The 57,671-nt window shown below is 34.4% G+C and carries 41 protein-coding genes and 1 riboswitch (2 of these 42 running past the window's edge); of the genes, 5 read left to right on the forward strand and 36 right to left on the reverse strand.

Features of this window, described 5'->3' with window-relative positions:
- The 22 genes from JC605_RS12515 to JC605_RS12620 form a co-directional block, all read right to left on the reverse strand.
- Window positions 1-136, reverse strand: the 5' end (the start) of a protein-coding gene (locus tag JC605_RS12515) for a type II asparaginase (RefSeq protein ID WP_198856508.1). It extends 914 nt beyond the left edge of the window; the window shows 136 of its 1,050 coding nt (coding positions 1-136); it begins with the start codon at window positions 134-136; its stop codon lies off the left edge, out of view.
- A gap of 24 nt (window positions 137-160) precedes the next feature.
- Window positions 161-1,810 (reverse strand): aspartate 4-decarboxylase, encoded by a 1,650-nt coding sequence (gene aspD, locus JC605_RS12520; RefSeq protein ID WP_198856509.1) that lies wholly within the window; start codon window positions 1,808-1,810, stop codon window positions 161-163.
- A 39-nt stretch (window positions 1,811-1,849) separates the two neighbouring features.
- Entirely contained in the window at window positions 1,850-3,544 is a 1,695-nt protein-coding gene (gene aspT / locus JC605_RS12525; RefSeq protein ID WP_198856510.1) for an aspartate-alanine antiporter, read from the reverse strand.
- A gap of 59 nt (window positions 3,545-3,603) precedes the next feature.
- The gene (locus JC605_RS12530; protein WP_198856511.1) at window positions 3,604-4,767 is read right to left on the reverse strand and encodes an ABC transporter permease; all 1,164 of its coding nucleotides are present in this window, start codon (window positions 4,765-4,767) and stop codon (window positions 3,604-3,606) included.
- Window positions 4,736-5,920, reverse strand: a complete 1,185-nt coding sequence (locus JC605_RS12535) for an ABC transporter permease (RefSeq protein ID WP_198856512.1) — start codon at window positions 5,918-5,920, stop codon at window positions 4,736-4,738. Before JC605_RS12535 ends, JC605_RS12530 begins: the two co-directional genes overlap by 32 nt.
- Window positions 5,920-6,909 (reverse strand): HlyD family secretion protein, encoded by a 990-nt coding sequence (locus JC605_RS12540; protein ID WP_198856513.1) that lies wholly within the window; start codon window positions 6,907-6,909, stop codon window positions 5,920-5,922. The genes JC605_RS12535 and JC605_RS12540 overlap by 1 nt, the downstream gene beginning before the upstream one ends.
- Window positions 6,910-8,367, reverse strand: coding sequence for a TolC family protein (locus JC605_RS12545; RefSeq protein ID WP_198856514.1), 1,458 nt, complete (start codon window positions 8,365-8,367; stop codon window positions 6,910-6,912).
- Window positions 8,368-8,986: 619 nt separating this feature from the next.
- Complete coding sequence (locus tag JC605_RS12550) at window positions 8,987-9,508, reverse strand: DUF3347 domain-containing protein (protein WP_198856515.1); 522 nt, start codon at window positions 9,506-9,508, stop codon at window positions 8,987-8,989.
- Window positions 9,505-11,940, reverse strand: a complete 2,436-nt coding sequence (locus JC605_RS12555; RefSeq protein ID WP_198856516.1) for a zinc-dependent metalloprotease — start codon at window positions 11,938-11,940, stop codon at window positions 9,505-9,507. Before JC605_RS12555 ends, JC605_RS12550 begins: the two co-directional genes overlap by 4 nt.
- A 5-nt stretch (window positions 11,941-11,945) precedes the next feature.
- Entirely contained in the window at window positions 11,946-13,370 is a 1,425-nt protein-coding gene (locus JC605_RS12560) for a RagB/SusD family nutrient uptake outer membrane protein (protein WP_198856517.1), read from the reverse strand.
- Between the two features lie 4 nt (window positions 13,371-13,374).
- Window positions 13,375-17,010: a SusC/RagA family TonB-linked outer membrane protein gene (locus JC605_RS12565; protein ID WP_198856518.1), complete on the reverse strand. Its 3,636-nt coding sequence runs from the start codon at window positions 17,008-17,010 to the stop codon at window positions 13,375-13,377.
- A gap of 133 nt (window positions 17,011-17,143) precedes the next feature.
- The gene (locus JC605_RS12570; RefSeq protein ID WP_198856519.1) at window positions 17,144-18,292 is read right to left on the reverse strand and encodes a FecR family protein; all 1,149 of its coding nucleotides are present in this window, start codon (window positions 18,290-18,292) and stop codon (window positions 17,144-17,146) included.
- A gap of 186 nt (window positions 18,293-18,478) precedes the next feature.
- Window positions 18,479-19,048 (reverse strand): RNA polymerase sigma factor, encoded by a 570-nt coding sequence (locus JC605_RS12575; RefSeq protein WP_198856520.1) that lies wholly within the window; start codon window positions 19,046-19,048, stop codon window positions 18,479-18,481.
- Window positions 19,049-19,501: 453 nt separating this feature from the next.
- Entirely contained in the window at window positions 19,502-20,686 is a 1,185-nt protein-coding gene (locus JC605_RS12580; RefSeq protein ID WP_198856521.1) for an MFS transporter, read from the reverse strand.
- A gap of 45 nt (window positions 20,687-20,731) precedes the next feature.
- Window positions 20,732-21,952 (reverse strand): DUF763 domain-containing protein, encoded by a 1,221-nt coding sequence (locus JC605_RS12585; RefSeq protein WP_198856522.1) that lies wholly within the window; start codon window positions 21,950-21,952, stop codon window positions 20,732-20,734.
- A gap of 92 nt (window positions 21,953-22,044) precedes the next feature.
- Window positions 22,045-23,139: an AI-2E family transporter gene (locus JC605_RS12590; protein ID WP_198856523.1), complete on the reverse strand. Its 1,095-nt coding sequence runs from the start codon at window positions 23,137-23,139 to the stop codon at window positions 22,045-22,047.
- 111 nt (window positions 23,140-23,250) lie between these two features.
- Window positions 23,251-23,976, reverse strand: a complete 726-nt coding sequence (locus tag JC605_RS12595; protein ID WP_198856524.1) for an ion channel — start codon at window positions 23,974-23,976, stop codon at window positions 23,251-23,253.
- A 74-nt stretch (window positions 23,977-24,050) separates the two neighbouring features.
- Window positions 24,051-25,619 (reverse strand): MFS transporter, encoded by a 1,569-nt coding sequence (locus JC605_RS12600; protein ID WP_198856525.1) that lies wholly within the window; start codon window positions 25,617-25,619, stop codon window positions 24,051-24,053.
- A gap of 3 nt (window positions 25,620-25,622) precedes the next feature.
- On the reverse strand, window positions 25,623-26,687 hold the full coding sequence (locus tag JC605_RS12605; protein WP_198856526.1) for an HlyD family secretion protein: 1,065 nt from the start codon (window positions 26,685-26,687) through the stop codon (window positions 25,623-25,625).
- 11 nt (window positions 26,688-26,698) lie between these two features.
- Window positions 26,699-28,045 (reverse strand): TolC family protein, encoded by a 1,347-nt coding sequence (locus JC605_RS12610; RefSeq protein WP_198856527.1) that lies wholly within the window; start codon window positions 28,043-28,045, stop codon window positions 26,699-26,701.
- Between the two features lie 329 nt (window positions 28,046-28,374).
- Window positions 28,375-28,851 carry a cupin domain-containing protein gene (locus JC605_RS12615; RefSeq protein WP_198856528.1) on the reverse strand — a complete coding sequence of 159 codons (477 nt, stop codon included), beginning with the start codon at window positions 28,849-28,851 and terminating at the stop codon, window positions 28,375-28,377.
- Window positions 28,852-29,844 (reverse strand): NADP-dependent oxidoreductase, encoded by a 993-nt coding sequence (locus tag JC605_RS12620; protein WP_198856529.1) that lies wholly within the window; start codon window positions 29,842-29,844, stop codon window positions 28,852-28,854.
- A gap of 92 nt (window positions 29,845-29,936) precedes the next feature.
- On the opposite strand from JC605_RS12620, the gene JC605_RS12625 reads away from it, so the two are divergent.
- Window positions 29,937-30,317: a helix-turn-helix domain-containing protein gene (locus JC605_RS12625; protein WP_198856530.1), complete on the forward strand. Its 381-nt coding sequence runs from the start codon at window positions 29,937-29,939 to the stop codon at window positions 30,315-30,317.
- A gap of 170 nt (window positions 30,318-30,487) precedes the next feature.
- Here JC605_RS12625 and JC605_RS12630 read toward each other — a convergent pair whose 3' ends face one another.
- From JC605_RS12630 to JC605_RS12655, 6 genes are all read right to left on the reverse strand, one after another.
- Complete coding sequence (locus JC605_RS12630) at window positions 30,488-31,966, reverse strand: aminotransferase class V-fold PLP-dependent enzyme (protein ID WP_198856531.1); 1,479 nt, start codon at window positions 31,964-31,966, stop codon at window positions 30,488-30,490.
- 54 nt (window positions 31,967-32,020) lie between these two features.
- Window positions 32,021-33,010, reverse strand: a complete 990-nt coding sequence (locus JC605_RS12635; RefSeq protein ID WP_198856532.1) for a TlpA disulfide reductase family protein — start codon at window positions 33,008-33,010, stop codon at window positions 32,021-32,023.
- Window positions 33,011-33,257: 247 nt separating this feature from the next.
- A riboswitch (SAM riboswitch) is annotated at window positions 33,258-33,358 on the reverse strand.
- A 215-nt stretch (window positions 33,359-33,573) separates the two neighbouring features.
- A complete protein-coding gene (locus JC605_RS12640) occupies window positions 33,574-34,029 on the reverse strand; it encodes a response regulator (protein WP_198856533.1) in 456 nt (151 codons plus the stop codon).
- A gap of 2 nt (window positions 34,030-34,031) precedes the next feature.
- Window positions 34,032-36,704, reverse strand: coding sequence for a PAS domain S-box protein (locus tag JC605_RS12645; RefSeq protein WP_198856534.1), 2,673 nt, complete (start codon window positions 36,702-36,704; stop codon window positions 34,032-34,034).
- 232 nt (window positions 36,705-36,936) lie between these two features.
- Window positions 36,937-37,140, reverse strand: coding sequence for a hypothetical protein (locus JC605_RS12650; RefSeq protein ID WP_198856535.1), 204 nt, complete (start codon window positions 37,138-37,140; stop codon window positions 36,937-36,939).
- A gap of 177 nt (window positions 37,141-37,317) precedes the next feature.
- Window positions 37,318-37,578, reverse strand: a complete 261-nt coding sequence (locus JC605_RS12655; protein ID WP_198856536.1) for a hypothetical protein — start codon at window positions 37,576-37,578, stop codon at window positions 37,318-37,320.
- A 218-nt stretch (window positions 37,579-37,796) separates the two neighbouring features.
- Here JC605_RS12655 and JC605_RS12660 point away from each other — a divergent pair, with 218 nt between their 5' ends.
- The 3 genes from JC605_RS12660 to JC605_RS12670 all read left to right on the forward strand — a co-directional run bounded on the left by JC605_RS12660 (window position 37,797) and on the right by JC605_RS12670 (window position 40,354).
- Window positions 37,797-38,627: an AraC family transcriptional regulator gene (locus tag JC605_RS12660; RefSeq protein WP_198856537.1), complete on the forward strand. Its 831-nt coding sequence runs from the start codon at window positions 37,797-37,799 to the stop codon at window positions 38,625-38,627.
- 102 nt (window positions 38,628-38,729) lie between these two features.
- Complete coding sequence (gene ygiD / locus JC605_RS12665; RefSeq protein WP_198856538.1) at window positions 38,730-39,620, forward strand: 4,5-DOPA dioxygenase extradiol; 891 nt, start codon at window positions 38,730-38,732, stop codon at window positions 39,618-39,620.
- Window positions 39,617-40,354, forward strand: coding sequence for an alpha/beta hydrolase (locus JC605_RS12670; protein ID WP_198856539.1), 738 nt, complete (start codon window positions 39,617-39,619; stop codon window positions 40,352-40,354). The genes ygiD and JC605_RS12670 overlap by 4 nt, the downstream gene beginning before the upstream one ends.
- A 68-nt stretch (window positions 40,355-40,422) precedes the next feature.
- On the opposite strand, the gene JC605_RS12675 is transcribed toward JC605_RS12670, so the two are convergent.
- From JC605_RS12675 to JC605_RS12710, 8 genes are all read right to left on the reverse strand, one after another.
- Window positions 40,423-42,285 (reverse strand): TonB-dependent siderophore receptor, encoded by a 1,863-nt coding sequence (locus JC605_RS12675; RefSeq protein ID WP_198856540.1) that lies wholly within the window; start codon window positions 42,283-42,285, stop codon window positions 40,423-40,425.
- Window positions 42,286-42,426: 141 nt separating this feature from the next.
- A complete protein-coding gene (locus tag JC605_RS12680; RefSeq protein WP_198856541.1) occupies window positions 42,427-43,566 on the reverse strand; it encodes an exo-beta-N-acetylmuramidase NamZ domain-containing protein in 1,140 nt (379 codons plus the stop codon).
- A gap of 181 nt (window positions 43,567-43,747) precedes the next feature.
- The gene (locus JC605_RS12685; protein ID WP_198856542.1) at window positions 43,748-45,052 is read right to left on the reverse strand and encodes a serine hydrolase; all 1,305 of its coding nucleotides are present in this window, start codon (window positions 45,050-45,052) and stop codon (window positions 43,748-43,750) included.
- A gap of 4 nt (window positions 45,053-45,056) precedes the next feature.
- On the reverse strand, window positions 45,057-47,558 hold the full coding sequence (locus JC605_RS12690; RefSeq protein WP_198856543.1) for a beta-N-acetylhexosaminidase: 2,502 nt from the start codon (window positions 47,556-47,558) through the stop codon (window positions 45,057-45,059).
- A 13-nt stretch (window positions 47,559-47,571) separates the two neighbouring features.
- Complete coding sequence (locus JC605_RS12695) at window positions 47,572-49,053, reverse strand: glycoside hydrolase family 10 protein (RefSeq protein ID WP_198856544.1); 1,482 nt, start codon at window positions 49,051-49,053, stop codon at window positions 47,572-47,574.
- A gap of 420 nt (window positions 49,054-49,473) precedes the next feature.
- On the reverse strand, window positions 49,474-50,301 hold the full coding sequence (locus JC605_RS12700; RefSeq protein WP_198856545.1) for an alpha/beta hydrolase family protein: 828 nt from the start codon (window positions 50,299-50,301) through the stop codon (window positions 49,474-49,476).
- Window positions 50,302-50,356: 55 nt separating this feature from the next.
- Complete coding sequence (locus JC605_RS12705) at window positions 50,357-53,272, reverse strand: FAD-binding and (Fe-S)-binding domain-containing protein (protein WP_198856546.1); 2,916 nt, start codon at window positions 53,270-53,272, stop codon at window positions 50,357-50,359.
- 329 nt (window positions 53,273-53,601) lie between these two features.
- A complete protein-coding gene (locus tag JC605_RS12710; RefSeq protein WP_198856547.1) occupies window positions 53,602-54,351 on the reverse strand; it encodes a DeoR/GlpR family DNA-binding transcription regulator in 750 nt (249 codons plus the stop codon).
- A 248-nt stretch (window positions 54,352-54,599) separates the two neighbouring features.
- Between JC605_RS12710 and JC605_RS12715 the strand changes: the two genes are divergently transcribed.
- Window positions 54,600-57,671: the 5' portion of a TonB-dependent receptor gene (locus tag JC605_RS12715; protein WP_198856548.1), read on the forward strand. 216 nt of this gene lie beyond the right edge of the window; only the first 3,072 of its 3,288 coding nucleotides appear in the window; it begins with the start codon at window positions 54,600-54,602; its stop codon lies beyond the right edge, outside the window.

Raw genomic sequence — 57,671 nt, forward strand, 5'->3', positions numbered from 1 at the left:
ATGCAGAACGATCTGCCGATGCTCCTTTTCCAGCGATTGTTCCTCCTGTTGCCAAAACTTTAATTCGTGGCAATTTTTGCGCATAAACACCTGTAAATAATAAAACTGATAGAAGTAACGTAAGTAATGTTTTCATAATTAAGTAGTTTTTCAATTAGATTTATTGTTTTTTTGAATTTTCCCAACTAGTCACATATTCCATTATGACTTTGCGAACATTTTTCCCTAGTATTAAATAGCTATCTGTGGGAAGATTTGCCAATGATACTCTTATGCTCCACTCTGGACCAGCAAAACCGCCTCCGTTTAAGAGCACTATTGCTGTTTTTTCAGCCAAACGGAACAAAACATCTACAGGCTCAAAATTTTTCTTCATCCAATCGGCAAACTCATTTCCGTAAAAATGTTCTGCGGCTACCATAATATCAATTTCAGAATAATATCCAGCTCTCATCGGATCTTCTATAATTGGAACTTCTAATCCCTCCCATAAAAGTTTTAAACGTTTCTGAATAATAGACTGCGTCAAAGTTTTGTAAACGTCTTGAGTATCCAACAGACAAAAAGCAGAGAAAAGCATCATTTGAAATTGTTGCGGAAGTGACAAACCTGCTGTGTGGTTTAAAGCTACTTGTCGGCTATCGGCTACAAGCCTGTCAATAAACTTAATTTTTTCTGGTTCTAAAGTTAAAGTCGCATAACGATCATGGAGCTCTTTTTTACGATCATCGCTAAGAGCAGCAATTTTTTTATCAAAAATGTTATTTTCATGAATTGCAATAGTTCCCAATCTCCATCCTGTACATCCAAAATATTTAGAAAAAGAATAAACATTGATCGTATTCTCAGGAATAACAGACATCAGAGACCTAAAATTATTGATAAACGTTCCGTAGACATCATCTGTAATAATCATTAATTCCGGATTGTGGTTTTTAACAATATCAGCGATATAATTAAGCGTTTTTGTACTCATTGCAGATGACGGAGGATTACTAGGATTAACCACAAATGCTACTTTAATCTCCGGATCTTTCAATTTGTCTAACTCAGAGTCTGGGTATTGCCAAGTATGAAAACCGTTTTCACCCACACCACTTGCCTGCACATGCACAACATCAAAATTGTAACGCTCTAATTCGGGAATTTCTATATAAGGTGTAAATGTTGGAGTTAACAATGCTATTTTGTCTCCTCGCTGTGTAAGGTAGTTTTGCATGAAAGAATCAAAAATATAGCACATTGCTGCTGTACCCCCTTCTACTGCGAAAATATCGAATTTCCCGATATTACTGCCAATACCGCACATTTCTTGTATTAAATAATCGTGCACTATTATTTCAATGTGGCTTAACATACGATCTGGAACAGGATAATTAAAACCAATTACGGCTTCAATCCATTCTCTAATCCAAGCATCGGCATCAAAATCATGATTATCAACGCCATAATGATACGTTTTTTCTAGAAGTGATGCTCCTGGCGAATCTTTATGATTACTTAAAAATTCTTCAAAGCGTTTTGCTACTCCTGTTTTATTCTGTACAATTCCAGCCAAAATACCTTGTTCCTCCATAACGTTTCGACATTCGCCAAGTGCAAATTGTCCAAACAAAAAGAAAGCTTCTCTTGGAACAGTTGCAATCCAATTCGGATTTCCTCTTCCTGCATTAAGTGTTATCGCGGTCGATTTTAATGCACTTTCATCTGCCAAGCGAATAAGTTCATTTTTAATTTCAAAGGGGCTAAGAGTTTGGAGTGTTTTCTCTACTTCTCGTGATGTCTTAATTTTAGAAATATCAATTGCCATAATAAAAATTTTTAAAGATTTTTAGAACTAAACGATTTATCAACTCATCATTAGGATAACAACAACGCCCCAGATAATAAGCATGGTATTTCCAACCGCATAAGTAACGGTATAACCTAAAGCAGGCGTTTTACTTTTAACAGCATCTTGCAGTGCTCCTAGAGCTGCGGTAGTGGTTCGCGCTCCTGCTGCACATCCTAATGTAATAACAGGATGAAATTTAAAAACATATCTACCTAACAAAAGGGCTAATATTAAAGGAAGTGTAGTGGCAGCGGCGCCAGCAATAAAAAGTCCCCATCCAGCTTCCTGAAATCCGACAATAAAACTTGGCCCTGCGGTAATACCTACTACGGCTATAAATATGTTTAAACCTACATTATTCATAACCCATAAAGCAGGTTCTGGAATACGTCCAAATGTTGGATGCTGCCCGCGAAGCCATCCAAAAATAAGTCCCGAAATTAAAGCACCTCCGCTTGTGCTTAAACTAATTGGAACACCACTGATTTTTAAAGTAAGCGCGCCAAACAAGCCTCCCAAGACAATTCCTAATCCAACAAATGCCATATCTGTTGCATTTGTTGCCCGATCTGCATAACCTATATGCAATGCTGCTCGATCAACATCTTTCTTAGTTCCAACAAGCTCAATCAGATCGCCTTTATTAAAAGTTGTGTTAGGTAGAACAGGCATATCAATTCCTGCTCTTTTTAAAGATCTTATGACAACGCCATGTGCAATTTTACTGCCTCTTAACTCCCCAATAGTTTTGTTTAGAACCTCTTTTTTTACAATCATAACCGTTAAGACTTCTACAGGAAAATTAAGGAGTTCAACATCTAAAACTTCTTTTTCGTTTACAGCCACATAATTCATCATAAACTCTCTTCTGCCACCAAGTACAATAACATCATTTTCTTCTACGATGGTATCTTTTTCGGCTTCGAAAATGTCTTTTCCTTTACGAATTCTTTCTATAAACAAATGTCTCCCTTTGCTTTCCAATTCTGCTTCAATAGCAGCAACGGTTTTATTACATCCAAATGATTGTGCAGAGATCTGATAAGCATTATAAATCACTCTATCATACGCCGAAGCCATGCTAGGATCGTCACCAATGGAATCTCCTCCAAGTTGTATTTCGAGTTCTTTTGCTTTTTCGACTAGATTTCCACCCAAAAGTTTGGGTCCAATAGAAGCCAGAATCCATGCAGATCCAGCCGTTCCAAAAATATAGGTTACGGCATATGCTACAGGAATCTTGTTAATTAAAGCTACTTTTTCTGTTGCTGGAATATCTAGTTGATTGATGGTATCTGACGCCACACCAATTACAGCTGAAATAGTCTGAGAGCCTGCAAGCATACCCGCTGTGAGTCCCATATCGTATCCCATTATTTTACCTATAAAATAGGGGCAAACCAAACACAATACACATACAATAGCAGCGAAGAACATCTGGGGTAAACCGTCTTTTTTTAAGCCTCCAAAAAATTGAGGTCCGACGCTGTAACCGACAGCAAATAAAAACATAAGAAAAAAAACAGATTTTACAGCCGGGGCAATAACAATGTCCAATTGTCCGACTAAAACTCCAACAAGCAAAACACTTGTTACGGTTCCTAAAGAGAAACTTCCGATTTTAAATTTACCAATGAAATATCCTAAAGATAATGTAAGAAAAACAGCTAATTCAGGATATTGTTTAAGTGTAGTTATTAACCAATCCATATAATTATTTTTACGTAACGTGAAGATAATCAAAAAATTAGCTCAAACTAAGAAAATTTTTACTTATTTAGATTAATTAACAATCGTTTAATTCTTACAAAACAAATAAAACTGTAAAAAATCCATAAAAAGATTAGATGAAACAAAGCAGATGCGTTTTCCCACAATCCTGCTCCTGATTGTACCATCCTTGTATATATGGCTATAAATGGAGTTGTAGGCAATAAATTGGCCAGCCATTGTAATAGTAAAGGAAGTGATTCGTGTGGCCAGCTGTATCCCGTAATTAAAAATATCGGGTAAGTTGAAAATGCCATCATTTGCAAACAAACTAATTGAGATTTGAACAATGAACCGATAAATTGTGCCATCGGAACTAAAGTTGCGATAAATAAAATCAGTAAAATACCCAGCTCTAAACCATTTGCGCGTTGAGGCAAATCGAGTATTTTATAATTTACATTTAAAAAGAAAAATGCATAAGACGAAAACAGCAGTAAATAGAACAAACCTTTTCCCCATATTCCGTTAGAAACACCTGCATTCATCCATTCGCGCAAGCGTAAATTTTGCCGTTCTCCAGCCACACTTTCAGACAAACCTATTAGCAGTGTCTGCTGTAAAATTAGAGCTAATAGTCCAGGCAACAGAAACGCTCCATAACTGGATCTTTCGTTAAATAATGGACGATAATCTAAATTGACTGGCATTACATTATCCATCGCGGCGGCTGTGCTCATTCCTTCGCTTTTCTGAAAATATTGAAGTCTTACACCTGCGCCTATTGTCAGACAAATTTGCTGCACGCTCATTAGCAAATCACTCGAAGGCAAAAAACGTGAAGCATTTACTGCTAGAACTACGTTACTTTGTTTTAAACTTAATAAATTCGTTTCTGTTCCTTCAGGAATATAAAAATAGCCTTGACAATTTCCCTGATACATTTGTTCTTCGGCATCTTTTAAATTAGAAAAATGAATTAATTGCACTATCGGAGAGTTATCAATATTTTGCTGAAGCAAGCGTGATAATCTGGAATGATCGTCGTCTACAACTCCAAGTTTTACTTCAAATTCTTCTTTATTGATATAGATACTTCCATAAAAAAAAGCATACAATAAAGGCGCAATAAGAAGCGTAAGAAGCAGACTATGATCTTTTCCTATTAATGAAACTTCTCTAAAAAAGAGACTAATCAATGAGTTTTGCTTCTTTTTTTTCATCGAAAACTAAATTAAATTGACGTCGAAACAATAAAATTGCTGTTGGAAACATTACGGCACAAAAAATTAGGAGTTTGATTAAATCTCCTTGGGCATATTTTAAAGGCAGATTCATATAATACAGTTTAAAAAATCCGTCTAAAAATGCGGTATATGGCATTATAAGCGCATAATATTGATCGTACCACGGCATTGCCCAACGCGGAAATGTAAAACCGCTGAATACAAAAGCTGGAGAAGTATAAAACAAAGCAACATCTCCAGACAGCATTACATCTTTGAATAATGCAGAGATAAACATTCCGATTCCTATGCAAGCCAAAGACAGAAAAGTGTAAATAACAAAAAACTTTCCTGTTGCACTAGGAACTCCAATATCGAAATAAGGAAATACAACAAAAGCAATCAAAATAAAATTAATCCAGCTCACTACAAGATGGGCAATTGTTTTTCCTGCAATTACATTAATAACAGAGCCATTTGAACAATGATACAACTCCTCCATGGTTTCGGTTTTCCATTCATAATTTAATGCCAGCATACAGCTTATAATCAAAATCATCTGCATACTTACTGTAATTAATCCAGGGACTAAATACTCCTGATAATTATAAGTAGCATTATAAAGCTGATAAGCATTTAGTTTTATCGGATTAGCAAGTGCCATGGCTTGATCTGCTTTCATTCCTGTTTTTACAAGTTTTTGTAAAACTACTCCTGTACTACCTGTAATTATAACTTCTGCCACAGCTTTGTAAATCATTTTTGCAGGAACCAGAGAAGCGGCATTCGTATATAAAGTCACAGTGCTTGGATGCCTGCTATAAATATTTTTTTGAAGATTTGCTGGAAAATGAACAGCCCCTAAAATTTTACCTTCGTTAATTAATCTTTTAACCTCTTCTTCACTGTAAACGCGACGCGTAATATTTAGGGATTCTTTTTGTTCTAATAAAAAAGTAAGCTGTCTGCTTATGGCGCTTTGATCATCATCCCAAATGGCAAAAGCTAAGTGTTTGGCTTCTTGTTTTTGATATATAAAAGCATAAAATGTAAATAATATAGCTGGAACAACTAACATAACAAGATAAAACACCTTCAAATTTAGAATGCGCTTCCATTCTCTAATCATTATATTTATTACGCTGTTCATCAAGGTAGAATTAGTGAAGCTGTCATACCTGAACGTAATCCTTTTATTTCCGCTAATTTTTCAGGTCTAAACTCGATTGTAAATGTTCTGAGTTCAAACTCGCCTTTATCTTTAGAAGGCACCCAATTGGCAAATTCTAATGTTGGAGCAATAGAACTAACTACGACATCAAAAACTTCAGGATCGCAGCCAGGAACTTTTACAGAAGCTTTAGTCCCCACTTTAAGGAGATTTGCTTTGTCTTGCCTGATATTAAATTTTATTACCGTCGAATTTTTCTTTTCAATAGTCATCATAGGATAACCAATAGAAACAATTTCTCCCTGATGGGTAACCATACTCGAGATCACACCATCTGCCGGAGCCAACACTCTAGTATTATCGCCAAGCGCTTTTGTTAGTTCGTATGCCTCTTCGGCTTGTTTTACAATTGCATTTGCCGTTTTTAATAATTCTGGTCTTGCACCGTCTTTTAGCATTTTCAGGTTTAATTTTGCGGTTTCCATTTCTTTTTTTGCCGCCTGAAATTTAAAATAAAAGACATCTTTTTCTTGACCCGATATTACATCAGCATTATACAAACGTTCCATTCTATCGTAAGTAGTGCTAAACAATTTGTATTGCTCCTCACTTATTTGATATAGCTTTGAAGTCGCTTCAATAAGTTCTGGTCTTGCACCTTGAGTAAGCAATTCCTGCTGTCCTTTTGCGGCATCAATTGCTGCCAATGCTTGTGCTTTTATCGCATTGATTTCGTTTGAACGAAGTATAGCAACCAATTGACCTGTGTGCACCGTATCACCTTGTTTTACCAATAAGGAATCGAGTCTGCCCGGAAACTCGGCCGCGACATCGACACTTGATGCATCGACCATTCCAATAAAGTTATTTTCTGAATCATTATTTCCTTTAAGAAAAAAGATCAGTGCTATAACAACTACTAAAATCGGAATTAGCAGCGCCCAATAATTTTTAAAAATATCTTTCATCTATTTAATAAATTGAGTGATTCTTGTTGGTTCTCCTATACTGTTTAAATATTCTGCAAGTGCCACATAATACCCAAAAACAGCCGTATAGTATACTTTTTCTATCTCCGTTTCAACTAGCAGAGCATCATTAACATCTTTTGGCGATGACATTTGATTGTTCATTCTCTGTGTTATCAAGCTACTTGTTGTACGAGCTTCTTTTCGCGCTGCTTCTAGTGCTTCAACATCTTTTTCGAGAGAATCCATTTTATTTTTTGCAGCTTTAGACTTTACCTGAAGCAGTAAACTCACATTTTCTTCTCCTAATCTAGCTTCGTCGATTAGTTGTTTAGCAGCCTGTGTACGTTTGCTTGTCTGGGCATTAAATAAAGTCCATTGCAATTCTAAAGCAACAAACCAATCTGGAATGGCAACAGGAAGATCTTTTTGATAAAGGTTGAAATTTCCAACAGCAAAAACGTTTGGCAATGCTAGAGATTTACTTATTTTTTTAGCAGTTTCAGCATATGCTATTTTGCTTTCTGCCATTTGCTGAACTGGATTGGTAAGCCAAAAATCTTTCTTTGGTTCGCTTAAATTAATTCTATTGTAATTTAACGTATCCGAAATTGTCAAAACCTGATCCAGATCGGCTCCCATTAATTTGTTCAATTCAATTTGTGCATTTTTTTTATCATTCTCGATGGAGTTAAATTGACTTTTTGCTTGAATTAAAACTACATTCGTCCAATTTTTTTGATATGGAGGCAGAATTTCATTTTTTACAGACTCTTCGGCATAGGTTTTATTTTTATCTAAAGCCGTGATAATCATTTGCTGTTTCTGCATTAAAGAATTAAGATACAGTATTCTTAAATATTGAAGTGTTATTAAGAAAGTTACTTCTTTATCTACAGCTTCGACATTAAGTCCAGCCGAAGTAACGACAGACTGAGCTAGATCTACAGAAGAATTTAATTTATTTCCTAAATAAAGAGGTTGCCTCACTCCCACACCTGCTAAAAAATAAGACTGTTCGCTTAAAGACGGATTATAATTAGGATAAATGCCTCCGATTATAGTTTTCGAAGTATTATAAATTCGATCCTGCGCGGCTTGCGATAAATTACCTCCTGTGATTTCATTATATATCTGATTGGCCGTATTGACACTCTGTTTTGATGACCCTTCTACAATTCCGTCTTTTACTGACTGTAGATTAATTGTTAAAGGACTGCTTAAATAAGTATAGCTGGATAAAAGATCTACTTTTGGAAAATAGCTGTTCTTTTCAGCCTGAAGATTATATTCTACTGTTTTTAAGCCCGATTTGGCTTGCTTGAGCGAAATATTATTTTGTTTTGCGGCATTAAAACAATATTCAAGCGATGCTGTTTGGGCATTTACCTCCAAACCAATAAGAGCAACTGAAAAGAGAATTAAATAAAACTTGGCTTTTAAAAGTTGTATCTTCATAACATTGCTCTTAATTTAATTTTTAAATATTCATTTACATATATAACTAAACATTATTATTTTAAACTTGGAGTAACTGCATAAATCCACACTTTTAATCTGGGGAACTTAAAAGTATCACAGCTCTATTATTGAAGGAGTATTTATTTGCATTTAAAATTAAAAATATTCAAAAGTGCAATCTTTAATTTTAGTAATCAGCTCCCTTTCAACATTATAAAGTTAGCTTTTTTTTCTTAGGAAACCATTTTATTTAAAAAATGATATATATTATTTATCTGAAAAACTTACATATAAAAAACTATTCATTCTTTATACCTGACAAAAAAGAACATTTGCAAGATGTTTTTATTTTTGATATTCAAGAGCTCAAACAAATCTCAAATTCAATGAGAATTTCAATTGAAGCTTTAAAAGGAATAAATTAAAGCTCTGGAAAAATTATTAAACAATAAATAATCATCTAAAAAAATTATAAAAAAAGCCTTTTCTAAAATTTCTAGAAAAGGCTTTTTTATTTATAATCTAAAATTTGGTCACAAAAGCTGTGTATTTCAGAAACGACAAATACGGCTCCTTAAGAGACCGCATTTATCAAACTAATTCAAAATTAAAAAAACTACAAACTTGCTTTCACTTCGCCGCAAGTCAGCATATTTTTAGGATAGTACGGATTTTTGATTTCCTTACTATCACTTGTCCAAACTGCTCCAGTCATTGGGCAAACTTGTAAATATAATGTCTCATCTGCAGGTTTAAATTTTGAAACCTGATCCCAATATTTTACTGAAAGCGTTTCAAAAATCTTGCGCTGTTTATTGATGTTTTTTGTTGCTGTTAATGCTGTTGCCAATTCAATAATTTCTCTTCTTGAAGTGGTGGCTACATTCATATTTTCTAAGCTTAATTTCTTAAACTTGAAATTTTTTAAAGAGCTTTTTAAAGCTTCTGCATTTTTAACAACTGCTAAACTATCAGATGTCAAAAAGCTATTTTTTAAAGCTAAATAGCTTTTTGTAATTTCTTTTTTCTCTGCTTCACGTTTTGCAACCAACTCAGGAGTTACTTCTTCTTTTGAAGTTAGTTGTGCTTGTGCTAAAAAGCTAAAGAAAACAAATATTATAACTAATAAATTTTTCATGATGTAGGTTTATCTAATTTGGTAATGATTTTATCTATTTCTATTAAGATGCTTTCGTAGTGGTCTTTGTTGATTCCTGTTGAAGCACTCATCAATTTCGTGATATCTGTTTTTAACTTTAAAAGATGCTGTTTTCCATACAATCTCACATCACTGCGTTGTGCCGTATTCGAAGCTTTGCCAGGCTCTAGTTCTTTTGGCAATAAAAGCATTCCTAACTTTTCAATATAGCCTCGCTGAAAACTTCTTCTGTAATAATCTTGTTTTTCGTCTCCGCTAAATTTCACCCAAACGATTTGCTGTACATCGTTTAAAAACTCAGGAACTGTATAAGCTCCTTCAGATTGCATCGACTTCAAACTAATATTATAAAGCATTCCAGAGCTCAACAACATATTCAACACTTGATTCTGCTGATCTGAAATTTGGTCTTCTCTCTTTAAAGCAATAAGATCATCAATTTCTTGCGGATACATCCAAAGCGGTGAAACAAACAATTGTCTTCCTAAATAATCTATTGCCGCTTTTACTTTTGCTTTAGGAACTGGTTTATAAACTACTCCTTTTTCATCTACTGTTCTTTTTGTGATATAGTTGTTTCCGATATATTTTAGAACATGATACAAATACAATCCGTATTGTCTTACTACTGCTTTGTGCATGTCTGCTAAATTATCGTACGGATCGTTTGGCTGATAGGTCCATTCGATAAGATGAGGCACAACACGCTTTAAGTTTTTAATTCCGTAATCGCTCGCAAGTACTGCATCGTCTCCGAGATCTTCAGATTGACTACGCGGATCTTCGTCTTTACCTTCTCCTCCAAACCATAATTTCGGATTTGCTGTTAAACTATCGGTTGTTAATTTGGCCAATAATTTTTCTTCTTCAAATTCGTCTTTAGTGTTTGTATAATATTTATACCCCCATTCAACAGCCCATTTATCATAACTCCCAATACGCGGATAAAGGCCTTTTGGACTAATATTATCTTCTGGCTGTGCTACATAATTAAAACGGGCATAATCCATAATAGAAACAGTGTGTCCATTTTCTTCGACCCATTTTTTATCGCGAAGTTTTTCTACTGGAGTTGCACTGCTCGCTCCCATATTATGACGCAAACCAATCGTATGCCCAATTTCGTGAGAAGAAACAAAACGAATTAATTGTCCCATCAATTCATCATCCAGATGCATTTTTCTTGCTCTTGGATCTAAAGGCCCGGCTTGAATCATGTACCATCTTTGAACCAATTTCATTACATTATGATACCAGCCAACGTGGCTTTCCATAATTTCACCACTTCTTGGATCACTAATTCTTGGTCCGTAAGCATTTGGTGTTTCAGAAGCTAAATATCGTACTACAGAATATCTTGCATCTTCCAAACTCATGGTTTTATCATCTTCTGGCCATTCTTTACCTACAATAGCATTTTTAAATCCTGCCGCTTCAAAAGCTTTCTGCCAATCGTTGATACCTGCAATTAAATAAGGCCTCCATTTTTTTGGCGTTGCTGGATCGATATAATAAACAATTTGTTTTTTGGGTTCTACCAATTCGCCTCTCAAGTACTTTTTAATGTCTTTGTCTTTTGGCTCTAAACGGTATCGTTGCACAATAAATTTCTTTTGAGCGCGCTGTTCATCATCATCAAACAAAACATATTTATTAGCAAAATAACCTACCCTTTCATCAAAAAAACGTTTTCGCATTGGCGTTTTCGGAAGCAGTACAATAGAAGTGTTTAATCGTAATGTGATGCTTCCGCTACTTGCAGTAGAACTCGTGTAGGTTTTTGTTGTTTTGGCTTCAATATTAATGGGATATGTATCTATACTTTCAACAAAAGATTTATCATCAGCAAGAGAACTTAATTTTTTCTCTGTTTTGTCCTGACTTCCGATAGAAAACATCGCGTTATCTTTTTTGAAAACGTCTGTTACTTCAATAACTACATCTTTTGTGTCTGGATTGGTTGTTTTGATTGGAAAAGCAGCCACAATCGGATTTTCGTTGCTTCCTTCTAATGCTTTTGCCAGCATAGAATCGGCAGAACGAACATCTTGTCTGTATTGAAGCGATCTTAAATAGACTGTATTATTCGAACCTTTTTCAAAATAGATTGTCTGTTCGTTCGTTTTTTCTCCACCAAAACTTCCAAAACCTTCAGGCGTAGAAAGATATCTTGTTACAACCAACATGTATCGATTAAATAAACTGTCAGGAATCTGAAAGTAATATTTAGCATCAACTTGGCTAACAGTAAAAAGACCTGATTTGTTTTTAGCCTTATCTGTAATTACCTTATTATAAGCCTGCATGCCTTTTGGCTGTGTGCTGGTACTATCGGCTTTTTTTTCTGGAGTCTGGGCAAAACCATGCTGCCAAACCGACAGCATGATTAGGGAAATAATTATCTTTTTCATTGGAATTAAAACGGAACTTTTTCGTCTGTATTTAAAGTAAGTTTTGGATTTTTTGTCAATGCCGATAAAGGGAAAGGAACAATGTATAGTCTTGAATTAGGCTGTAAAGTATATGTTTTCTGCGGAACTGTTTTGTTTACAATTGGAAATACTCTCGTAACTGTCTTTGCATATTCAGATTCTGTATTCAGTCTTTTTAAATCAAAAAATCTATTAAAACCTAAAAGCAATTCTTTTCTTCTTTCGTTAATTACAAGTTCCATTGTTTCTTTTCTTGTAGCAGGAACCTCTAAGTTTATTGTACCTGATAAAATACGTTTTGCTCTTAATGTATTTAAAACATCTACCGATTCGCTAAGTCTATTTTCTCTCGCATAACATTCAGCAAGAATTAAATATACTTCTGTTGTTTTCATTCCAACTGTTGGGTAAAAGAATCTCGTATATTGAGTTGCCCAGTACGCTGTATTCGAACCTTGATCTAAATTGGTTGTACTTGTAGAATTGAAGAACAAATTAAAACGAGCATCGTTTGTTCCGAATAAATTTCGCAGTTCAGGACTAATAATATAACTCTGAGCAAAATTCATTTCATTATAACCTGTCATGTACATATAACTCAAAACCTCAACGTTATCTGCAGCTGGTACAGCAAGTGCCGTAGGTCCGCCTTTTGTATTATATGCTACCATATCAAAAATCTGATTGTTGTAGCTCAACGATTTTTGCGCTGCCGATTCTGCCTCTGCGATTTCACGTTTAAACAAATGCACTTTCGCTTTAAAAGCATAAGCAAATGCAAGTGACGGATGATAAACATCTTTTGGTTTTTCTTGAAGATATGGCAATGCATCTTCTATATCTTTCTGAATAAAATTGTAAACCTGAGCAACAGTAGCTTTTGCTGGCTGTGCTTCTAGATCAAATTTATCCATGATGCAAATTCCTCCATCAGTTGCAGCAGTCTGCGGGTCATAACCTTTTGCATAAGTATTTACCAATAAAAAGTGATCATAAGCTCTGTAAATTTTAGCTTCAGCTTTGGCTAATCTCTTTACGCTTTCATCTCCTTTACTGTTATCTACTAAAGAAATAATTGTATTCCATCGGTTGATATAGGTATAAGCTTGATTATAAAAACTTGAACCAGTCATTAAAGAAACTCGGTCTACGCTTTCGTCAAAAGTAAAATTAATGATATCGATGTTTGGCGTTCTTCCGATTACATTGGCTTCACGCATCCATTGATCATCTGACAAATACTGAAAGTTATTGATCGGGTAACCTCTGTTTGGCAGCGACACCAATTCAAGAAATTGTTCTGGCGTTTCTACCACCAAAGCTCCTTTTGGTGTAACATCTGTGTATTCTTCGCATGATGATGCTGTTAACATCACTAGCGTTATTAGTGTTATATATATCTTTTTCATTATTTTAAAGAGTAAGATTAAAACCAAGTAAATAAGTTCTTGGTAACGGTAAATTACGTGTAGCAGAGTTTGCACTATAAACTTCTGGATCAATATGATTTCCGGCAGCACTCCAATACCAAAGATTATTTACTTGAAAAGTAAACTTTGCCGATGCCATTTTAATTTTGTTTGCAAAAGCTTTTGGCAAATTATACCCTAATGATATATTTCTAAGTTTTATGTAATCGCCGTCTACAACATTTGCACTTGAATTTCTCCACTGACTGCTTATAGTTGTTGCGTAGTTTCTCATACTTTCGTCAAAATCTACATACAAACGAGTGTTTCCATTTCTGTTTGTATCTGTATAACGATCTGCAATTCCTGAAAGGTTCACTAAATCAGAACCCATATCAAGAGTTTCTTTGCGCATTACGTTTCCTCCAGAGAAAACAAACAAGAAATTCAAATCAAATTGTTTGTATGAAAAACGTTGAGAAATCGATCCCGTATATTTTGGCATCAAAGTTCCCATGTTAACCAAAGCATCTGGGTTTGTAACTGTTTTTACTGAAGTCGAAATTGGGTTTCCATTATCATCAAAAGTAATTGACGGATTTCCATTTTCATCCAAAACATAAGGATATCCGTTAACAGTTCCTCCATATTTGTAAGCATATAAACTATTGTATGCTTCATTTTCTAAAAAGTAATTTGCTGGCGAAGACACATAAACAGAAGCTGTAGATTGAGCTCTTGTAACTTTTTTAACCGTTGTTTCGTTGAAAGCAAAAATTAAGTTAGAAGAAATACGTAAATCACCTGTATTGTACCACTCAGATCCTACACTTAGTTCTACTCCTTTGTTTAACAATGCTCCAGCATTTATTCTTCTTGACAAAGCTCCAACTGTCGGATCTAGATCTGTTGTTGCTAACAAATCACTGCTGTATTTACGATACACATCAATACTACCATTTAACTTTGCACGGAATAAACTGTAATCAATACCCAAATTGGTACTTTGCGTTTTTTCCCATCTTAACATTGGGTTAGGCTGTGCTGTAATATTGGTATATTGTAAAGATTGATATAAGTTATCATTTCTTCTTGTTGCTGTAATATACGGAGTTGTACTTTGATCAATATTTCCGTTAATACCATAAGTAGCTCTTAATTTAAGCATGCTTACCCATTTTGTCTCTTTCATGAAATCTTCATTACTGACATTCCATCCTAAACCTACAGACCATAATGGACGATTTTTATACTTTGGATCTACTCCAAACAAATCGGCTCTATCAACACGGTAGCTTCCTGTAACATTATATTTAGATAAATAAGTATAACTTGCTGTGCTAAAAACTGAAAAATATCGATGTAAAATTTCAGTCTGTGTTCTTCCTAAAGCCGCTAGCGTACGGTTACTTCCATAAATATAACTCGCAACACCAGTTTGGCTTAACGCTAAATTATTAAGTACCGCAGAACTAAGTGTTACAGGATCATAACCGTATCTTAATTGCTCAATTGTTCTTGGTACAAAAGTTTCGCGCATTTCAAAACCAGCTAATGCATTAATAGAATGTTTTCCATCTGCAAAATCCTGATTAAAATCTAATTGATTTCTAAACGAATAATTACTCGCTTGACTGCTTGATTGTTTGTATCGGCCTCCTGATGAAAAACCATCTACATATGTATAAGCATTTGTTGTTGGATTGTATCCTGTTAAAGAGTTAATTGCATAACGCATTTTGTAAGAGTCAATATCATAATATTGCTCGTTATCATTTCGTCGTACTTCGTACTGAAATTGAGTGTTAAAGCTTAATCCTTTATATAATTTTGCTTTTACATTAGCAAAAGTTCTTAAGCTTAATGAATTTTGCTGTTCAATCCCTTCTTTAAGCGCATCTAAAACATTAAATTCTGTTGATTTGAAACCGCTTAAAGCTCCAATTTTTCTAGCCACATAAGGATTAATTACACTACCCGAAGTAAAACCGTCATTAATACCAACAAATGGTGACATTACAAGAGCTCCGTTATCATCTGTAATACGCTCGTATCTTTTTTGAATATCGTAATTATTGTAACTAGAATCGGTTACATCATCGTTACTGTACGTTCCGTTTACTCCAAATGTAGCATTCAGCCAGTTATTTAACTGAAAACTGCTTTTTGCATAAAGATTAAATGCACGGCTATTATTATACTTTATACGATTTTTTGATTCGTCGTAATTAAGTGACACATACGTATTCTGTCTCGTTGTGCTTCCAGAAAAAGCAATATTGTAACGTTGTCTAAATTCGTTCTGCCAAACATTATTGCGGTAATCTTTATTGTAATCGTTTTTTCTCCATTGCGCAATTGTATTATTATAATCAGCATTGTTGATTACGCCTTCTTCTAAATCTCTATTTAGCTGATAAAGCGGACTGTAATATTTCATACTGCTACTTCCAATATCGCCATAACTGTTGAACATAGTTGCTGTATCAGCATATCTTGCTCTTTCTCTATTATAAACCGCTTGCTCATAATCGATTAAATCGCTTGTAGAAGCATAATTCATATCCCTTAAATTAGGTTTTTCAGCAATAAAGAAATCAGAATTAATACTTACTTTCAGCCTACCATTTCCTTTTTTGGTAGTTAAAACGATAATACCGTTTGCTGCCCTAGAGCCATAAATAGACGCTGCCGCCGCATCTTTAAGAACATCTACACTTTCGATATCATAAGGATTAATATCGTCTAAAGTCAACTCCGTTGGAAGACCATCTATGACCAAAAGCGGACTATATCCAACTTGGTCAGAAAAAGTTCCCATACCTCTTAATATTGGTTTGTCTGCCGCCGACCCACTTGGATTTTTTTGAAACATTAAACCAGCCACACGGCCTTCAAGAGCGCTTGATAAATTGGCATTAATGTTTTCGTTTAAAACTTTTTCATCCACTTTAGCAATTGCACCTGTAAAATTGCTTCTTGCAATAGTCTGAAAACCAGTTACCACAACTTCTTTCATGGCAGCAACTTTGTCTTCAACAACAAGAGTAAGTTCTGTACGGTCATTAATGCCAAAAGATTTTTTTTCAATTGTTAATCCTGTACAATCCAAAACTCCATTTGATGGCACTTTTTCAAAATAAAAGCTACCGTCAAAATCAGTTACGCTAACTCGATTAGTTCCCCAAATGGTTACAGATACACCAGGAAAAGGCTCGTTTCTATTATTTACTACCTTCCCTCGTATATCTATCAATCCGTTTCCCCGCTCTTCGGTTTTTGGAGCCGTTACCACGATAGTTTGGTTGGTAATTGTATATTTTACATTTTGATTTTTAAAGATCTGATTTAAAACCTCATTTACATTCGCACTCTTAACACTAATGCTAACTGGTTTCGAATCTTTAAGCAATTTTTGAGTATAAAAAACTTCGTAATTAGCTTGTTTAGCCACCTCTTTTAGCACTTTTTCTAAAGGAGCATCTTTAAAGTTTATGGTAACACTTTGTGCTTGTCCAGTAAAACTGCACAACACCATAAAAACAGTGCATAGCGCCCATAAATGAGCAGAAAAATGAACTTTGGGAATCTTTTTTTTAAGTTTTTTGTAAGGTTTTTTTGGTTGTAAATTTAATTTCATACATTTACATTGGTTATAGTTAAACAATAGGTGGACACTTATATTGGCTATAAACTTTTTAAACAACCAGAAGCATCGCAACTGCCTCTGGTTTTTTAGTTTATAGACTCAATATAATCGGTTAAATAAGATCTTACGGATACACAATAATCGTCTTTCCTTCAACCTTAAATTTTATATTACTAAGCTCAAGTACTTTTAATACTTCAGACAAATTTTTATTTCTAAAAGTACCTCCGTTAAATCTCACATCAGAAACATCGCCGCGATATTCTACTTTAATACCGTACCAGCGTTCCAGCTGTTTCATTACCGATTTCAAATCAGCATTATCAAATTTAAATCGGCCATTTTTCCAAGCGATTGCAGCTTCCGTATCAACTTCTTTAACAGCAATCTTATTAGAACCGTCTGATACATTTGATTGCTGGCCTGGTTTTAAAATTGCTTTCTGATTTTTAGACGAAACCGCAACACTTCCTTCCAATAAAGTTGTTTTTACAACAGATTCATTATTATAAGCATGAACATTAAAATGCGTTCCTAAAACCTCGATTGTTTGATTATCAGATTTTACTAAGAAAGGTTTGTTTTTATTTTTAGCAACTTCAAAATAAGCTTCCCCTTCCAATTCAACAATTCTTTGATTTCCGTTAAATTGAGTTGGGTATTTGATAGAAGAAACTGCATTCAAGAATACTTTTGTTCCGTCTGCCAAAACAATATTATATTGTCCGCCTGTTGGTGTCGAAAGTGTATTGAACGAATTCGCATCTTCTTTTGAAGTATCAGCATTTGGATTTATCATATAAGTAATTACTCCGTTGGCATCCATTTTTATGGTTACCTCATCTTGATCTTCTTTAGCAATAATATCTTTTGAAGAAACATCAGATAGAACAATTTGTTTTCCGTTCGAAAGCGTTAAAATTCCTCTGTTTCCGCCCGGAGCAATTTCTTTTGGTTTTTCGACAACTTGAATATTTTCTTGTTTTACAACCGATTCCGATTTTGTAAAATAGAATAATCCTGCGCCAAATAACAAAGCAACAGATGCCGCCGCTGCAATACGCGGCCAAAGATTGATCACTTTTTTCTCTTTTGCCAAAGGAAGTCTCGATTTCAGATATTCGTAACTATCTTCTAGTTCGTACTCGCTAAGCTGTTTATTGCTATTTGTTGCTTTATGCAAATACCAAGCATCAAGTTTGTCTTTATCTTCATCAGATAAAGTGCCATTTTGATATCTTTTAAGCAGTTCTAGAAATTCAGTTTCATTCATAATTACAACACGAAATTTTGTCTTGTTTTATTATAAGACAGTTAGAAATGGGTTTTGTCATAGATGAAAATCAAAAAAATATTAATTTATCATTAATAAATTTCTCGAAACGTTAGTTTCTCTTTATTAATGAGGTTTTTATGAGTATATTTTATTTTAAAATTTAACAAAAAGAACAACAAAAATTTACCAGATAAAAATATTCAACGCAGATTTTAGTTTTCCGCGAAGAATTTTTAGCGAATTATAAACTTGTTGTTTTGCTGTTTTGTCTGTGATATTTAATTGAAGTGCAATTTCGTCATACGAAAGTTCTTCTACTTTTCTTAAAAGAAAAACTTCACGCATTTTTTCAGGAAGCAAAGCAATTTCATTTTCAATGATAGTTTCCAATTCTTTTTCTCGAAGTTTAGAATCAGCAAAAACATGATCATTTTCAATAAAATTTGAAAAAGAATCGGCATAACGCGAAACCACTTTTTCGTGTGCGATATGATTTAGAATTCTGTTTTTGGTTGCTTTGTATAAATAAGAAGATAGCGATCCTGTAATTTCCAACTCTTTACGTTTGTTCCAGATAAACAAGAATACTTCCTGAACAACATCGTTGGCTTCATCATGATTTCCAGTCATTTTGTAAGCATGGTTTACTAAAAGTCTGGAGTATCTTTCAAAAATTTCTGTATAGGCTAATTGATCATCTTCCTTAAGGAGATTTAATAAGATATGATCAGCATATTTGCTATAAACAGACATTAATTAATAAAAAGTGAGGATCAAAAACACAATATTAAACAATTTTAGTGTTAAAAGCCAAAAGATTGTTAAGTTTAGAAAAGCGCAAAGGATTTCGTAAACATTTTTGAATAAAATTCAATATGATTAATCTTAATAATATTGAACAGCAGTGTTCTAGTTTCAAAAAAAACTAATTTGGTTCGCAAAAGTTTAATTTATTGGCGAAAAGAAAAAGCCTGTAAAAATAAATTTACAGGCTTAAAAATAATCTTTTACCAGTTAAGTGAAATTGATTAAAGGCAGTTCTGACACATAAAAACATAGATTTACTTCTCTAAAAAGAATTACAAAGAGAAAAGCATTTCTCTCACACAGCCTTACTATGTATATTTAAGTAGTAAAATGACTTTTATGCTTACCAAAAAACTATGCAGCTATCTGTTAGAATAATTTCACACAACAAATTCTTAACTAAGACTTTTGTGTTTTTTTTCTAGCAATCTTTGCCCAATACAAAAGATATATAATTCCTAAAACGAGAATCAGAATATCAAATTTCATAATCTGCGGAATACGCATAATTTGATCGCTGTAATAACTTCCGCCTAAAAGCGCTCCACAACCAATTCCAAGTTCCATCGAAATATACATTGTGGCAACTGCTTTTCCTCTATGATCGGGATTACTCAAATCGATAGTCCAAGCGCTGACTGCTGGAGACAAAATCCCTGTACCAATTCCGTAAATTGCTGCTCCAACCAATAACATCTGAATATCTCTTCCTTCGCTTATTACAAAAAGTGCAAAAGCCGTTATAATTAATCCTGCCAATATCACTTTTGGTCGCCCATGTCGGTCTGAAACTTTTCCTGCTCCAAAACGAACTAAAACTGAGGCTACTGTAAAGGCAGTAAAGAATATACCTTTATTGGTTGCTCCAACATGCTCGCTCCAATCTGGAATTAAAGTCAAAATAAGTCCAAATGCCGTGTATGAAAGAAAAGTAATAATTCCTGCAGGAAATACATTTTTGTCTACGATATCTTTTCGTCCAATAATAAACATAGATCGGTTCAGCTTTTCTTTTGTAGCAAGAGTTTCTTTCATATTCATTACGATAATAATAGAGAAAAACGCCAAAAATGATGAGCAGTAAAACATCACATTAATTCCGTACAAATTCACAATCAAACTTCCTAATGCAGGTCCGAGCGCTCCACCAATACTAAAACACAATCCGTGCATTCCTAAAGCTTCACCCCATCTATGTTGCGGAATAATATCTGCCACATAGGCTGATGTCGATGTAGGTTTAAATCCTGTAGAAAAACCATGAACCAAACGCAACAATAAAAATCCGGAAACAGAACTCAAAATCGGATAAAGAAATCCGCATACCACACAAACCGAAGATCCGATTGCCATAACAGGAACTCTTCCCCATTTATCGGTAAGTTTACCGCTAAAAGGACGTGAAATTGCAGCCGTTAAAGTAAATAAGGAGATAATAAGTCCTTTGTATTCTGCTCCTCCCAAACTGCTTAAGTAGTTTGGAAGTTCAGGAATCATCATATTAAAACTTGATGAAAATAATAAAGAACTCAAACAAAGTAAAATGAATTGTAGGGTGTAGATTGATTTTTCGTTTTGTGACATTATTTGTTTTTTGATAACTAAAGGCTGATAAGGAATATCTATTTTTTAGAATAATTCCAACTGATTGTTTGGGTTTATAGGTTTCTTTTTTGGTGGTTTTGCATCTCCAAAAACGGTTTTTCCTCCGTATTTATGCGATTCTTCTCGTTCTCTCTGAACAAGAGCATCAAAATTTGAATTTGGAGTAAAGCTTTCTTCTGCTTTCCGCGAAATTTCAGATAGTTTCTGAATAGCGCTTAATTTGTCACTATTGCCAATTTTGGCTCGATTAATAGCTCTTTGAAGCGTATCTATGGTTTCATCGTAAATTTTTACAGGAACAGGAAACGGATGTCCGTCTTTTCCACCATGAGCAAAAGAAAAACGAGCAGGATCTTCAAATCGTGTTGGAGTTCCATAAATAATTTCGCTCACTAATGCTAATGACTGCAAAGCTCTTGGTCCCATTCCTTTTAAAAGCAGTAATTCTTCAAAATCTTCTGGTTTATTTTCGTGAGTTGTCCAAAGCATTGCGCCCAATCTTTTCATATTCACATCTTCTATTCTCACATCGTGATGCGCAGGCATAGAAAGATGCTGCATTTCTTTTATGATTTTAACCGGCGATTCTTTTACCAACTCTAAAATTCCTTCTCGAGATTTTGTAGCGGCGTTGGCAGTAAGGTTCAATATAGAACCTTGATTTTCGCCATAAATAAAAGTATGAGGTTCGTTTATAAAGGATTTCAAATCTTGAGAATGCCAATGGTATCTTCTCGCAGTTCTAGAATCTGGATTCATTCCTTGCTGAATAACAGCCCATTGCCCTTTATTATCGACAATAAAATTATGCTGATACAATTGGAATCCGTCTTGAATGGCAGTGTTATCTACTTTGGCGGTAAGTCGGCTGCAACTGGCAAGATTAACTCCATCAAGACCTGTTTTTTCGCCAACAAATAAAAGTTCCTGCGGGGTTGCCATAGAATACTTTCCTTTGCCTCCGCAGATATAAATTCCGAGCTCTTTTGAGTGCGGATTAACTGATTTTTTTAAAGCTCCAAGCACCGAAGTTGTAATTCCAGACGAATGCCAATCCATTCCCATAACAGCGCCAAAACTCTGAAACCAAAACGGATTGCTCAATTTACTGATAACTTCGGCAGTAGAAAATTCCATCGCAATGGTTTCAACAATTGCAAAACCAAGTTTAGACATTCGCTCAGCAAGCCACATTGGAACATGTCCATAATGTAAGGGAAGATCTGCCGTGCCTGAACGCTTCATTTGTGAGGAATTTATAATCCTGCAAAAATAATTCTTTTAATTGTGAATTATAAATTGTGAATTGTAAATTACTGCTAAAAATAATTCACAATTTAAACAATCTCAATATCTTCTGCTGGTTCTTCAACAGGCTCTATATTGTCGTCTAACCAAGCAACAAAAAGTTTGTAACCTATTGAAAATACAATTGGTCCTACAAACAACCCAATAAAACCCGACATGATAAAACCACCAATTACACCAAGAAAAATAACAAGCATTGGCACAAGCGCGCCTTTTCCTAATAAGAGCGGTTTTAAGACATTATCTGATAATCCGCTGATGATGAAAAATACCGTCCAAAAAATGGCATAACCAGAATCTCCTGTTGAGAAAAGATAAATGATAACTCCAATATTAATAATAATTGGTCCAATCTGTAAAATAGAAAATATAAGACAAATCAAAGTCAAAATTCCTGCATACGGAATATCAGCACAAAACAATCCAATCGCCTGAATAATAGTTTGAATAACCGCAACTCCCAAAATTCCTTTCACGACTTGATAAATTGTAGAAACCGAAATTGTCATAATCTCTTCAGCCTCATTTCCAGCAATTTTTTTAAGGAATTTCATAAAAAAAGCTTTTCCACCTGGCGATACTAATAAAATACCTGCAATAATAATAGATAGAATAAACTGAAGAAAAGCAGCTCCAGAACTCAAAATGCTAGCCATAATTTTAGAAGTTAATTCTTTTATCTGGTCTTGGTATTTAATAACTCCCTGTTCCAAATCTGTCGACATCGAAAGTAAAAATTCGTAAAGCGGTTTTCCTATTATTGGCCATTCTTTTATAGAAGCTCCGGGTGGCGTAATTTTTAGCGTTCCTGCATCAAAACTATCTTTCAATTCTAAGAAATTTCCCGTTGCCGCTTTTAGGAAATAAATTAAAGGCAATATCATTATAGCGATAATCAAAATAGTAATGACAACTGAAGCCAATGCTTTACGGCCTTTCAGAATTTTCTGCAACGAATTAAACAAAGGATAAAATACCACCGACAGAATTACAGCCCAGAGAATTGGCATAAAAAAAGGTAGCAGCAATTTAAGACAAAATCCTACAAGGAGAAAAATGAAAAATAACTGCAAAATAGTATCAAAGAGTTCTTTTCTCTTATTCGAATTAGTTGTTGTTTTCATGGTTATATTTTTTAATGGTGAATGGTAATTATGAGTTGTAAATTGTGAATTGTTAATGGTAAATGATTTCTCTCCACAAATCTCTTTTCTAACTTCTTTCTTATTAATACTCTAATCTTGGTTCTTGCCTCTTGATTCTTCTTTACTTCCAGTCTTATTAATAGAGAAATTAGCATCAGAAACCAGTCTTCCAATTAAGATAACAGGATATAAAACGCCTGTAAGAACTTCTATTTGAACTAAAGAGCGTGCCAACGGATGAAGAGGAACTATTTCTCCAAAACCTGTTGAAGTCATACTGATGTAGCTGAAATACATAAAATTAGCTTGGTCGCTATTGCTTGCAAATTTTGACTCTGCAATCTGAAAAGAACCTTCTATATGGTTATAAAGAAATAAATAAAGCACCGACCAAAAGTGAACTAAAAGCATATAGACTACAATAGATCCTATGATGCGATAATTGGTTACAGGACCTGGCTCTAAAACTTTTACTAAAACCAAAGAGATTAAAAGAAGCATAATAGCAACCGAAAAAATAAGATCGGCAAATAAAATAAAGATATTATGATTTAAGTAATTAATCCATTGTATAATAAGAAATAGAATAGGGATTATTGAAATACTTATGGCTTGCTTTCTATGTTTTGATAATGCCACAATTCCCGCAAAAAGAAACAGCATCCAAAATATATTGACAGCCACCATAAAATGGGATTTACTCCCAAAAAACGGAATAGCAATAAAATGCATGATACACAAAAGTATCAGCATGCCACTAAGTCCCTTTTCTTGGGTCCAAAAGCGGTATAAAAAACGATCTTTCTTTGCTATCATAATATAAATCAATGCTTAATTAGTTCCTTTTTCTAAAGTCTCATTTCTTGCTTCTTCATTTAGTTTCCTCATTCTCAAATCGGTATTGGTTCTACTTCTACTCTTCCTATTGGTCTGCGCCAAAGTTTGAAAATCAGAATAATAAAAATGGGCAGAAAACAAATTGCCGACATGACGAGATAAATATCTTTGTAAGCTAACAAAATAGAAGCTTGCGAAGTTTGGTTAGAAAGACTTTTTTCTGCTTTTTTCTGCGCCTCAGCATCAGATAATCCCTGGAATAAAAATTTCTTTTTTGAATTTTCTAGCTGGCTTTCTGCTTGCTTGTTTATTGCACTTAACTGCTGACTTAAGCCGGTTTTATGCTGTACATTCATTTTCGAAATAAAGGTTCCCAAAATAGCCCCGCCCAATAAAGACGCAAAAATGGCTTGAGCTATAATTCCTGTCATCATCCGTGAAGTGCTTAGCTGCGGTGGAACTCCTTCTGAAATATAGAGTAACGAAACAGGAAAAATAAATCCCATTCCTACCCCTTTAAAAATTAAGGGCAAATAAAAATCAGAGGCATCGATTCCTGGATAGAACCTGAAGTAGAGCGTAATATGATAAATTCCGTAACAGGCAAAACCAATTACCCAAATTGTGGCCAAATAAATTCGTTTGTATAAAAGATAAGTCGAAAGTGGAATCGAAATGCATAATCCGATCAGCAATGAAAGATGTGTTACTGCCCCAAGAACAGAATCAAATCCTAAAACATTGGTCATATAACCTGTAACTACGCTTCCTGTTCCGTTCATTATCCCGATATAAAACATCATTAAAGCACCTACAATTACATTTTTAAATTTGTAAACATCGGGATTAATTAAAGGTTCTGGCGTAAATCGAACGTGAAGCAGATAAATGCCCACAGTAATAAATAAAAATGCAAAAGCGAGAGTTATTTTAGGGTCGCTAAGCCAATTTCTCGTTTGTCCTTCAGCACACAAAAAAAGAATAATCGCAAAGAATAAAACCATAATAATCCAACCTCTCCAATCAAATTGAAATTTGGTTTTAAGAGGTGCAACATCAGCTTTGTAAAAATACCAAGCCAGAATAATACAGATTAAAAAATTGAGATTTAAGAAATAAACTCCAAATGTCCAGTTATGAAAACTTACAAAATTTGCTCCTAAATATTGATACAAATGCTGACTCCCTTTTTGTATAAACTGAAAAATGCCATACATCAAAGCCATATTTAACGCTGGATTGTATTTTAATAAAATAGGCACCATAGAAGCAAATATTCCGATTATGGAAACAATTGCTAAAAGAGAACGACATAAAACAAACCACGCAATAGTTGGCGCAAACAATGAAGCAGTATTAAATAAAAGTGATAAAAATGAAACCGATAAAATCATGGTACGCACTTTAATTTGTTTTCCTAATTTTAATCCTAAAGGCAAAAAAGCTAGCATGGAAAAAATGGGAATGTAAACGGCGTAACTAAAAGCAGTAGTAGAAGGTGCAAAATGTCCTAATAGCTGCGAATTATCATAAGTCGTTACATTCAATCCGTTAAAAAAAGGAATCGTCAGGATATACAATCCTGTCAGTGTAAAAAGGCTCCTTTTTTTTCCTGCAAACATCTTTTACTTTTTTACTTTAACTGTAACATTCATTCCTGGTCTTACATCTTGAAGCTCTTTAGACGAAACTTCAAATTCAATTTTAACGGGAATACGCTGCGTGATTTTTACAAAATTTCCGGTCGAATTATCTGGTTCTACCATCGAGAATTTGGCTCCTGTTGCTGGCGAAAAACCCATTACTTTTCCTTTAAATTCTTTTCCGTCCAGAGCATCGATTGTAATAGTAACCCCTTGACCTTGCTTTATTTTTTCGATTTGAGTTTCTTTAAAATTCGCAGAAATCCATAGTTTTTCACTCAGCACCATGGTGGCAATAGTTTGATTGGCATTAATTAATTCGCCAATAGATAAATTTCTTTCGCCAATAAAACCATCCGCGGGCGAGATAATTGCCGTATAAGACAACTGAAGTTTGGCCGCATCCAAATCGGCTTTCTTTCTAGCAACAGTTGCTGTAGCAGCTTCCAGATTAATCGAACTTTGTTTGGTCATAGAGCTACTTGCATCTAAGCCTTTTCTTCCTGCTTTAACATAAGCTTCTTCCGATTTTAATTTGGAAATAACCTGATCGTACTGATTTCGCGTTACAGCCGAATCTGCATACATATTTTTAAAGCGCTGATAATCTTTTTGGGCTTTTTCTAAACTGGCCAAATCTCCTGCTAATTTTTCTTTTCCCGAAGCCTGATTAGAAACTGAAGTTGTAATATTTTGCTCTAACGAATGTAGATTTCCTTCGGCTATAGCCAAATCTGCATCGGCTTGTCTAACTTTAATGAGGTATTCTACATCATCTAAAACAACCAAAGTATCTCCCTTATGCACCAACTGATTGGATTCAAATTTTATTTCTTTAATATGTCCCGTAGCGCGAGCCACAATATTGTTCATATAAGCTTCGACCTGAGCATTATTTGTAGTTTCGTAAGAACTGAAATCGAAGAATAGGCTTAAAATCCACAATCCTCCTGTTATTAAAAAAACAAAAGACAAAATCGTAAGAACTCTGTTTCTTCTTTTTTCGCTTTTCTGAATTGCGCTATTTTGTATATCTGCTTCGCTCATAACAAGATAAATTAAAGTTTGCCCATTGCGTATTGAAGTGAATAGTATTGAATAATCAAATCTAAATTGGCATTTACCAACGAAATACGAGAGTTGTTTAATTGTAATTCGGCATCTACAATCTCACTTATTAAAGCAAAATCATTGTCGTATCGGCTTTTTACAATTTTATAATTGCTCATAGACAATTCTACATCTTTCTTATAGGTTTTGATGTTTTCTTTGCTTTCTGCATATCTCACATAAGCATTTTTAACTTCTGTAGAAATCTGATCTTTGGTCACTTCTAGAGCTAAATTGCTTTTATCAATTTCCAATTTGTCTCCGCTTATGCGATGTTTTAAATTGTAAAAACTAGAAATATCCCAATTTAAAGAAAGTCCTGCAGCCCAATAATTAAGTAGATTAACATAATTGGGCCATTGCGCCGGATATTCTGTATTTAGAATAAGATTTGCGTTTAAATTAGGTTTAAATCCGCTTTTGGTTAAACTCAATGATGATTCTGATAATTTGATTTTTACGGCGGCCCGTTTTATCTCTTCGCGGTTAGCAAAAGCTTCTTCTAAACTTTGCTGCAAATTCATACTTTCTGTCGGAATCATGCTTTCTGCCACTTCTGGTTTCAGAATGGTGTTATTTGGAAAACCAATCAATATATCAAGATAATTACTGATTAATTCGATGGTATTGGTACTTCTAAAGACCGAAACCTTAAAGTTTGATTGCTGTAATTCGGTTCTTAAAAGATCACTCGTCAAGTTCTGGCCATTCTTTACACGCGATTTTAATTGATTGATTCGGATATCGGTATTTATAATATTTTGTTTTGTAACCTCAATCTGACGGTATAGTTTTTCGAGTGTAAAATATTGCTCTGTTATGGCGTTTTTAACATCAGCTTCGGTCATTCTCACAGCAGATTGCTGCATTTGGGTAATTAATTCCTGCTGATTAATTCTAGTATTAAGAGCGTTTCCTGCGTAAATTGGAAGCGAAGAAACAACATTGGCAAATGCCTGATGATTGTAATAATCTACAGTAACTTGGCTTTCATAAAATCCGTTATACAATTTAGGATCGCCAATATAATTGTATCCGCCATTTAAGTTTATCCTTGGCATTTTTGCAATTTTAGCCTGACCAACATTTTCGTTAGCAATAGCCAAATCAGCATTTGCCAGTTTTAATTGCTGGTTATTTTTAATGCCTAATAAAATTGCTTCGTCGAGCCTTATTTTTTTTGCAGAGGCGAGGCTAACGGTATCTTGCTGCGCAAAACTTAAGTTAGAACCGCAGCACAATAAAACTAGAGCCAAATGTTTTATGTTTGGAGCTCTAAATTGCCAATAACTCATTCGATTATATTGATTTAATTTTGCTTTTTTCGGGAATTTGTAATCAATATTATTTAGCAAACATTTCAGATAAACTTGCAAATTCACCTGTTTTTAAAGTAGCAGTACAGGCTTAGAAATTTGCTTTTTTTAAGGCAGTTATTTTTTGAATCAAATATAGATAATTAATAATCAATACTTTAAAACAAAAATTTAAAATGGTTTCATTTTATAAGATGAAACCATTTTGAAACTTTTTTAAGTCTATCCAAAGACAAAAAAAAAAGCAATAATCAAGTAGATTATTGCTTTTTACAAATAAATCAAAATATAGTTTTCGGCGTATAATTCTATTTTTCAGCTTTTGCAGCATCTAGCAAAACTGCCAATTGAATACAAGAAGAGTCTGAGCGATTGCTCCAAGCGTGATTGGTTCCTCTCTGAATTACGATATCTCCAGCTCTCAATAAAGTTTCCTCTTCATCAACAATTAGATAAATTTCACCAGAAATTATGATAATATAATCTAAAGTATCGGTCTGATGCATCAAAGGATGCGGTTGTCCTTCTGTGACTATAATGCCTAAATCTTTATCAGGTGGAATCTGGACGTAACGAAAATAGCTTCCGTTTTTGGGTGTGTTTGGAAAAGCCGTATTCTCAATAACTTTTTCTTCAAATTTCGCTGGTGTCGAATCTGTTGACCAGATATCCGAAATAATCAAACCCGGAAAATGTTCCGATACATTGGTCACAATTTCATCTTGTTCTATAATCGATTTTCCGTTTCGTAAACCAGTTACGATTCTTCTTGGTATTGTTTTCATTTAATTAATCTTCATTATTAATTTTCTGCCACCGGTTTTGTTTTCTCTCAAAATCTTAAGCGCTTTATCTACCGTTTCTTTGCTCAATTCTCCTATTACATCAATATGGGGAGCTGTAATTATTTCATTCTCCACTAAATGATTCAATTCTGACAATCCTTTTTTATAGTAATCATATTGCTTTTCAATTCCATACGCATAGTTTGAAATATTATGAATTGTAGCTCCTTTCGAAAAAAGTATACCACGCGATTCTGCAGTAGAAAAGTTCGTAACATCAATATACTTTCCGTTTATTTTTAAAAGTTTTGCTGCTATTTCAGCAACATTATTTCCAACTAAATCTACTGCTATATCAAATTTTTTATTTCCATTTAAAACAAAAGCCGCTTCGTAAATTGCTTCTTTTCTGTAATTGATAATTTGTTCTGGTTTGACTCCAAGATTTAATAAAGATTTTATACTTTCTTCGTTTCCAGCTGTTACCACAAAATTGGTAAAACCTTTAGCGATAAGCAGTTTAATAAAAACGTTTCCTACTCCTCCAGCCGCACCTGTAATCAATATCGAATCGGTTAACGTAACATTCATTCTCTTAAAAGATTGCAAAGCCGTAAGTCCAGCTGATGGAATTCCTGCCGCCTCTTCAAAAGAAATATTCTGAGGTTTTTTTACTGCAATTCCTTCTGGAATACAAATATATTCTGCATAAGTACCATTTGACCCCATACTTCCAGAACCGCAAAAAATAGCATCTCCAATTTTAAATTCCGTAACCTCAGCGCCAACTGCTGTAATTATACCCGAAAATTCTCTTCCTAAAATTGGCGAATGTATTAGCTTTCTTTCCGAGCCGTTTTCGGTCATTTGATAATCAATCGGATTAAATCCTGAAGCCATAATTTTTACCTGAATCTGATGTGGTTCAGGTTGTGGAATTGCTACTGTTTCCAGCTTAAATTCTCGGTTTTCCTGTAATACAATTGCTTTCATTTTTATCATTTTAGTTTACAAAAGTATCGCCGTAATGCTTTATTTTTGTTATGGGTTAACCCAAGGTAACCGGTTACCAAATAGATACTAGTATGGCAAAAATTAACGATAATGGAGTGCTCCGCGAAGCCAATTGTTCTGAAGAACTTATGGCAATGCGTGACAGTCTTGATGTTTTGGGCGGTAAATGGAAATTGATGATTCTAAGGTTTTTAACCAACAGAACGCATCAGGTGATTCATTTTAAAAAAATGCAACGTGAAATTGATGGTATTTCGGCTAAAATGCTCAGCAAAGAACTCAAAGAATTGGAGACCAATTTACTCATTACCAGATCCGAACAAAATACCAAACCCGCGACTGTCGTTTATGCCATTACCGAATATGGCAAATCGGTGCTTCCTGTTACCGAAACCTTAGTCAATTGGGGACTGGCACATAGAGAAAAAATTATCGAATCGATTAGTAAATAAATTTTAAACACATAGAAAGATAGTTTTATCTATAAATACGTTTCAGTTGTTCAAAAACATAGCGATTTGAGAAATTAGTTTATTTCTAAGTCTTTTTACAAAATAGAAAAATCTATGTTTCTATGGGTAAAACCTAACAGGTTCTGAAAACCTGTTAGGACTACTACTAACTAATCTAACTTAAACCAATCTTTTACCTCTTTTTCTATATTATCTTTTATTTTGGGATTTTCAAATTCGTTTGAAACCGAATTGTATTCGTAATCTTTTTTCCATTTTTTATAATTCAACGCTACTTTTTCAATTGCGTCACAGATATAAAAAAGTTCTTCATTAGTCGTAATGGGATGCAAGGATAAACGAACCCAACCTGGTTTATTGGTCTGATTTCGCTGCAATAATTCATTGGTAATTTCAGCCGATTTCTTTTCATTGATATTGAAGAGATAATGCGCATAAGTACTGGCGCAAGACCAGCCTCCGCGAACCTGAATCCCGAAACGATCATTTAAAAGCCTTACAATCAAATTGTAGTGAATATCTTCGATTACAAAAGAAACACAACCAATTCTTTCTGTTGTTAAATCTCCTAGAATAGATAATCCGGGAATTTTTTGTAGTCTAGAAAAACAGAGATCGAGCAATTCTTTTTCTCTATTTTTAATATTTTCCACTCCCATCTGCTCTTTTAATTCTAAAGCCAAAGCAGTTCTAATAACTTGTAGAAAACCTGGAGTTCCACCATCTTCTCTAACTTCTATAACATCGCTGTAACAATATTTTCCTAAAGGATTGGTCCATTTTACGTTGCCTCCACCTGGATTATCAGGAAAATCGGATTGGTATAATTTTTCATTGAAAACCAAAATACCGCAAGTTCCAGGTCCGCCTAAAAATTTATGAGGCGAAAAGAAAATCGCATCCAATTGTTCTTCTGGATCTTTTGGATGCATATTGATTTTGACATATGGTGCAGAAGCTGCAAAATCTACAAAACAAAGTCCGCCATTTTGATGCATAATTTTGGCCAATTCATGATATGGTGTAATAATTCCGGTAACATTCGAACAAGCCGTAAACGAACCTATTTTTAAGCTTCGATCGGCATATTTTTTAATTTCATCTGAAAGAACTTTTGGATCAACCAGATTGTTTTCGTCTGGCGAAAGAATTACAACATCTGCATTAATTTCATACCACGGAACTTGATTGGAATGATGTTCCATGTGCGTGATAAAAACAACTGGTTTATCTGCTTCCAATTCGTAGTTTTTTCGCACTCCAATAATACGCTGCAGTTTAGATAAAGCAGCCGTCATTCCGCTTCCTGTTGTAACTAAAACATCTGATTCGCTGGCATTAACCGCTTTTTTAATAATTTCTCTAGCGTGCTGATAGGCATAAGTAGACGTTTTTCCTGTCTGACTAGAAAATGAATGCGTATTGGCTATCATTGGACCAATTTTATTAAGCATTATATCTTCAATCGGAGTGTATAATCTTCCACTGGCAACCCAGTCTGCATAAACTAGATTTTGTTCTCCGTAAACCGATTCAAAAGTATGCTCAATTCCTACTGTGTTTTCTCTAAACTTAGAGAAGTGACACTCCGATTCTGTTGGTTTTATTGTTGGCTCAATAGCATTCATATCCTTATCATTTTAAATTAACTAATTGTATTTTTTGTTGTGCTTTTTTTAGAATCAAATTTTATTCTCCAAAAGCGCTTTTAATGTAGACTGCAATTCTTCTCCGTGCAGGTTTTTGGCAACGATTATTCCTTTTGAATCCACTAGATAATTACCCGGAATTGCTCTTACACCATATAATTTGGCAACAGCACTGTTCCAGAAAAGCAAGTCAGAAACATGTGTCCATGTCAAATTATCGTCTTGAATTCCTTTAATCCAGTTTTCTTTCTTTTTATCTAATGAAATTGCTACGATATTGAATCCTTTATCATGAAATTCTTTGTAAGCCGCAACAATATTTGGATTCTCTTTTCGGCATGGTCCACACCACGAAGCCCAAAAATCAACCAAAGTGTAGCCTTTTAAATTATCATAAAGGCGAACTGGTTTTCCATCAGGATCTTTGGCAGTAAAATCTGGGGCTTTTTTACCAACCGCCAATCCGTCTAATACGGTAACCAGTTCTTTTAGTTCTTTCACGTAAGTGATATTCTGAAGGCTTTTATCTAGTAAAGCAATATTTTGAGTGATTTGCTCTGGTGTTAATCTATACGACCAGTTTCTATATAAAACATAAGCCGAAACAATAGATTTCGGATGTTCTGTAATGAATTTACTAATTTCAACATCTTTGGTCTTTTTATAGGTTTCGAACAAATCTTGAGAAGCCGAACCTTCAACCACGGAAGCCGTATAATATTTCTTCGGACTTAGTTTTACTGTTATCGGATCTTTTTCAAGAAAAATATACAATGGCGAACTTTCTGTATTGACGCTTAGACCGTATAATTCTGGCGTTTTTACTTTCGTTTTAAAACTAAAATTTCCGTCTTTTACTTTTGCCGAATCAATAGTGGTAAACATTTTATTGTGAAACTTCTGCAAGTAAACATATTGTGCCACTGTGTCGACAACAGTTCCTTTCAATTGTAAATTGCTTTCTTGAGCTTGAGTTTGAAGCGCTCCAAGAAACAAAGCAAAACCTAGTAGTATTTTTTTCATTTTATTTTTAGTATTTTAAGATTAGACAAAAGAATTTTGTGCCAATGCCTAAAGCCATTAACGCTATTGTTATTTTATAAAAGAAATCTGGAAAAGATTACTGTTTCAGAATTCAGAAAAAGGCAAAGCTATTTTCTTCAAAAATTGAATTCAAAAGTTCATAACCGGCATATAATATTGATTCTGCTTTCATTGTAATAAAAATTTTTAGTATGGATGATCTTAAACAGATTTACTGAAGAAATCTTTCTTATCTACCCGCACACGGCGGAAGGATTTAGCACCTTATTCGGCAACAGGTTGCTAAGACTTCATTGGGCCTATTCCCTCAGTCTTTCTGGATAAGTATCATTATATAACTTTTCTGCGATACAAATATATACTAATTCTACCTAATTAGTCAAGTTTAAGGTGTGATTTTTTATTTTTTTTATTAAAAAACACTTTTACAAATCACAAACGCTTAAAAATCAACAAGTTAAATCTAAAAAATATTATTTAGGACTGGCATTTTTTATAAAAGAAATTCATACGTTTTACTCTTAAAAGAGAAAAAACATTATTTATTCTGGAAGAAAAACGTGTAAATATTTATTTTTTTCAAGGCTAGAAAGACCTTCTTTCAGTCCGTTTTTGAGGTTTGAAGTAATTAATCCCAACACTTGTTTTAGATCATTGAAATTATTGGGTTTCACAAAATAACAGACAGCACCCAAATTGGCAGCGGCATCCATATCATTTTTATATGACGAAGTCGAAATCATTATTACAGGAATGTCTTTATAATGTTCCTCTGCCTTTAATTGTTTTAAACATTCCCAGCCATTCATAATCGGCATATTTAAATCTAAGAAAACAACACCTGGCACTTTATCTTGAGCTTTCAACAATTTTAGCACTCCGCTTCCATTTTCAGAACAATGGCAAACAATACTTTCATCTATCTCCGCCAATGCTTCACAGAACATTTCTGCATCGTCCTTATCATCATCAGCTAATAAAATCATATTTTCTCCCATAATTAAATGTCTTTTGCTTTTTGTACAAACGGCAAGGTAATAATAAAAATAGCTCCTTTGTTAGAAATTCCTGTTGCAGTAATGCTTCCGCCATGACGTTCGGCTATTTTTTTGCAAAGTGACAAACCTAGACCTGTACCTTCGTATCGATCCTTAGAATTTAATCGCGTAAAAGTTTCAAAAATGCGTCCTGTTTGATCAAGGTCAAAACCAATTCCGTTATCCTCTACTGTAATTATTGCCACTTTATTACCTGCTTCAATTTGTTCTGTTGCTGTAATATTAATTTGAGGCGGAATGTTTTCTTGGGCGAATTTAATAGAATTATTAATTAGATTATAAAACAGCTGATATAGCAATACCGAAGCTCCTTCTATAACTGGAAGCTCTTCAAAATAAATTTTGCCATTTGCTTCCTGAAGCGCAATTTCAAGATCATTTTCTATGTTTTTAATCACTTCGTTTAAATCGACTATTGTTGTTTTTTGCGAATCGGCATTCATTTTAGAATACGCAAGAACACCATCAATCATATTAAACATACGATCTGCTGCAACATGAATTCGTTCAATATATTTTGATGAAGATTCGTCTAACTGCTCTTCCATATGCTCTTCTAAGCGGCTCAAAAAGGTCTTTATTTTTCGAACAGGCTCTTTTAAATCGTGCGAAGCAACGTGAGCAAACTGCTGTAAATCTTCATTAGAACGCTGTAATTCTTTTGTACGATCTGCTACTAGAATTTCTAGTTTTTCGGTCGTAGACTTTTGTTCATGAATATCGGTACAAGTTCCAAACCAATTAGTAAGCACCCCTTCTTTATCTCTAATAGGAAGCGCTTTACTTAAAAACCAGCGGTATTCGCCTGTATTTGCATTTCTTAAGCGAAACTCTATCTGATAAGGAAATTCTGCACGAACACTTTCGTACCATCTTTTAGAAACCAAATACACATCATCGGGATGCAATTTTGAAATCCAGCTCGAATCTCCAAATTCATGTTCTTCAAAACCTGTATATTCGTACCAGCGACTGTTGTAGTAATCGACAAAACCATCTGGATCTGCTGTCCAAATAATTTGAGGAATAAGATCTGCAAGCTGTCTAAACTTTTCTTCGCTTTCTGTGATAACGTTTTGAAGTTCTTTCTGCGAAGTAATATCACTTGATGCTCCAAACCATTCGATAATTTTTTCTTGATCGTCTAATATCGGAACTACTCTTGAAAAAACCCATCTAACAGAATCGTCCTCATTAACTGCTTTATGTTCCATTTCAAAAATGGATTTTTCGACAATCGATTTAGATATAAGGTCAACGGCTTGTCGCAAATCTGTAGTATGAATAAACTTATCCAACCAATTGATGCCACGTTCTCCCGAATTAGACAAGCCTCCTTCTCCTTCCAAATTTTGCATAATCATCCAATCGGCATCCATTCGATAAACCAGGTCTGATGATGCGTTGACTAAAGCTCGAAAACGGCTTTCGCTTTCTTCCATTTTTTGGCGCGCCACAACTTGTTGTGTAACCTCAACCGCTACTTGAATCATTCCTGTTATTTCTCCATCTTCAATTAACGGACGATAAGCCAAGTTATAATAATAGTCTTTTAATTCTCCTGTTCGATTATGCGGAACCAAAACTTCACTTTGGTCAAAAGGAATTCCTTCGTTGTAAACCTTTAAAACCTGTTCCCAAACATATTGTCCTTCCAGTTCTGGCAAGACATCAATCAAGCGCATTCCGATAATTTCTTCTCCGCGACCAATCATTTGCAACATATGCTTATTGATTTGCTCAATTACAAGATTATCGCCTCGCAACACTAACGTTGGTGCCGGTGTTTGATGAATCATTTTGCGGAAACGATTCTCACTTTGCTGCAATTTTTCTTCAGCTTGTTTGCTTTCTGTAATATCCCTTGTAGTTCCTGCGACAAACTCTACTTCTCCTTTTTCATTAAAAACAGGAACAAAAATATAATCGTAAATTCTTCTTCCCAATTCAGCATGAGGAAAAGAAACCGTTCCTCGAATTGGTTTTCTCTCAGAAATCACAGTATCTATTTCTTTTTCGTGCATTTCGGCATGCCAATCTTCGTAACCATTTTCAATTAAACCGCGTCCAATAGAGTCTTCTGCCGTTTTTCCCCACATGCTCAACAAAGCTTTGTTTGCATAGGCAAACTTATAATCACGATCAAATACATAAACCAAATCTGGTGTCCCATTTAATATAGAATCATAAAGTCTTTTTTGTTTTTCTGCATCAATCAATGCATTATTCAGGGCAGTTTCGGCATGCTTCTTTTCGGTAACATCTTCCATTGTCACGACTAACATTTCGTCTTGTTTTACAACAGTAAATCCGAAACATTGTTTTCCATTTTCATCGCCGTACCATTGCTCAAAATTGGCTGTAATACCAGTTTCTGCCGTTTCAATAAATTGCTCCAAAATATTGGTTCCTTCTATTTTAGAGAAAACCGTACTGAATCTTTTGCCTTTGTAGTCTTTATTATCGATCCAGTTTATAATACAAGAATTAAACAACAATATTGAAAAATCTTCTACTTTGTCTTTATTATCGTACAAAGATTTTAAAACTGCAATTCCATTAGGTGCAGAATTAAAAACGGTCTGAAAAAGCTCTAAATTACTTATTAGCTCCATTATCGTACTGAGTGATAGTTTTCTAAAGTTGTTTTATAGTGTAAAAGGCATGTAAATTGTTAATTTCCTTCTCAAATATAGAGAAAAACGCTTTTACTTTAAACATTTGTTAAAAATGATTTTGATTTAATAAGACATCTTTAAACCCCATTATCAATCTCCTATTCTGCATAGCAACAAAAAAGCTGAATCGTTAGGATTCAGCTTTTCGTTTTACGCATTTTACTCGCAATTACTTCTTAATAGAATCAGTCTTAACTGTTGCTGCTGTGTCTATATCGACTGTATCCATGTCTGGTCCTACAGTGTCCATTGTTTTTTGAATAGAATCATTTTCATATGAATCTATCGTAGTGCTTTCGTTCTTTTTACAAGAAAATGATAATCCTGCCAAAAAAACTAAGAGGGCAATTTTTATTTTTATTTGCTTTTTCATAATCGTATATTTTTAATTGAATATTTTCTTCTTTAAATATTATAAAAATAGCGATTTCAGCTTTTAGTTTTTTTACACAATTCCAATAACTTGTTATATATCAATAAATTTACTTTATAAAAATGCTAAACTAGTAATAAAAAAGAGCAGAAGTTTTTCTGCTCTTTTTTATCATTTTTAATCTATTTTAGTTGCATCATTTTCGGCAATATCTCTATTGAAATTATTTTTATGCCTAAGTTCTTCATAATCGGCATCATCTCCCCAATCGCCAGTGTTTTGTTGATGAATAGGATGATTTTCTTCGTTTAACAGTTCCTGTTTGTTTTCATCATTTGGAAAATACATATGGTATCCTAAGATTGGATCCCAATTTGATTCTTGAGTACGATCAATACCATCTTGGAATAAATCGTTTTGTTCATTTCTTGTATCCATTTTCTATAATTTTATACTCTCAAAAATTGAAAGCCCGATTATTATTTTATTCCTAAGTTAGTAAAATTCAATAAATTAAACCATAACTACTTATATCATTTAACGAAAAATTTACATGATTTGCTTATAGACTTTCAATTGATTTTTGATTTAAGCAATAGTCTCCAATAAAATGTCTAAGAATAATAATTACCTTTAGATTCCGCTAAACACCAATTATGACTGAGATTTTCAAAATGTTTAAGATTACGGCTGCCGAATCTGAAAAAATTATGCAATCGGTAAATGAACCTCATGCGCATGATTTTGAAGAACTCATAATTGGAAATAAAGGCCAGTTAGAACATTTCATAGATTTTCAGTCCAAATTGATTGAAGCGCCTTTTATTAGTTTTGTGACTCAAGGAAAAATTCATCGCGCAAAACCTCTCATAAAAGATGGAGATTGCGATATGTGGGTTTTACGATTTAAAAGCGAATTCATCGCTGAAACTACTTTCAGTCTTTATGCTTCTTTTCATGACAAAGCGAATATTAGCTTGCAAAGCAATTATTGTTTTGAAAAATTAGATACCATCTGTAAAATTATTTTTGATGAATACGAACAAGAAGCTCCTGATCTTGCTGTTATCAAACAATTATTGAGCGCACTTTTTACCATTATCGAATCGGAAAGACGAAAGCTAAATTTAGATAACGCTGAATCGAAAAAAATTCAGAGTTCTACTTTTAAAAACTTTTTGAGGTTATTAGAACAGCATTACAAAGAATCTAAAGATGTTAATTTTTACGCAGAAAAACTCTTTATGACTTCGCGCAACTTAAATATTATCTGCCAAAATATTTTACAGCAAAGTGTTTCGGAAATTATTGAAACTAGAAAATTAACCGAAGCCAAAAACTTATTAATGACAACAGATAAAAACATTGCCGAAATAGGTTACGAACTCGGATTTAATGAAAAAACCTATTTTACGCACGCTTTTAAACGAAAAGCAGGAATGACTCCAACAGAATTTAGAGAAGAAATGAAAAAGCTTCTTTCTTAAAAACACAACCTTTCTTCCGAAAATCGTTACCCCTTTCGTTGTAATTAAATGCAATTTTGTATCACAAATAAAAGATACTTTTTAAGCAATTAATTATAAAAAATGAATCGTAAAGATTTTCTAAAAACCATGGCAATTTTACCTATCGGAGCTGCAGCAATGAAACTCAGCTCACTTAAAACTGCTGTAGATACTTTTGGACCTACAGAACGAATGCCAGTTCTTTTTCTAGGACACGGAAATCCGATGAATGCATTGGCAGATAATAATTTTACTCAAAGCTTTCAACAAGTGGCAAAAACACTTCCAAAACCAAGAGCGATACTTTGTATTTCTGCACACTGGGAAACCAAAGGAACTTTTGTAACGGCAATGCAAAAACCGCCAACTATTCATGATTTTGGAGGTTTTCCGCAAGCACTTTTTGATGTGCAATATCCTGCACCTGGAAGTCCAGAATTAGCCTTAGAAACACAAAAATTAATCACTTCAACTTCGGTTGGATTAGATAACAGTTGGGGGTTGGATCATGGATGTTGGACGGTTGTCAAATTTCTTTATCCAAATGCCGATATTCCGGTTATCGAAATGAGTATCGATTACTCGCAACCAGCATTATATCATTATGAACTAGGAAAAGAGCTAGCTGCTTTACGCCGAAAAGGTGTTCTTATTGTTGGAAGCGGAAATACGGTTCACAATTTACGTCTTGCTGCTTGGGACAAAATGATGGTTCCGGGTTACGCTTTTGAATGGGCGCATATTGCGAATGAAAAAATGAAAAACATGATTTTGGATAAGGATCACAAATCGCTCATTCAATTTGACAAACAAGGAAGAGAATTTGAATTGGCCGTTCCAACTCCAGAACATTATCTTCCGTTATTGTACATTTTATCGCTTCAGGAAAAAGACGAAAAAGCAACGATTTTTAATGATGAGCTTGTGGCTGGATCACTCAACATGATGTCTGTAAAAATAGACAAAGCATGAGTTTAAAAAAGTCTTTTTGGATTGCATTTGCCGTCCTTATTACCCTATCAATTTTCAGTTTTACTATTATGAATTCAACTAAAGAAAAAACTAAACTGCATTATTTAATTAGAGAACCCAAAATAAAAACGGCAAATCCGCCCTTGGTGATTTTGCTTCATGGCGTTGGCGGAAACGAGCAAAATCTTTTTTCGTTTGCACCCGAATTGCCCGATAATTTTGTGGTGGTGTCTGCTCGCGGACCATTGACTTTTGGCGCAAATAGTTACGCTTGGTTTCAGGTAGATTTTTCTACAGGAAAACCTCAGATAAATGCTGAACAGGCCGAAAATTCAAGATTAATGCTAATTGATTTTATTAATGATTTAAAATCTGAAGTCCATTTTAATTCTGAAGAAGTTTACTTAATGGGATTTAGCCAAGGCGGAATCATGAGCTATAGTGTTGCACTTACCGCTCCAGAAAAAGTGAAAGGAATTGCCGTAATGAGCGGAAGACTTTTGCCAGAAATAAAACCTTTTATGGCAGATGAAAAGCGTCTTGAAAAACTTAAAATCTTTATTTCTCACGGAAAACAAGATGCTGTTTTAAATTATCAATACGCCATAGACGCTTCTGATTTTCTAAAAACAAAAAATTTACATCCTGATTTTCATTCTTACAAAGAAGGTCACACCGTAAATAGACAAATGTTTGATGATGTCAATCTTTGGCTAAAAAACAATAGTCTTTAACAAAAAAGCCTGTAAACGTAATGTTTACAGGCTTTTTTACAATAATCTAATTTCCTAAATAAAGTAATTTAAAAAGTAACTAATTTCACTCCCAATGTAAACCATCTTGAAGGCAGTGGCACTGCTCCTACTTCATAATACGTTGCATTGAAAATATTTTGTCCATCTAAGAAAATGGTGAATTTATTAATTGCCTGGCTTACTCTAAAGTCATTTACCCAATAAGAAGGCCCTGTAATTCTTTCGTTAAAACGAGTTGCAAACATTACAGATAGATTTCTAAACTGATAATCTATCGTATTGGTAATTTGATGTTTTAATGAAGAAATTGCATATTTTGAATACGTTTCTGTACGTGCTGTTTTAAATTCAGAATCTAAATAAGTGTATCCTAAAAGAATGTTTAATCTAGAATCTTTAGAGAAATCAAATCTGTAAGTTCCACGTAAGTTGATCCCGTTTGTGTTCAAATCTCCAGTGTTCTGACTTTGCCAAGGCACCGTTGTTTCGTTACGCATCCAATCGATATAATTGTCAATTTTTCTGTAGAAATAATTCGCATTTAAGCTCAAAGCTTTTTTGTTGTATTTAAATCCAACTTCACTCTGAAACGCATTTTCCGAATCTAAATCTGGATTTCCGATATTTCCAGTTTGTTTCAAATACAAATCTGTAAACGATGGAATTCTTTGGCTTGTTCCCACATTTCCAATAATTTTAAATGCGTCAGTAATTGCATAACTTGCATCAATTCCTGGATAAATCTGCCATTTGTAATCTGAATTATAGTTTAAATACGTTCCGATGTTTACATCTAACTTTTCCGTAAAACTTGTTCTGTACTCGGCATAAAGACCAACATTATCGCGATCATGATCTCCAATGTTTGAAGAGTGAATATTTTCGTTTCTAAATTCAGCTCCAAAACCAATTTCTCCTTTAGATAATTTTACTGTAGAATTCAATTCTCCCGCAATAGAATTCGTGTAATGCTGACTTCTTCCAACTGTCAAATTTGAATTTCCTAAATAACGGTAATCATCATAATTGTATCTGTAAGTTACTCTCGGCATAATTTTCCAACTATCCGTAATTTGATGATTTGATTGAATGTTAGCAAATGTAGTCTGAACAATTTCGGTAGCATTTTTATCAGTTGGAGCAGCATAAAATCCGTTAGCACCAAATCCGTTATTGATGTAACCTGCAGAACCTAAAATTTCGTTTTTATCATTGATCTGCACATTTCCTTGGTAGAAAATTTTATTGTTTTCGAATGCTGTATTGTAACGGTAACCGTTGCTTTTATCGTGCGAAGCAAAAATTAAATGTTGCTGTTTTTCTTTTCCTAAAACAGCTCCAGCTTGAATTCCTGTTCCGTAATAAGTATCTCCAGTGTCTTCCGTGTCTTTTTCGAAATTAGAACCTGCATAAGTGCTAACCAAAAACCCAGAATCGGTTGGTTTTTTCGTAATAATATTAATAGCTCCCGTTAAACTGTTGATTCCGTAAATTCTTGCTGCCGGACCACGAACAACTTCGATTCTCTCTATTGCCTCAACCGGAAGAGGAAGATTCAACATATTATGAGCCGTTTGCGAATCGATAACTTTTGCTCCATTCAATAAAACAACAGTTTGCTCAAAACTTCCGCCATCAACACTAATGTCGGCTTGCGTTCCAAAAGGTCCTCTTTGTCTAATGTCTACTCCGTTGGCATATTGCAATACTTCTTGCAAGGTTCTTCCTGGAAGTTTTTTTATTGTTTCGCTAGAGATAACATAAACGTTTCTGTTTTGTTTAGAAATTGGCGTGTTAAAACGACCTTCGTTAATAATGACTTCATCCATTTGGTTGATGGAATCATTTTTTGTCTGTGCGTAAAAATTGGTACAAATTACTGTAAAAACAGCAAAATAGATTTTTTTCATTTTGGTTTACTATTTTTTTGGCAAAAGTAAACTCTTACCGTACCAACAAAGTATACCAGTTTAATAATTACAAGTAGTCCGGTTGAAATTCTATTCTATTTTGTGTGAAATCAAATAAAACGAAAGAAAACCTGAAAGATATTACTTATAAATCAAATATTTAGCTCTCATTTTTTTAAACGCAATTAAACCTTCTTTCCAACTGTTTCTGATTTCTTCTTCCGAAATTCCAGCTTCAATCTGCTGTTGGAGTTTTTCATTTCCTGCGCGAATGGCAAATTTTCTTTTATCGAAAAATTTAGATTTATCTGCTGTTGTCTGATAGGCTTTTATCAACCATTTAATTTCTAATCTGCTTATTCTCGGAATAGAAGACAAATCTTCCCCATTGCATTCTATACCTTTGTATAAAGGATCTTTATCTCCAAAATTAGGTTGTGGAGTAAAAGAGAAATCGCTTTTTGGCAGATAGGGCGAACCGTAAATCTGAAACTGTTTTTCAGTTCCGCGTCCCATGCTCACATTTGTTCCTTCAAAAAGACATAAACTCACGTATAAATTAATCGCCTGATCGTTTGGCAAATTTGGCGAAGGTCTTACAGGCAAACTATAAGAGCTTTTTCTGGTATAATTTAAACATGGAATCACAGTCAAATCACATTGAATACCATCTTTCAGCCATTTTTGTCCGTTGATCATTTTTGCTTCTTCGCCCAAAGTCATTCCGTGCAGCAAAGGCGTTGGATGCATTCCGATTCCACTTTTAAAAGCGATATCCAAAACTGGTCCGTCAACAATCGCAATATTCGGATTTGGACGATCCAGCACAATCAGTGGAACATTGTTCTCTGCGCAGGCTTCCATAATGCGGTGCATTGTAGAAACGTACGTATATAATCGTGTTCCAACATCCTGCAAATCAAAAATCATAACATCGATTCCTTTTAATTGCTCTGGAGTTGGTTTATTGTTTTTTCCGTAAAGCGAAACAATCTGCAAACCAGTTTTAGAATCGATTTCGTCAGATACATTCTCGCCAGCATCAGCTGTTCCTCTAAAACCGTGTTCTGGTGCAAAAATGCTTTTTATTTTTACTTTTTGTTCTACTAAAAAATCTACTAAATGTTTTTCTTTAGTGATAATTCCCGTTTGGTTAGTTACAATTCCTACGGTTTTACCTTTTAATAAAGGCAGGTATTTTTCGGAATTCTCAGCACCAGTTTTTATTTGCTGCGCAAAAGAAACCGCTGAAATTAATATGCAAATTATTATATTTTTCATGGTAATTATTTTTTCATCTTGCCACAGATTAAAAGGATTAAAATGATTTTTGCCTCTCGCAGATTCCGCAGATTTAGCAGATAATTTTTAAAAATAAAATCTCCTAAATCTGCGAGAAAAATTTTTAGATTTTGTGTCACAATAAAAAATCATTTTAATCCTTTTAATCTGTGGCAAATTTTTATTTATTAATCTGTTTCCAGATTTTAGCACTAAAATCGTCTTTGTACATTAATCTGTTTGTTCTCGTTGGGTTAACTCGATTGGTTAGAATGATTAAAAATCGGTTTGTATTTCTATTCATAAAGAAAAAAGTTCCTGTAAAACCCGTATGTCCAAAATCGTCTTTTGTAAAAAACTCGTCTGGTTTTCTTTTATCAAAACCTAAACCGCGATAAATTCCCTCTTTTGCAAGTGGCGAATCTGTAAACTCTTTTACAACATTTGCTTTTAGAATCTGTTTTCCGTTGTAATTTCCGTTGTTCATTAACATTTTACAGATTACGGCAATCGATTCTGCGTTGGCAAACAAACCTGCATTTCCAGAAACGCCTCCAAAAATTGCTGCCGCTTCATCGTGCACATAACCTTTAACAGTATCTTTTCTAAAAAAATTATCTACTTCAGTTGGCATGACATTATCTATTGAAGTCCATTTTAACGGATTATATCCAATTTTCGAAATGCCTAATTCGGAATAAATTTCATTTGTGAACTCATCGAGTTTTTTGCCCGTTTTCGTTTCAATCATTTGCTTCACCAAAAGCAAATTTAAATCGCTATACAAATATTTCCCTCTCGGATTTGCATTTGCCTTTGCAATCCTTTCATAAACCGACGGATAAAATTCTGGATTGAGCCACATGTTTTTATAAATCTGAACCCAATTTTCTTTTGGTTCAAAAACCAGATATTTAGAATCGTAAACAATATTTTTGTTCACAAACATATTATCAAAAGGCTCAACATATTGTTCCGATTTTTGATTGCTCAAAAAAGGCGAATTATCTGGTGTAGAAAGCAATGCTTGATAAAAAGTGATACTTGGCGTTAATCCAGAAGTATGCGTTAGCAATTCAAAAAGCGTTAAATCGGAAATCGCTGTGTTTTTGTACATCGGAACAATTTCACCTACTTGATCCGTCAATTTAATTTCTCCATCTCCAACAAAACGCATTGTTACAAGTGTTGCTCCTAAAACTTTGGACATCGAAGCCAAATCAAAAACATCATCTGATTTTACTAATTGCTTTTTGGTATAATCATGATAACCGTAATTTTTGGAAATCACATTAAAATCTCCTGTACCCACGATAATTTGCGCTCCTGGAAAAAAGCCTTTTTCAAGCGCATTTGTCATCATCGAATCAATATAAACCTCATTTCTTTTTACATCAAAAGATTGCTTTGCCTTTTTCTGCGAATAACCTTTTACTCCCAAGAAAATCAAGGAAACCATTATAATTTTAATACTAATATTTTTCATAGTACTATGGATTAATTTTTAAGTCCTGTCCTGCCATCAAAGGCTCATTATTGGTTCCTGTAATTTTTATTCTAACTGCTTTTACAGGCTGCTTCGGATAAATGGATGCGTTTCCGTAATCAAAATCAGCTCCTTTTATAAAATCAGTTCCATTGTATGAAAACTCCACAAAACCATTATTAATAATGAATCTTGGATGATGCGGAATTCCAGTTAAAACATCTATTTTAGAAGAGGTTACAGGAGTAGTAAAGGTATACAAAATCCAATCGCCATCTTTGCAGGCAACATCGGTACGCAAATAGGTTTCTTCATTATAATCTTCCAGATTAGCAATTGGAAACTTCGGATTTTCTGCCATCGAAGAAGTCACTTTCACTTCTGGTTCCTGATAAGGCGTACAATTGAATTTTACATTTGCTGCAGATTTTTTCTCTTCTTTATTTTCGACTGTAAAGTCTAATCGATACGTATTTTTTTCATTATAATTTTCAATCAAAAATCTTAGGCGAGGTTTTGATTTTAGTGCTTTTTCATCTGCATAAGTCTGAATTAATTTATCGTTTTCAAAAAGCGAAACATTTTTGATTGTTCCGTTTGCTCCATCATCTGTCGGATTGAAAGTCAAATACCAGATTCCTTTTCTATCAACATGTTCAGTAATATTTTCAGAAATAGTCAAGACTTCTGCTTTAGAGGTATTCCAATTCGCAACAGGCAATTTTTCAGCTTTTACTGCTGGACTTGCTGCATATTCATTAAAAAATACTCTAAACATATAGCGTTCGTAATCTTTTGTTTGAATTGGCTCTGTGTATAGAGGCGATTGTCTTGTTGGCTCATTTCCATCTTTATCAAATCGCACAACAGCACCTTCATAAGGTGGCGTTACAGTAATTGTTCCGTTTTTATAAATCGCTGTTGGAGGAAAATCTCTAAAAGCAATTCCCATATCTGCCAGTCTTTGCAAATGACTGTGAGTTAATCTTCCGTAAAAATCGTCCCAGTTTTTATCTTCTTTTTTAGACCATCCAATTTCAGACAACGCACTGATTCTTGGATAACTTTGATATTCCATAATTCTTGCAGGACGATCCAAATATTCGCTCCACAAAGCACCTTGAACTCCGATTATATTTTTTTGTTCTTCTGGAGTTAAATCAGTATCTGGAATTGGTTCAAACGAATAGGCTCTTTTGGTATCTGTGATTGCAGCCCAACGATGGCCGCGTTCTGTTTCAGATTGTGCCATATCGTAATACGTAAATTGTCCTGGCATCATGATGGTTTTATACCCTTTTTTTGCAGATTCAATTCCATAACTAATTCCCTGCCAAGCAGAAATCAATGTGTTCGGATCAATTTCTCCGCCTTTCAGGATTTCGTTCCATCCATCTGTTTTTTTATGGTATTTGTCTACAATTTTCTGTGCTCTTCTAAAGAAATAATTTTGAAGCTGAAAACTATCTGTAAATCCTTCCTTTGCCATCAAAGCTTGACATTTTGGACAATGTTCCCAATTGGCGCGATTGACTTCGTCTCCCGCGATATGAATATATTCAAAAGGAAATAATCCAGATACTTCTCTAATAATCGAATCTAGGAGATCATAATTTTCTTCACGCCCAACACACCAAACATTTTTCACTTCGCCCTGAACACTTTTTAGTTCCTGCGTAATCGCACAACCCACTTCTGGATACGAAGCTGTTACCGCACGCGAATGTCCCGGTATTTCGATTTCTGGCATTACAGAAATACCTCGATCTGCTGCATAAGCCACCACTTCTTTAATATCTTCTTGTGTATAGAAACCTCCGTAACGTTTGTCACCAGAGCCATAAGAAGGAAGCAAAACTTCGCCTGGACCTCTCCAAGCGCCTTTTAAAGTTAAATCTGGAAGTGATTTAATTTCGATTCTCCAGCCGTTATCGTCTGTTAAATGCCAATGAAAAACATTCATTTTATGAGCGGCCAACCAATCGATATAATTTTTTACGGTTTGTTTGTCAAAAAATTGTCTCGAACAATCGAGCATCATACCGCGCCAGTCAAAACGAGGATAATCTTCTATTTTCACAAACGGAACGGTTCCTTTTTTAACATCTTTTGCAGAACAAATTTGAAGTAAAGTCTGAAATCCGTTTAAAACTCCTTTATCTGTTTTTCCTTTTACGAAAATTCCGTTTTGGTTTATTTCTAATTGATAACCTTCATTTGTAAGATCCAATTTCTTATCAACCAGAAATGAAATATTATTTTTTCCATGTTTTTTTCCAATAGAAACAATTGGGGTAATTCCTGTATTTTTTGAAATATTTGCTGAAATATAATCGGCGCTGTTTTTTAATTTCTTGTCTACAACCACTTTTAATGGCGAAGGCAAAACCAACTGTCCAGTATTTTGTTGAACTGATACAGGTTTTGGAATTAGGTCTAATTTTTGGGCTTGTACAAAACTAAGCGAACTTAGAAATAGGGCTAATAGAAGAATACTTTTTCTCATTTCTTTGTATATTTTATTTTATTGAAAATTCAATCGGACTGCTTTCTGTCTGGGTCTGACTCAAAGCGGTGAGCGCATAAACGTAGTTTTCCAAATCGGCATTCGGAACTTCTAGTTTTAGAGCTGTTGTCACGTAATAAATATTCTCAGGATTTGAGAAATCAGTTATTCTTCCTTTTGGGAATTTGTAGATTACATATTTTTTGTCGTTTAATGCCGCTTTCCAAGTTAAAACTGCTTTGTCTCCTTTTTTGGCAATTACTGCATTTGTTGGAACCTCTGGTTTTAATCTTGTAATTCTATTGGCTTCGGGAGTTAGAGCGATATATTTATATTCTTTTTCAATAAGAGGATTTCTAAGTGTATCTCCTTTTTTCAAGAAAGTCGAAGCGGTAAAATGCATAGAACCATCAATTTGAAGCATTTTACGAATCATTTCAATCTGCTTCACGATTTGATCAGGACTTCTCCACTCCGGTTCTTTAGCCGATGTTGAAATTTTATAATCGCCATGACCAATATAAACATTAGCTCCGTATTTGTGTTCTGCCCACCATTTTGCCAGAATTTCAAAATTGGCACGGTCAAAACCAATATGCCAGTATAATTGAGGTGTTACATAATCGATCCAGTTTTCTTTTTGCCATTTTAAGATATTCGCATACAAATCATCATAATTTGTTGCTCCAGCAACGGTATTAGAACCTTGCGAATCTTTGGCAATATTTCGCCAAACTCCAAAAGGCGAAATTCCAAATTCGACTTCTGGTTTATTGGCAATAATGGTATCTCTAATTTGCTTGATAATTAAATCGACATTGTCTCTTCTCCAATCGTCTTTATCTTTAAACTGACGTGGTTCTTTAGCGAAAGCTTTTTCATCTGGAAATTCTTGTCCTGCAATTTTATACGGATAAAAATAATCATCCATATGAACTGCCTGAATATCATATTTACGAACAATTTCTCCAACAACTGAAGCCACAAAATCTCTAGTTTCCTGGAAACCTGGATTAAAATATCTCGTTTTTCCGTAAGTCAGGAAAAGGTCTGGTCTTTTAAAATATAAATGATTTTTTGAAAGTACGTCTCTAACGGTATCTTTCTGAACACGATACGGATTCAGCCAAACGTGAACGTTCATTCCGCGCTTTCCTGCTTCGTCAATCATCATCTGCAACGGATCGAAACCTGGGGCAACGCCTTGCGTTCCGGTTATCCAATGGGATGCTGGTTCTTTTATAGATTTATAAAATGCATCGGCAGTTGGGCGAATCTGAAAAATTACAGTATTCATATTATAAGAACGCAGATTATCCAAAATGGCAATCATTTCGTTCTTCATTTCTTTGTCTGATAATCCTGGTTTAGAAGGCCAGTCGATATTTTCTACAGTAGAAATCCAAGCGGCTCGCATTTCTCTTTTTGGAGATTGCTGACTGAAAATTTTAGTCTGAATCAGCAATACCAAAATCATAATTTTTAGGCTTTTCATAAATTATTATTTTAGGTAGTTAGTATAATATTGTTGCAGAAAAGTTTAACCGCAAAGGGCGCAGTGGTTTGCGCTATGTTCGCAAAAGTTTCTTTTCCTTTTTTTAAATCTCGCAAAGGCGCAGAGGCGCAATTTTTTTATTATTTGATGGTTATTTTTCTCTCGCAGATTTAGCAGATTCAATGGATTTAATTTGTTACGAAAAAAATCTTTTTAATCATTTAATCTGTGGCTATTTTTACTCTCGCAGATTTAATTCGCGGAAATTTGTGCAATTCGTGGCGAATATTTTTTTAATCCTTTATCCCGATAACTATCGGGAGTGACAAAAAAATACCTAACAGGTTTTGAAAACCTGTTAGGATAACCAACCAAAATTTATGCATTACGAATTATCGGTAGTTCGCAATGCACTTAACGTTACTTTGTTTTTATATTTTCGTTGAAGAAATCATGAAAAAACAAAAGCTGATATTTTATGGAATTTTCCCAATATTTAAGATTATGTTCGCCTGGACGTTCTATATAATCGTGATTTATTTTTAGATCCAGCATTTTTGCATGAAGCTCTCTGTTTACTTTCATAAAGAAATCGTCAACTCCGCAATCAATAATTAATTTTAATTTGTTGTCTTTTACCAAATCAAGCATATTGGTAACTGTATTTTGATTCCAATTTTCTGGAAACTCTGTAATTGGTCCTAATCGTTTTTTGATATCCCAATTTTCAGGAAACGGACGAAAATCTACGCCTCCGCTCATACTTCCTGCTGCTCCAAATACATCTTGGTGTTTAAAAGACAAATACAAAGCACCATGTCCGCCCATACTTAAACCTGAAATGGCTCTTCCTTTACGATCTGAAATGGTTCTGAATTGTTTGTCAATAAAAGGAACTAATTCTTTTACCACATAAGTTTCGTATTTAAAAGTTGGATCTATCGGACTGTCAAAGTACCAGCTTGAATAATTTCCGTCTACACCAACTATAATGAATCCATATTGATCAACTTGTTTTCCCAATTCTTTAAAATCTTTTGCCCAAGAGCCATAATTTCCGCTGTAGCCATGAAGCAGATAAACTACAGGAAATGCTTTCTTGCTCTTTTTATAATTGTCTGGAACCATAACACAAGTTTTAATATTCTTCTGCATCGAAGGACTAAAAACTTGCAAAGTATCAACCTTTGCCGCTTGAACTGCAAAGGCTATAAAAAGAAGAAAGAAAGTGTAAATTGTTTTTTTCATAATTGATGTTTTTATAAAATAATATTTTTGAAAAGCACTGGGAAAATACAAAAAATTATTTCAAACAATCTTTTAAAATAGTTACGGGATGCATGGCTTTTCTGCTCGTTCCGTCAAAAATCTGATGACGGCAGCTTGTTCCTGCGGCTGCAATTTCTGTAGATGACTCTGTTGCCCTAATTTTAGGAAACAGTGTATCTTCTCCCATCTTCATACTGATTTCGTAATGTTCTTTTTCATAACCAAATGAACCCGCCATTCCGCAACAGCCCGAATTGTAAATCGTAACGGTATTATTTTTTGGAAGATTCAGCATTGCAAAAGAAGCTTCAACAGAGCTTAATGATTTTTGATGACAATGCCCGTGGATTTTGATATTTTTCTCTTTTTCAGAAAATTGATCTGCATGAATTTTTCCGTTTCCAATTTCTCTTTTAAAAAACTCTTCGACCGTAAAGGTATTTTTCGCTAATTTCTCTGCACTTTCTTTATCTGCAGCCAATCGGATATATTCGTCTCTGAAAATCAATATGGCTGAAGGTTCAAGACCTATTAAAGGTGTGTTTTCAGAAATTATATTTTTAAAGGTATTGACATTTTTATTGGCAATTTCCTGCGCCTCTTCTAGAAAACCTTTTGAAATAAAGGCTCTTCCGCTTTCTTCATGCTCAATTAAAATTACTCTGTAACCTAATCTTGTCAATAATTCGTAAGCATCAATTCCGACTGAAACATCGTAGTAATTGGTAAATTCATCACAGAAAAGATAAACGCTGCCGTTTTCAAAAGCGCTGTCTACGTAATGCTTTTTGTTCTTTTCGTGCCATTTTCTAAAGGTCTTTGGAGCCAATAAAGGCACTTGTCTTTCAGGCGCAATTCCCATGCGTTTTTTAACGAATGAAAGATTCGAAGCCCAATTGGTAATAGATGGCGCAATGCTTCCCACTTCATTCAATTTCGAATTGAAAGCAAATATTTTATTTCGGAAAGAAAATCCGTTTGCTTTTTGGTATTGGTATAAAAATTCTGCTTTTAAAGTTGCCACATCTACATTGCTTGGACATTCGCTCGCGCAGGCTTTACAGCTCACACACAATTCAAAAACTTTATATAATTCTTCGTGATCGAATTTATTTTCTTTTTCAGAATTCGTCAGATATTCTCTTAAAGCGTTGGCACGTGCACGTGTAGTATCTTTTTCGTTTCTTGTGGCACGATAACTCGGACATAAAGTTCCGCCTGCAGAAGGCATTTTACGGCAATCGCCCGAACCGTTGCATTTTTCAGCAGCACGCAAAACTCCTAAACTATCAGAGAAATCTTGAATGGTTTTTATCTCAGGTTCTACCCTTCCCGCTTCAAAACGAAGATTTTCATCCATTTTAGAAGCATTTACAATTTTCCCAACATTCAAAATCGTATTAGGATCAAATGCTTTTTTTACTCGTTTTAGCAGTTCGTAGTTTTTATCGCCAATCATAAAAGGAAGAAACTCTCCGCGTAGAATTCCGTCGCCATGTTCACCGCTTAACGAACCTCTATATTTTTTCACCAAATGGGCTACTTCAGTAGATAAATTTCTGAACTGATGCAATCCTTCTTTTGTTTTTAAATTTATCTTCGGACGCAAATGCAACTCTCCCGCTCCAGCATGTGCATAGTAAATAGCACTTTGTCCATGCCTTTCCATCATTGCTGCAAAATCGGCAATATAATTGGGAAGATCGCTCAATTCTACCGCTGTATCTTCAATAGAATCGGCAGCTTTGTCGTCTCCTACAATACTTCCTAAAAGTCCAAGACCAGCTTTTCTTACCTCATTTACTTTGTCGATATCTGTTCCGTAAATTTTTGGCAAGGCATATCCGAAACCATTATTTTCAAGATCTTTAATTAATGCATCAGCTTGCAGTTCGGCATCTTCCATACTAATGTGCGATCCTACTTCTAGCATAATAACTGCTTTTGGTTCGCCTACAATAAAAAATCGGTTTTTAGCCTGTTCTCTATTGGTTTTGGTACAATCTAAAATCGTATCGTCCATCATTTCGCAAGTGTACAAATGATGTTTCATTGCAGTAACGACAGCTTCTAAACTTTCTTGAATGGTATGAAAATGCGCCACAACCATAATATTGTTTACTGGCGGCAAGTCGTCTACCTTTAAAGTAATTTCTGTTGTAAACGCCAAAGTTCCTTCACTTCCGCAAAGCAGTTTTCCTAAATTGATTGTGTTTTCTGTTCCTGAAAAAAGTTCCGATTTCAATAAAGCATCAATCGCATAACCCGTATTTCGTCTGTGAATTTCTGGTTTTGGAAATTCTTTTAAAATTTCTTCCTGATTTTCTTTGCTCGAAAGTTCGTCGTAAATGGTTTTGTAAATTTTATTTTCTAAAGAATCGCCTTTTGTTTTTTCGATAAATTCTTCAGAAGTTAAATCTTTAAATATTGCGGTAGTTCCGTCACTTAAAACGGCCTTTATTTCTACAATTTTATCTCGGGTAACGCCATAACGAATTGAGGTTGTTCCTGACGAATTATTTCCAACCATTCCGCCAATCATACATCTATTGGTAGTTGATGTAGTTGGAGCAAAAAATAATCCGTGAGGTTTTAAATATATATTCAGTTCATCACGAATTACTCCAGGCTGAACTGTTATGGTTTTATTTTTAGGATCAAAAGAAACAATTTTATTAAAATGTTTCGAAACATCGACAATGATTCCGCTTCCGACAGTTTGACCTGCAAGAGAAGTTCCTGCTGTTCTAGGCGTTATAGAAATTTTATTTTTTGAAGCGAACCGAATAATATTTACAATATCATTTTCTGATTTTGGAATCGCCACGGCAAGAGGCATAATTCTATAAGCAGAGGCATCTGTGGCGTATATTTTTTTATGAAGATCATCATAAAAAAGAGTTCCTTCTAGCGAGGTTTCTAATTCTTGTAGTTGAAGAGAATCGGACATTTAATTGGTTCTGTTGCTTTTGGTTCTTTAATACATGTTTTATTTCTGCGCTTCACTAAAAAGTTGTTTGGCAAAAACAATACATTCTAAATTTTATTAGAATTTGATATTTATTAAAGTTCCTCTTAAAAGCTTTGAACTTCTTTTAACGCACCAAAGAAATGGCAAGTAAACCAAGAAATGATTTTCATAAATATACCTGACTAATAAAATTAGTTTTAACAAATATAGATACAAAAAGCATACAAATACATTATTTTGCGTTTTTTAACATAATTAAATTAAAATAACGCAACAAAACGCAAAAACTACATTAAGTAAGTTTAAAATTATAAGATAAAAACACCAGATTTTCTATATTCGTCTAGTTTTTCATCTTCTGGATCTAACTCTGTCACAATCGTATCGAGTTGTGTAAGATCGCATACGCCGTGTGGCATTTTGGTATTTAATTTGTTTGAAGCAAACATCGAAACCACTCTATCAGAAGCTTCTATCATTGCTTTTTTCACAATTGAGATTTCATAACCTACTTCTGTAAGCCCTTGTTTTATATTTATACTGCTGGCACCAATGAAACAAATATCGGCTTTGATTTTAGACACCACCTGAATCACATCCATACCAATGGTTACCATTGCGTTTTTCTGCATTTTGCCACCAATAAATATTAAATCAATATTTGGATGTTGAGATAATTGCATCGCGATTGGCAAACTATAAGTATATATCGTAGCTTTTAAATTAGCAGGAATTAACTTGGCAAAAACCAAATTGGTGCTTCCTCCACTCATTATAATAACCTGATCGTCATGAAGTAAAGACAATGCTTTTGATACGATTTGTTTTTTTTGTTCTTCTGCAGTTATTGCAATATCAAATACATTTGCAGGTTTCTCTTTAACTTGAACTGCCCCGCCATACACCTTCTCTAACTGCTTTTTACTGTCCAATTCATTCAAATCTCTTCTTATGGTATCTTCAGACAAATCGAGAGCCAAAGCTAAATCTGTTGTAACAACTTTTTGGTCTTCAATAAGCTTAGTCATTATGTATTTATGTCTTTCGGCTTTCAGCATGTTTTTTAAAAGTTAAAGTTCATCACAAATATATCAAATATTTTAATCTCTATCAGAAAAGACGTTAAAAACTGCAAAAATACGCATTAAGTAGATTTTCAAAATAAATCAAATAAACTTTTTGAGGTAAAACTTGCGTTTTTTTGCGTTATTCAATTTTTTTTTCGAAAAAAAATCAAAAATAACGCATTTATATGCAATTAATAAATATATTTGCTCAACAACAACCATAAAAAACCAGATTAATCATGAAAAAGTTACTCTTTATTTCAGTGTTGGTTTTGTGCATTCAAACAGCATTTGGACAAGCAAAAACAGTTACTGGAACAGTAAAAAGCAAATCAGACGGAATTCCAATTCCTGGAGTCAGCGTCGTTATTCAAGGAACAAATAATGGCACTACAACTGACTTTGATGGAAACTACAGCATTTCTGTAGCACCGGGACGAACTCTAAGCTTTAGTTATATGGGTTATGAAACTCAATCAATTAAAGTGGAAAGCCAACAGAAAATAAATGTTGGTCTTACAGAAAGCACTTCGAAACTAGACGAAGTTGTTGTTGTAGGTTTTGCTTCTCAGAAAAAAACCAATTTAACAGGAGCTGTTGCCAATATTGATGTTGCTAAAACAATTGGAAGCAGACCTTTAACTGATGTTAGTAAAGCTTTACAAGGTACTACTCCGGGGGTAAACATTAATTTTAATTCAGGAAATATCAACCGTGCCGCAAAAATAAACATTCGTGGAGCGGGTACAATTAATGGTTCAGACGATCCTTTAATATTAGTAGACGGTGTTCCTACCGACTTATCATTAATTAACCCAAATGATATTGCTACGATGTCTGTACTTAAAGATGCGGCTTCTGCATCTATCTATGGTGCTCGTGCTGCGTTTGGAGTTGTTCTTATTACTACAAAAAGCGGAAAAACAGGCGAAGGAAAAGTGAGATTTTCTTATTCTGCCAATACGGCTTTTACAAACCCAATTTCTACACTTAAATTCTTAGATCCAACAGAAGAAATTCCAGGATTAATTGCCGCAGGAACAAGAACTGATGGTTCTACTCCGGAAATTTTCGGTCAGAATTACAGCATTTTGTTAGACGGAATTAAAAACTGGAAACAAAAATATGCAAACAATCGTACCAGTAATGAAATGGTTTATGGAGAAGATTGGGAAATAAAAAATGGTGTTCCTTATTTCTATAGAGTTTGGGATGCAAACAAAGAATTATATGCAAGCAATGCGCTACAAACTACACACAATATTTCTGCTCAAGGAAATTTAGGAGATAAAAGTTCATTCTTTGCTTCGTTCGGATTGACTAACCAAGATGGTATGTTAAGAGTAAATCAGGAAAAAAGACAAAGAATCAATATCAATTTAGGTTTTACAACAAAACTAGCAGATTGGCTTACTGGAGATTTTAAAGTAATGACAATCAACAGTTCTTATGATCAGCCATTTAACTATTATGGAGGTTCTGGAACTGATGACACTGGTTACGGAGGTTACTTTGGTTATGCGCTTCGTTGGGGGCAATATTTCCCGAATTTTGGAACCTACAGAGGATACAATTTCCGTACAGCTGGAGGATATTTATCTAATGCTTCTAGAAACGAAAATAACAAACGTAATACTAGAGTAAGCGCTAGATTTACGGCAGATATTACAAAAGATTTAAACCTTATCACTGAAATTAGCAGTGTAAACGATTATTACAACAGAAAACAAAATGGTGGTAAATTCTTAGCATGGGACAGCTGGTCTGCAATGCCATACGATGCCACTACGATTCAAACCGCTACTCCTGCAACTCTAGAAACAGGAAATGATTTTGTTGGACAATCAAAACAAGAATCAACTACAAATGTGGTAAACATTTATGGTAACTATAAAAAACAATTTGACAAGCATAACTTCAAATTCTTAGCTGGTTTCAACTCAGAATGGCAAAATTTATCTCGCAACTACGCAAGAAGAAATACGCTTTTGGACAAATCTAAGCCAGAATTTAACCTTGCAGTTGGTGAACAATTTGTTTCTGGAGCCGCAAACACAGATTTAAATCCAACGGTAACAGAGTACTCGATTGCAGGTTTCTTTGGCCGTGTAAACTATGATTACAACGGAATTTATTTAGTAGAGCTTAATGCTCGTTATGATGGTTCTTCAAGATTTCCAACTAACGAACAATGGGGATTCTTCCCTTCTGCTTCTGTAGGATACAAAATTGTGAACGAGAAATTTATGGAAGGAACACGCAGCTGGTTAAACGATCTTAAATTGCGTGGTTCTATCGGATCAATCGGTAACCAAAACGTTGGAAACAATGCTTTCTTATCGATCATGACAGCTAAAAACCCTTCTTGGGTAAATAGCGGTGCTACTCTTCCGCCTTCTACAAATTTACCAACTAACGTAGATCCTGCATTGACTTGGGAAAAAGTAATGACTAAAGATGTGGGTATTGATATTAAAATTTTGGATATGCTTGGTGCTTCTTTTGACTGGTACCAACGTGATACAAAAGGAATGCTTGCTCCTGGTATAACACTTCCAGGTTCATTTGGACAGACTTCTGCACAAACTAACTCAGGAAACATGAGAACTCAAGGTTGGGAGCTTTCTTTGAACTTTAATAAAAATTTAAGCGAAACTGCTTCTATTTTTGTTGATGTTGCTTTATCTGATTCTAAATCGGTTATTACAAAATGGAATAACACTTCTAAATTATTAGCTTTAGTTACCACTGATACTAAGCCTTACTATGATGGTTACGAGATTGGCCAGATTTGGGGATTAACAAGTGATAGACTTTTACAGGCTGATGACGTAATTACTAATAACGGAAAAACGGTAAATGGTGTTGACTACTCTAAAACAATGGGTGGAAACTTCAAATACGGAGCTGGAGACGTTCACTATGTGGATCTAGATGGTGACGGAGCTATTACTCGTGGAGCGGGAACTGCAGACGATCACGGAGATTTGAAAAAAATTGGTAATTCAACTCCTCGTTACAGATATGGTATTACATTGGGTGGTAAATTCCGTGGATTTGATATTTCTACTTTCTTCCAAGGAGTTGGAAAACGTGATTACTGGGCTGCTTCAGATGCTGTATTGCCTTTCTTCCGTGCGCCTCAGCAAATGTATGCAAACCAAGCAGATTACTGGACTCCAGAAAACACAGGTGCTTATTTCCCAAATCCATATTATGGTAACGAAGCAAATACTTTTGGGTCTGGTACTCAAGGCCAGAACAACTTTGTTACTTCAACAAGATATTTATTAGACATGTCTTATTTCCGT

This window comes from Flavobacterium sp. IB48 (assembly GCF_016405855.1).
GTDB lineage: Bacteria > Bacteroidota > Bacteroidia > Flavobacteriales > Flavobacteriaceae > Flavobacterium > Flavobacterium ginsengisoli.

Excerpts from the sequence above, each read along its gene's own strand:
- JC605_RS12655 (WP_198856536.1), bottom strand. The coding sequence starts at position 37,578 with ATGGATACAAGAAATGAACAAAACGATTTATTCCAAGATGGTATTGAT.
- JC605_RS12535 (WP_198856512.1), bottom strand. The coding sequence starts at position 5,920 with ATGAACAGCGTAATAAATATAATGATTAGAGAATGGAAGCGCATTCTA.
- ygiD (WP_198856538.1), top strand. The coding sequence starts at position 38,730 with ATGAATCGTAAAGATTTTCTAAAAACCATGGCAATTTTACCTATCGGA.
- JC605_RS12620 (WP_198856529.1), bottom strand. The coding sequence starts at position 29,844 with ATGAAAGCAATTGTATTACAGGAAAACCGAGAATTTAAGCTGGAAACA.
- JC605_RS12645 (WP_198856534.1), bottom strand. The coding sequence starts at position 36,704 with ATGGAGCTAATAAGTAATTTAGAGCTTTTTCAGACCGTTTTTAATTCT.
- JC605_RS12545 (WP_198856514.1), bottom strand. The coding sequence starts at position 8,367 with ATGAAGATACAACTTTTAAAAGCCAAGTTTTATTTAATTCTCTTTTCA.
- JC605_RS12650 (WP_198856535.1), bottom strand. The coding sequence starts at position 37,140 with ATGAAAAAGCAAATAAAAATAAAAATTGCCCTCTTAGTTTTTTTGGCA.
- JC605_RS12675 (WP_198856540.1), bottom strand. The coding sequence starts at position 42,285 with ATGAAAAAAATCTATTTTGCTGTTTTTACAGTAATTTGTACCAATTTT.
- JC605_RS12565 (WP_198856518.1), bottom strand. The coding sequence starts at position 17,010 with ATGAAATTAAATTTACAACCAAAAAAACCTTACAAAAAACTTAAAAAA.
- JC605_RS12600 (WP_198856525.1), bottom strand. The coding sequence starts at position 25,619 with ATGTTTGCAGGAAAAAAAAGGAGCCTTTTTACACTGACAGGATTGTAT.
- JC605_RS12630 (WP_198856531.1), bottom strand. The coding sequence starts at position 31,966 with ATGAATGCTATTGAGCCAACAATAAAACCAACAGAATCGGAGTGTCAC.
- JC605_RS12560 (WP_198856517.1), bottom strand. The coding sequence starts at position 13,370 with ATGAAAAAGATATATATAACACTAATAACGCTAGTGATGTTAACAGCA.
- JC605_RS12610 (WP_198856527.1), bottom strand. The coding sequence starts at position 28,045 with ATGAGTTATTGGCAATTTAGAGCTCCAAACATAAAACATTTGGCTCTA.
- JC605_RS12580 (WP_198856521.1), bottom strand. The coding sequence starts at position 20,686 with ATGTCACAAAACGAAAAATCAATCTACACCCTACAATTCATTTTACTT.
- JC605_RS12615 (WP_198856528.1), bottom strand. The coding sequence starts at position 28,851 with ATGAAAACAATACCAAGAAGAATCGTAACTGGTTTACGAAACGGAAAA.
- JC605_RS12685 (WP_198856542.1), bottom strand. The coding sequence starts at position 45,052 with ATGAAAAATATTAGTATTAAAATTATAATGGTTTCCTTGATTTTCTTG.
- JC605_RS12585 (WP_198856522.1), bottom strand. The coding sequence starts at position 21,952 with ATGAAGCGTTCAGGCACGGCAGATCTTCCCTTACATTATGGACATGTT.
- JC605_RS12635 (WP_198856532.1), bottom strand. The coding sequence starts at position 33,010 with ATGAAAAAAATACTACTAGGTTTTGCTTTGTTTCTTGGAGCGCTTCAA.
- JC605_RS12660 (WP_198856537.1), top strand. The coding sequence starts at position 37,797 with ATGACTGAGATTTTCAAAATGTTTAAGATTACGGCTGCCGAATCTGAA.
- JC605_RS12625 (WP_198856530.1), top strand. The coding sequence starts at position 29,937 with ATGGCAAAAATTAACGATAATGGAGTGCTCCGCGAAGCCAATTGTTCT.
- JC605_RS12540 (WP_198856513.1), bottom strand. The coding sequence starts at position 6,909 with ATGAAAGATATTTTTAAAAATTATTGGGCGCTGCTAATTCCGATTTTA.
- JC605_RS12590 (WP_198856523.1), bottom strand. The coding sequence starts at position 23,139 with ATGAAAACAACAACTAATTCGAATAAGAGAAAAGAACTCTTTGATACT.
- JC605_RS12530 (WP_198856511.1), bottom strand. The coding sequence starts at position 4,767 with ATGAAAAAAAAGAAGCAAAACTCATTGATTAGTCTCTTTTTTAGAGAA.
- JC605_RS12575 (WP_198856520.1), bottom strand. The coding sequence starts at position 19,048 with ATGTCTGTTTATAGCAAATATGCTGATCATATCTTATTAAATCTCCTT.
- JC605_RS12680 (WP_198856541.1), bottom strand. The coding sequence starts at position 43,566 with ATGAAAAATATAATAATTTGCATATTAATTTCAGCGGTTTCTTTTGCG.
- JC605_RS12670 (WP_198856539.1), top strand. The coding sequence starts at position 39,617 with ATGAGTTTAAAAAAGTCTTTTTGGATTGCATTTGCCGTCCTTATTACC.
- JC605_RS12555 (WP_198856516.1), bottom strand. The coding sequence starts at position 11,940 with ATGAAAAAGATAATTATTTCCCTAATCATGCTGTCGGTTTGGCAGCAT.
- aspT (WP_198856510.1), bottom strand. The coding sequence starts at position 3,544 with ATGGATTGGTTAATAACTACACTTAAACAATATCCTGAATTAGCTGTT.
- JC605_RS12605 (WP_198856526.1), bottom strand. The coding sequence starts at position 26,687 with ATGAGCGAAGCAGATATACAAAATAGCGCAATTCAGAAAAGCGAAAAA.
- JC605_RS12640 (WP_198856533.1), bottom strand. The coding sequence starts at position 34,029 with ATGGGAGAAAATATGATTTTATTAGCTGATGATGATAAGGACGATGCA.
- JC605_RS12595 (WP_198856524.1), bottom strand. The coding sequence starts at position 23,976 with ATGATAGCAAAGAAAGATCGTTTTTTATACCGCTTTTGGACCCAAGAA.
- JC605_RS12690 (WP_198856543.1), bottom strand. The coding sequence starts at position 47,558 with ATGAGAAAAAGTATTCTTCTATTAGCCCTATTTCTAAGTTCGCTTAGT.
- JC605_RS12570 (WP_198856519.1), bottom strand. The coding sequence starts at position 18,292 with ATGAATGAAACTGAATTTCTAGAACTGCTTAAAAGATATCAAAATGGC.
- JC605_RS12550 (WP_198856515.1), bottom strand. The coding sequence starts at position 9,508 with ATGAAAAATTTATTAGTTATAATATTTGTTTTCTTTAGCTTTTTAGCA.
- JC605_RS12710 (WP_198856547.1), bottom strand. The coding sequence starts at position 54,351 with ATGCTGAAAGCCGAAAGACATAAATACATAATGACTAAGCTTATTGAA.
- aspD (WP_198856509.1), bottom strand. The coding sequence starts at position 1,810 with ATGGCAATTGATATTTCTAAAATTAAGACATCACGAGAAGTAGAGAAA.
- JC605_RS12695 (WP_198856544.1), bottom strand. The coding sequence starts at position 49,053 with ATGAAAAGCCTAAAAATTATGATTTTGGTATTGCTGATTCAGACTAAA.
- JC605_RS12700 (WP_198856545.1), bottom strand. The coding sequence starts at position 50,301 with ATGAAAAAAACAATTTACACTTTCTTTCTTCTTTTTATAGCCTTTGCA.
- JC605_RS12705 (WP_198856546.1), bottom strand. The coding sequence starts at position 53,272 with ATGTCCGATTCTCTTCAACTACAAGAATTAGAAACCTCGCTAGAAGGA.